Annotated in this window: 51 protein-coding genes and 4 tRNA genes (2 of these 55 cut by a window edge); 37 read left to right on the top strand and 18 right to left on the bottom strand. The window is 67.8% G+C overall.

From position 1 onward, the window contains the following. On the top strand, nt 1-263 hold the 3' end of the coding sequence (locus I0D00_RS14605) for an ATP-binding protein (RefSeq protein WP_213640567.1). Its footprint begins 1,348 nt before the window's first position; 263 of the gene's 1,611 nt are visible here — the last part of the coding sequence; its start codon lies off the left edge, out of view; the stop codon is at nt 261-263. Between the two features lie 14 nt (nt 264-277). Here I0D00_RS14605 and I0D00_RS14600 read toward each other — a convergent pair whose 3' ends face one another. The 7 genes from I0D00_RS14600 to minC form a co-directional block, all read right to left on the bottom strand. After that, nucleotides 278-796: an Hsp20/alpha crystallin family protein gene (locus I0D00_RS14600; RefSeq protein WP_213640566.1), complete on the bottom strand. Its 519-nt coding sequence runs from the start codon at nt 794-796 to the stop codon at nt 278-280. 67 nt (nt 797-863) lie between these two features. Further along, complete coding sequence (locus I0D00_RS14595) at nt 864-1,241, bottom strand: Hsp20/alpha crystallin family protein (RefSeq protein WP_213640565.1); 378 nt, start codon at nt 1,239-1,241, stop codon at nt 864-866. A 30-nt stretch (nt 1,242-1,271) separates the two neighbouring features. Next, nucleotides 1,272-1,724 (bottom strand): Hsp20/alpha crystallin family protein, encoded by a 453-nt coding sequence (locus I0D00_RS14590; protein ID WP_213640564.1) that lies wholly within the window; start codon nt 1,722-1,724, stop codon nt 1,272-1,274. A gap of 185 nt (nt 1,725-1,909) precedes the next feature. After that, nucleotides 1,910-2,545 (bottom strand): RluA family pseudouridine synthase, encoded by a 636-nt coding sequence (locus I0D00_RS14585; RefSeq protein ID WP_213640563.1) that lies wholly within the window; start codon nt 2,543-2,545, stop codon nt 1,910-1,912. Nucleotides 2,546-2,635: 90 nt separating this feature from the next. Beyond that, entirely contained in the window at nt 2,636-2,890 is a 255-nt protein-coding gene (gene minE / locus I0D00_RS14580; protein WP_021443221.1) for a cell division topological specificity factor MinE, read from the bottom strand. Further along, a complete protein-coding gene (minD, locus tag I0D00_RS14575; protein ID WP_213640562.1) occupies nt 2,890-3,702 on the bottom strand; it encodes a septum site-determining protein MinD in 813 nt (270 codons plus the stop codon). Before minD ends, minE begins: the two co-directional genes overlap by 1 nt. A gap of 101 nt (nt 3,703-3,803) precedes the next feature. Next, on the bottom strand, nt 3,804-4,529 hold the full coding sequence (gene minC, locus I0D00_RS14570) for a septum site-determining protein MinC (protein ID WP_213640561.1): 726 nt from the start codon (nt 4,527-4,529) through the stop codon (nt 3,804-3,806). 150 nt (nt 4,530-4,679) lie between these two features. Here minC and I0D00_RS14565 point away from each other — a divergent pair, with 150 nt between their 5' ends. From I0D00_RS14565 to I0D00_RS14490, 16 genes are all read left to right on the top strand, one after another. Continuing rightward, nucleotides 4,680-5,609, top strand: a complete 930-nt coding sequence (locus tag I0D00_RS14565; protein ID WP_213640560.1) for a lipid A biosynthesis lauroyl acyltransferase — start codon at nt 4,680-4,682, stop codon at nt 5,607-5,609. Nucleotides 5,610-5,679: 70 nt separating this feature from the next. Continuing rightward, entirely contained in the window at nt 5,680-6,885 is a 1,206-nt protein-coding gene (locus I0D00_RS14560; RefSeq protein ID WP_213640559.1) for a patatin-like phospholipase family protein, read from the top strand. 286 nt (nt 6,886-7,171) lie between these two features. Beyond that, nucleotides 7,172-8,392 carry an aspartate aminotransferase family protein gene (locus I0D00_RS14555; RefSeq protein WP_213640558.1) on the top strand — a complete coding sequence of 407 codons (1,221 nt, stop codon included), beginning with the start codon at nt 7,172-7,174 and terminating at the stop codon, nt 8,390-8,392. A 139-nt stretch (nt 8,393-8,531) separates the two neighbouring features. Next, a complete protein-coding gene (aruF, locus tag I0D00_RS14550) occupies nt 8,532-9,548 on the top strand; it encodes an arginine/ornithine succinyltransferase subunit alpha (RefSeq protein WP_213640557.1) in 1,017 nt (338 codons plus the stop codon). A 9-nt stretch (nt 9,549-9,557) separates the two neighbouring features. Beyond that, nucleotides 9,558-10,574 carry an arginine N-succinyltransferase gene (gene astA, locus I0D00_RS14545; protein ID WP_213640556.1) on the top strand — a complete coding sequence of 339 codons (1,017 nt, stop codon included), beginning with the start codon at nt 9,558-9,560 and terminating at the stop codon, nt 10,572-10,574. A gap of 93 nt (nt 10,575-10,667) precedes the next feature. After that, nucleotides 10,668-12,131, top strand: a complete 1,464-nt coding sequence (astD, locus tag I0D00_RS14540; RefSeq protein ID WP_213640555.1) for a succinylglutamate-semialdehyde dehydrogenase — start codon at nt 10,668-10,670, stop codon at nt 12,129-12,131. Further along, complete coding sequence (gene astB / locus I0D00_RS14535) at nt 12,128-13,477, top strand: N-succinylarginine dihydrolase (protein ID WP_213640554.1); 1,350 nt, start codon at nt 12,128-12,130, stop codon at nt 13,475-13,477. Before astD ends, astB begins: the two co-directional genes overlap by 4 nt. Nucleotides 13,478-13,565: 88 nt before the next feature. Continuing rightward, the gene (locus I0D00_RS14530) at nt 13,566-13,850 is read left to right on the top strand and encodes a topoisomerase II (RefSeq protein ID WP_213640553.1); all 285 of its coding nucleotides are present in this window, start codon (nt 13,566-13,568) and stop codon (nt 13,848-13,850) included. 10 nt (nt 13,851-13,860) lie between these two features. Further along, the gene (gene astE / locus I0D00_RS14525; protein ID WP_213640552.1) at nt 13,861-14,877 is read left to right on the top strand and encodes a succinylglutamate desuccinylase; all 1,017 of its coding nucleotides are present in this window, start codon (nt 13,861-13,863) and stop codon (nt 14,875-14,877) included. Between the two features lie 147 nt (nt 14,878-15,024). Next, on the top strand, nt 15,025-16,029 hold the full coding sequence (gene ltaE / locus I0D00_RS14520) for a low-specificity L-threonine aldolase (protein ID WP_213640551.1): 1,005 nt from the start codon (nt 15,025-15,027) through the stop codon (nt 16,027-16,029). Nucleotides 16,030-16,149: 120 nt separating this feature from the next. Then, nucleotides 16,150-18,774, top strand: a complete 2,625-nt coding sequence (gene alaS / locus I0D00_RS14515) for an alanine--tRNA ligase (protein ID WP_213640550.1) — start codon at nt 16,150-16,152, stop codon at nt 18,772-18,774. 112 nt (nt 18,775-18,886) lie between these two features. Beyond that, complete coding sequence (locus I0D00_RS14510; protein ID WP_213640549.1) at nt 18,887-20,125, top strand: aspartate kinase; 1,239 nt, start codon at nt 18,887-18,889, stop codon at nt 20,123-20,125. A gap of 184 nt (nt 20,126-20,309) precedes the next feature. Beyond that, entirely contained in the window at nt 20,310-20,495 is a 186-nt protein-coding gene (gene csrA / locus I0D00_RS14505; RefSeq protein WP_069517029.1) for a carbon storage regulator CsrA, read from the top strand. A 62-nt stretch (nt 20,496-20,557) separates the two neighbouring features. After that, nucleotides 20,558-20,648 (top strand) — tRNA-Ser (locus tag I0D00_RS14500). 108 nt (nt 20,649-20,756) lie between these two features. Beyond that, a tRNA-Arg gene (locus tag I0D00_RS14495) sits at nt 20,757-20,833 on the top strand. A gap of 73 nt (nt 20,834-20,906) precedes the next feature. Continuing rightward, nucleotides 20,907-20,983: transfer RNA gene (locus I0D00_RS14490), tRNA-Arg, on the top strand. A 57-nt stretch (nt 20,984-21,040) separates the two neighbouring features. Here I0D00_RS14490 and I0D00_RS14485 read toward each other — a convergent pair. Together I0D00_RS14485 and I0D00_RS14480 are read right to left on the bottom strand one after the other, a co-directional pair. Beyond that, nucleotides 21,041-21,532: a DUF4124 domain-containing protein gene (locus tag I0D00_RS14485; RefSeq protein ID WP_213640548.1), complete on the bottom strand. Its 492-nt coding sequence runs from the start codon at nt 21,530-21,532 to the stop codon at nt 21,041-21,043. 33 nt (nt 21,533-21,565) lie between these two features. Continuing rightward, the gene (locus I0D00_RS14480) at nt 21,566-22,513 is read right to left on the bottom strand and encodes an IS481 family transposase (protein ID WP_213640547.1); all 948 of its coding nucleotides are present in this window, start codon (nt 22,511-22,513) and stop codon (nt 21,566-21,568) included. A gap of 373 nt (nt 22,514-22,886) precedes the next feature. Between I0D00_RS14480 and mgtE the strand changes: the two genes are divergently transcribed. The 4 genes from mgtE (at nt 22,887) to I0D00_RS14460 (ending at nt 27,732) form a co-directional block, all read left to right on the top strand. Continuing rightward, entirely contained in the window at nt 22,887-24,329 is a 1,443-nt protein-coding gene (gene mgtE, locus I0D00_RS14475) for a magnesium transporter (protein WP_213640546.1), read from the top strand. A gap of 197 nt (nt 24,330-24,526) precedes the next feature. Then, nucleotides 24,527-24,781 carry an OadG family protein gene (locus tag I0D00_RS14470; RefSeq protein WP_213640545.1) on the top strand — a complete coding sequence of 85 codons (255 nt, stop codon included), beginning with the start codon at nt 24,527-24,529 and terminating at the stop codon, nt 24,779-24,781. 25 nt (nt 24,782-24,806) lie between these two features. After that, nucleotides 24,807-26,585: a sodium-extruding oxaloacetate decarboxylase subunit alpha gene (gene oadA / locus I0D00_RS14465; protein ID WP_213640544.1), complete on the top strand. Its 1,779-nt coding sequence runs from the start codon at nt 24,807-24,809 to the stop codon at nt 26,583-26,585. Nucleotides 26,586-26,595: 10 nt separating this feature from the next. Next, nucleotides 26,596-27,732, top strand: a complete 1,137-nt coding sequence (locus I0D00_RS14460; RefSeq protein ID WP_213640543.1) for a sodium ion-translocating decarboxylase subunit beta — start codon at nt 26,596-26,598, stop codon at nt 27,730-27,732. 86 nt (nt 27,733-27,818) lie between these two features. On the opposite strand, the gene I0D00_RS14455 is transcribed toward I0D00_RS14460, so the two are convergent. Further along, a complete protein-coding gene (locus I0D00_RS14455; protein WP_213640542.1) occupies nt 27,819-28,145 on the bottom strand; it encodes an Arc family DNA-binding protein in 327 nt (108 codons plus the stop codon). 378 nt (nt 28,146-28,523) lie between these two features. On the opposite strand from I0D00_RS14455, the gene phnN reads away from it, so the two are divergent. Further along, nucleotides 28,524-29,087, top strand: a complete 564-nt coding sequence (phnN, locus tag I0D00_RS14450; protein WP_213640541.1) for a phosphonate metabolism protein/1,5-bisphosphokinase (PRPP-forming) PhnN — start codon at nt 28,524-28,526, stop codon at nt 29,085-29,087. Between the two features lie 23 nt (nt 29,088-29,110). Here the strand turns inward: phnN and I0D00_RS14445 are convergent, their stop codons facing one another. Beyond that, complete coding sequence (locus I0D00_RS14445) at nt 29,111-29,578, bottom strand: Lrp/AsnC family transcriptional regulator (RefSeq protein WP_213640540.1); 468 nt, start codon at nt 29,576-29,578, stop codon at nt 29,111-29,113. 199 nt (nt 29,579-29,777) lie between these two features. On the opposite strand from I0D00_RS14445, the gene I0D00_RS14440 reads away from it, so the two are divergent. The 9 genes from I0D00_RS14440 (at nt 29,778) to nahK (ending at nt 44,323) form a co-directional block, all read left to right on the top strand. Then, entirely contained in the window at nt 29,778-33,245 is a 3,468-nt protein-coding gene (locus I0D00_RS14440) for an indolepyruvate ferredoxin oxidoreductase family protein (RefSeq protein ID WP_213640539.1), read from the top strand. A gap of 80 nt (nt 33,246-33,325) precedes the next feature. Continuing rightward, nucleotides 33,326-34,387 carry a Leu/Phe/Val dehydrogenase gene (locus tag I0D00_RS14435; RefSeq protein WP_213640538.1) on the top strand — a complete coding sequence of 354 codons (1,062 nt, stop codon included), beginning with the start codon at nt 33,326-33,328 and terminating at the stop codon, nt 34,385-34,387. 82 nt (nt 34,388-34,469) lie between these two features. Then, nucleotides 34,470-35,867: a sodium-dependent transporter gene (locus I0D00_RS14430; RefSeq protein ID WP_213640537.1), complete on the top strand. Its 1,398-nt coding sequence runs from the start codon at nt 34,470-34,472 to the stop codon at nt 35,865-35,867. 84 nt (nt 35,868-35,951) lie between these two features. Beyond that, nucleotides 35,952-36,026: transfer RNA gene (locus I0D00_RS14425), tRNA-Arg, on the top strand. Nucleotides 36,027-36,260: 234 nt separating this feature from the next. Continuing rightward, nucleotides 36,261-37,640 (top strand): pyrroloquinoline quinone biosynthesis protein PqqF, encoded by a 1,380-nt coding sequence (pqqF, locus tag I0D00_RS14420; protein WP_213640536.1) that lies wholly within the window; start codon nt 36,261-36,263, stop codon nt 37,638-37,640. Nucleotides 37,641-37,729: 89 nt separating this feature from the next. Next, on the top strand, nt 37,730-38,830 hold the full coding sequence (locus I0D00_RS14415; RefSeq protein WP_213640535.1) for a hypothetical protein: 1,101 nt from the start codon (nt 37,730-37,732) through the stop codon (nt 38,828-38,830). Between the two features lie 237 nt (nt 38,831-39,067). Continuing rightward, entirely contained in the window at nt 39,068-40,252 is a 1,185-nt protein-coding gene (locus tag I0D00_RS14410; protein ID WP_213640534.1) for a porin, read from the top strand. Nucleotides 40,253-40,584: 332 nt separating this feature from the next. Then, nucleotides 40,585-41,739, top strand: a complete 1,155-nt coding sequence (nosP, locus tag I0D00_RS14405) for a nitric oxide-sensing protein NosP (protein WP_213641788.1) — start codon at nt 40,585-40,587, stop codon at nt 41,737-41,739. Then, complete coding sequence (gene nahK, locus I0D00_RS14400) at nt 41,678-44,323, top strand: hybrid sensor histidine kinase/response regulator NahK/ErcS' (RefSeq protein ID WP_213640533.1); 2,646 nt, start codon at nt 41,678-41,680, stop codon at nt 44,321-44,323. The genes nosP and nahK overlap by 62 nt, the downstream gene beginning before the upstream one ends. Nucleotides 44,324-45,059: 736 nt before the next feature. Here the strand turns inward: nahK and I0D00_RS14395 are convergent. The 6 genes from I0D00_RS14395 to I0D00_RS14370 form a co-directional block, all read right to left on the bottom strand. Continuing rightward, entirely contained in the window at nt 45,060-45,725 is a 666-nt protein-coding gene (locus tag I0D00_RS14395; protein WP_213640532.1) for a response regulator transcription factor, read from the bottom strand. A gap of 61 nt (nt 45,726-45,786) precedes the next feature. After that, nucleotides 45,787-46,302 (bottom strand): PQQ-dependent catabolism-associated CXXCW motif protein, encoded by a 516-nt coding sequence (locus tag I0D00_RS14390; protein ID WP_246533284.1) that lies wholly within the window; start codon nt 46,300-46,302, stop codon nt 45,787-45,789. A 189-nt stretch (nt 46,303-46,491) separates the two neighbouring features. Continuing rightward, nucleotides 46,492-47,283, bottom strand: a complete 792-nt coding sequence (locus I0D00_RS14385; RefSeq protein WP_213640530.1) for an ABC transporter permease — start codon at nt 47,281-47,283, stop codon at nt 46,492-46,494. A 103-nt stretch (nt 47,284-47,386) separates the two neighbouring features. Next, nucleotides 47,387-48,109 carry an ABC transporter ATP-binding protein gene (locus I0D00_RS14380; RefSeq protein WP_213640529.1) on the bottom strand — a complete coding sequence of 241 codons (723 nt, stop codon included), beginning with the start codon at nt 48,107-48,109 and terminating at the stop codon, nt 47,387-47,389. After that, a complete protein-coding gene (locus I0D00_RS14375; protein ID WP_213640528.1) occupies nt 48,106-49,071 on the bottom strand; it encodes a YVTN family beta-propeller repeat protein in 966 nt (321 codons plus the stop codon). Before I0D00_RS14375 ends, I0D00_RS14380 begins: the two co-directional genes overlap by 4 nt. An 88-nt stretch (nt 49,072-49,159) precedes the next feature. After that, complete coding sequence (locus I0D00_RS14370) at nt 49,160-50,353, bottom strand: ABC transporter substrate-binding protein (protein WP_213640527.1); 1,194 nt, start codon at nt 50,351-50,353, stop codon at nt 49,160-49,162. 158 nt (nt 50,354-50,511) lie between these two features. On the opposite strand from I0D00_RS14370, the gene I0D00_RS14365 reads away from it, so the two are divergent. The 5 genes from I0D00_RS14365 (at nt 50,512) to I0D00_RS14345 (ending at nt 54,219) form a co-directional block, all read left to right on the top strand. After that, entirely contained in the window at nt 50,512-50,949 is a 438-nt protein-coding gene (locus tag I0D00_RS14365) for a cupredoxin domain-containing protein (RefSeq protein ID WP_213640526.1), read from the top strand. A 145-nt stretch (nt 50,950-51,094) separates the two neighbouring features. Next, entirely contained in the window at nt 51,095-51,514 is a 420-nt protein-coding gene (pedF, locus tag I0D00_RS14360) for a cytochrome c-550 PedF (RefSeq protein WP_213640525.1), read from the top strand. Nucleotides 51,515-51,519: 5 nt separating this feature from the next. Beyond that, the gene (locus I0D00_RS14355) at nt 51,520-52,419 is read left to right on the top strand and encodes a substrate-binding periplasmic protein (RefSeq protein ID WP_213640524.1); all 900 of its coding nucleotides are present in this window, start codon (nt 51,520-51,522) and stop codon (nt 52,417-52,419) included. A gap of 45 nt (nt 52,420-52,464) precedes the next feature. Next, nucleotides 52,465-53,214 carry a quinoprotein dehydrogenase-associated SoxYZ-like carrier gene (locus tag I0D00_RS14350; protein WP_213641787.1) on the top strand — a complete coding sequence of 250 codons (750 nt, stop codon included), beginning with the start codon at nt 52,465-52,467 and terminating at the stop codon, nt 53,212-53,214. A gap of 60 nt (nt 53,215-53,274) precedes the next feature. After that, nucleotides 53,275-54,219 (top strand): quinoprotein relay system zinc metallohydrolase 1, encoded by a 945-nt coding sequence (locus I0D00_RS14345; RefSeq protein WP_213640523.1) that lies wholly within the window; start codon nt 53,275-53,277, stop codon nt 54,217-54,219. A 1-nt stretch (nt 54,220) separates the two neighbouring features. Here I0D00_RS14345 and I0D00_RS14340 read toward each other — a convergent pair whose 3' ends face one another. Then, complete coding sequence (locus I0D00_RS14340; protein ID WP_213640522.1) at nt 54,221-55,171, bottom strand: class I SAM-dependent methyltransferase; 951 nt, start codon at nt 55,169-55,171, stop codon at nt 54,221-54,223. A 223-nt stretch (nt 55,172-55,394) separates the two neighbouring features. Between I0D00_RS14340 and I0D00_RS14335 the strand changes: the two genes are divergently transcribed. Continuing rightward, a protein-coding gene (locus I0D00_RS14335; RefSeq protein ID WP_213640521.1) for a PQQ-dependent methanol/ethanol family dehydrogenase crosses the window boundary here: on the top strand, nt 55,395-56,167 show its 5' portion. Its footprint extends 1,003 nt past the window's final position; 773 of the gene's 1,776 nt are visible here — the first part of the coding sequence; it begins with the start codon at nt 55,395-55,397; the stop codon falls past the right edge of the window.

Genomic DNA, 56,167 nt, shown 5'->3' with positions numbered 1-56,167 from the left:
ACCGGATCGGTCACCAGCGCTGCCGCCTGGACGTCGAGGACGATGGCCCGGGCGTGCCGGAATCCGCCTGGGAGCGCCTGTTCAAGCCCTTCCTGCGCCTGGACGACAGCCGCACCCGCGCCTCGGGAGGCCATGGCCTGGGGCTGTCGATCGTGCGGCGGATCATCTACTGGCACGGCGGCCGGGCGCAGATCGGCCGCAGCGAGGCCCTCGGCGGCGCCCGCTTCAGCCTGATCTGGCCGCGCCGCCAGGGCACCGAGTAGCGGCGCCGGCGGGTTCAGTCGACGCGCACCTCGATGCGCCGGCCGCGGGCGTGCTCGGCCTTGGGCAGCTCGATGCGCAGCACGCCGTTACGGTAGCTGGCCGCGGTCCTGTCGGCGATCACCGGCAGCGGCAGCGGAATGCTGCGGTGAAAGCTGCCGAAGGCGCACTGGCGGATGCGGTAGCGACCGCTGGTCGATTCCTGCTCGTAACGCTTCTCGCCGCGCACCACCAGCACGTCGCTGCGCACCTCGACATCCAGGTCCTGCTTGTTCAGGCCCGGGACCTCCAGGCGCACGACGAACTTGTCGGCGTCCTCGTACAGGTCGCCGGCCAGCAGCGCCCAGTTGCTCGAGGGGAAATCGCCGTTGGCGCCACGGGCGGGCGCCGCGGCATCCTCGTCGTGCCTGTTGCGGCTGGCCGGGGTGAAGCGGGTCAGGGCACCGCTGGCGCGGTCGAGTACCTGGCGCCAGCCCTCGCCGAGGGAGTGCCAGGTGTCCTCCAGGCCCTGTTTCAGTTCATTGAGTCTGTCCATCTAAGACCTCCGGGCCGCGACCGGCCGGGTGCCTGGCTGAGCAGGCCGGCCCGGCCGTCGCGGCTGTTCAGGCTAGCTTGACTTCGATCTTGCGTGGTTGCGCGTGGGCGTGCTTGGGAATCCGCAGCTTCAGCACGCCGTCGCGCAGTTGCGCGTCGATCCGCGCGGTATCCAGCTCGCTGCTCAGGGCGAAGGCGCGCCGGTAGCGCGCCATGCGCACTTCGGCATAGATCGCCTCCATGTCCTTCGGCGTGCTGGCGGCGATCTCGCCTTCGAGGGTCAGGGTGTCGTTGTCGACCCTCAGGTCGAGCTTGTCCTTGGGCACGCCGGGCAGGTCGGCGAGTAGCAGGATGCCGTCCTTGTCCTCGAACACGTCCACCCGCGGCAGCAGGGTCTGGGGCTCTTCGGCACGCTCGGGGCGGCTCACGCTTTTCTTGTCGCTCATCGTGGCTTCCTCCTATCACTGCCTGAATGGTTACTGGACGCTGATGCGCTTGGGCTGGGCCGACTCGCGCCGCGCCACCTTGATATGCAGCACGCCGTCGCGGTAGAGCGCCTCGACCCTGTCCGGGTCGGCGTCCTCGGACAGGCTCAGGGTGCGCTTGAAGCGCCCGCTGAAGCGTTCGTTGGCGTAGACCGACAGGCTGCCGTTGTCGCCGGGTTGGTCGCTCTCGCGCGCGCCGGCGATGGTCAGCAGGCCGTGATCGATCTGTACGTCGAGCGTGCTCGGGTCGATCCCCGGGGCGAAGGCGTAGACCTCGATGGTCGACGCCGTGCTGCCGACGTTGAGTGCCGGGAAGGCGCCGCTGGCGACCGCGCGGATGCTGCCCGGCCGGCCGAGGCTGGCATAGTCCTGCTGCAATTCGCGTTGCAGGCGTTCGAACTCGGCGAGCAGGCCGCCGGGGAAGTTGAGAAGGGACTCGTACATCGCAAACCTCCTTGGTTGGAGTGACCAGAGATTCGTTTGCGGTGCTTAAGGCCGAGGCCTCAAGCCCCGTCGGCAGAAATATGTTGGCGCGGCCCTGGATCTTCAAGGTGGCCGCTTAGAGCAATGCCGAATGACTTATGCCGGCAGATTATGTTCGCCGGGCGCATGGCGCCCGGCCGAGCCGCTCAGAACGGGGCGGGGCAGGTGAAGCGCAGGCGTTCGCCGCTGTGCGGGTGGGTCAGCGCCAGCATGCTGGCGTGCAGGCACAGGCGATCAAAGGCGGCCAGGGCCTGCTCGTGGGCATAGAGGCGGTCGCCGAGCAGCGGGTGGCCGATGGAGAGCATGTGCACGCGCAGCTGGTGCGAGCGACCGGTGATCGGCGTCAGCTCGACGCGGCAGTGGTCGCCGCAGCGCTCCAGCACGCGCCAGTGGGTCAGGGCGTGCTTGCCCTGCTCGAAGTCGACCACGTGGCGCGGCTTGGTCGGCGGGTCGTAGCGCAGCGGCAGGTCGATGCTGCCGCTGTCCGCCTCGGGCTGGCCCCAGCACAGCGCGGTGTAGGCCTTCTCGGTCTCGCGGTCGTGGAACTGCCGGGACAGCTCGCGGTGGCTGTCGGCGTCGCGGGCCAGGACGATGATGCCCGAGGTCTCCCAGTCCAGGCGGTGGACGATGCGTGCCTCCGGGTAGCCGTTTTCCTGCAGGCGGGTGACCAGGCAATCGCGGTTGTCTTCGGCGCGGCCGGGCACCGAGAGCAGCAGGGTGGGCTTGTTGATCACCAGCAGGGCGGCGTCCTGGTGAAGGATTTCAATCTGGCTGAGGGGCATGGTGGCGGTCCGGAAAACGCCATCGGCGACCGAGGTCGCCGATGGGGCAGGAGTGTCCGGGGCCGGTTCGCCGGCTCCGGGGTGCGCGGATCAGCGATCCGGCAGGGTGATATTGAGCTCGAGGATCGAGCAGCTGCCCTGGTTCTCCAGGGCGACCTGGACCTGGTCCGAGTCGATATTGACGTACTTGCGGATCACCTCGACCAGCTCCTGCTGCAGGGCCGGCAGGTAGTCCGGCTGGCTGCGTTGGCCGCGCTCGTGGGCGACGATGATCTGCAGGCGCTCTTTCGCGATGGAGGCGGGCGTTTCCTTCTTGCGCTCACGAAAGAAGTCGAAAATATTCATCAGCGGGCTCCGAACAGGCGTTGCATGAATCCTTTCTTCTGCACGTCGAGGAAGCGATGCGCCACTTCCTTGCCGAGCAGGCGGTCGACGGCATCGCTGTACGCCTGGCCGGCGTCGCTCTGGTCGTCGAGAATCACCGGTACCCCCTGGTTGGAGGCCTTGAGTACCGCCTGCGACTCGGGGATCACGCCGAGCAGGCGAATGGCGAGGATCTCCTCGACGTCTTCCACGCCGAGCATCTCGCCCTTGGTCACGCGCTCCGGGTTGTAGCGGGTCAGCAGCAGGTGCTCCCTGATCGGCTCCTCGCCCTTCTCGGCGCGGCGCGACTTGCTCGCCAGCAGGCCGAGCATGCGGTCGGAGTCGCGCACCGAGGAGACTTCCGGGTTGGTCACGACTATCGCCTCGTCGGCGAAGTACATGGCCAGGTGGGCGCCCTTCTCGATGCCGGCCGGGGAGTCGCAGACCACGTACTCGAAGTTCTGCGACAGCTCGTTGATGACCTTCTCCACGCCCTCCAGGGTCAGGGCGTCCTTGTCGCGGGTCTGGCTGGCGGCCAGCACGTAGAGGTTCTCCAGGCGCTTGTCCTTGATCAGCGCCTGGGTCAGGGTCGCTTCGCCGTTGACCACGTTGACGAAGTCGTACACCACGCGGCGCTCGCAACCCATGATCAGGTCGAGGTTGCGCAGGCCGACGTCGAAGTCGACGATGACAGTCTTGTGCCCGCGCAGGGCGAGGCCGGTACCGATGGCGGCGCTGGTGGTGGTTTTGCCCACGCCACCCTTGCCGGACGTGACTACGAGGATCTTGGCCAAGGTGATTCACCCCAAAATGTGAAGATAAAAGCGGGAATCTGGCGGCCGCGCGAGGCGTCCGGATGCCCTTTGGTGTCCTTGAAAATTGGCCGCAGTATCCGTTAAAGGCGGGTGATGTTCAACACGTCACCCGACAGGCTGACATGCACCGCATCGCCCCACAGCGGATCGCGGCGCAGGTCCTCGGCGACCTTGTAGTGGCCGGCGATCGACAGCAGTTCGGCGCCCATCTGCTGGCAGAAAATCCGCGCCTGGGTGTTGCCCTTGATGCCGGCCAGGGCGCGGCCGCGCATGGGGGCGTAGACGTGGATATTGCCGTCGGCGAGCAGCTCGGCGCCGGCGCTGACCGGTGCCAGGACGATCAGGTCGCCGCCCTGGGCATAGACCTGCTGGCCGCCGCGTACCGGGGTTGTGACGATCTTGGTCGGCTTGAGTTCCGGCTCGGCCGGTTTTTCCGGCGGTTTGGGCGTCAGTTCGAGCTGGCGCTCGCGGGCGCCGGAAGGGGGCAGCACCGGCAGGTCCAGAGCGTCGGCGGCGGCGATGTCGTCGGCCCGGCTGGCGCGCAGCGCCAGGGTGCGCAGGCCGTGCTTGCGGCACAGGCCCATCAGTGCGGCGAGGTCGAGGTCGCCTTCGCCGTCCGGCAGCTTGTCCAGGGCCAGCACCAGCGGCGTGTTGCTGAAGAACTGCGGCGCCTGGGCGACCTTTTCCATCAGCTGCTGATCGAGGCGCTCCAGGTCGTTGTGCGCCAGCTCCAGCACGGTGATGGCGAGCATGCTGCCCTTGAGCTGGAACACGGGGTCTTGGTCGAGTAGATCGGCTTGGCTCATGGTCTGCCTGATGCGCCTGTATAGAAGGAGGGGGCGGGTCGCGTAGGTTGCCGGGGACTTATAGCGAGAAGCTCGGTGGGTCGCAAGCGGCCAAGGCATCGGCCAACTGCTGGTAGAATGTCCGGCTTTATGTGTTGTGCGGGATCGTTCATGGATCGTCCAGTGTTTCGTGGCTACTTCCTTCATCCGCGTTTCTGGCCGCTGTGGCTGGGGCTCGGGCTGCTGTGGCTGGTGTCGCTGCTGCCGTACCCGGTGCTGATGCGCCTGGGGCGCTGGCTGGGCGCCCTGATGTATCGGCTGGCGCGCTCGCGCCGGCAGATCGCCGCGCGCAACCTGGAGCTGTGCTTTCCCCGGCTGTCGGCTGCCGCGCGCGAACGCCTGTTGCGGGAGAACTTCGCCTCCACCGGCATGACCTTCTTCGAGATGGCGGTCAGCTGGTGGTGGCCGCCGGCACGCCTGCGCCGGCTGGGTACCATCGAGGGGCTGGAACACCTGCAGCAGGCCGCGGCGGACGGTCAGGGGGTGATCCTCATGGCCCTGCACTTCACCACCCTGGAGATGGGCGGCGGCCTGCTCGGCATGCGCCAGGACATGTACGGCATGTACCGGCCGCACAAGAATCCGCTGTTCGACTATGTCCAGCGCCGGGGTCGCGAACAGCGCTTGCTCGGGGTGATCGAGCGCGACGATGTGCGTGGCATGCTCAAGCTGCTGCGCTCCGGCGGCGTGGTCTGGTATGCGCCGGATCAGGACTACGGCGCCCAGCGCAGCATCTTCGTGCCGCTGTTCGGCGTGCCGGCCGCCACCGTCACCGCGACCAGCAAGTTCGCCCGCCTGGGGCGGGCGCGGGTGATCCCCTTCACCCAGGAGCGCCTGGCCGACGGCTCGGGCTACAGGGTGGTGGTGCATCCGCCACTGGCGGATTTCCCCGGGGACAGCGAGGAGGCCGACTGCCTGCGCATCAACCAGTGGATCGAGCAGGCGGTCAGTGCCTGCCCCGAGCAGTACCTGTGGGCGCATCGGCGCTTCAAGACGCGTCCGGCGGGCGAGGCCAAGCTGTACAGCAAGCATCGCGCCTAGTGGTGCGCGCGTCGCGCGGGTGCCGCGCCGCTCTCTATACTGCCTAGCTAGAAACCTCGGAAACCGGCCCATGACGCACTTCGCCCCCCCCAGCCAGCCAGTGACCGGGTTGATTCTCTCCGGCGGCGGCGCCCGGGCGGCCTATCAGGTGGGGGTGCTGGCGGCGATCGCCGATCTGCTGCCCAGTGCCGAGCACAACCCTTTCCCGGTCATAGTCGGCACCTCCGCCGGGGCCATCAACGCGGTCAGCCTGGCCTGCGGCGCCCTGCATTTCGGCGAGGCGATCCGCCGCCTGACCGAGGTCTGGCAGGGCTTTCATACCCATCAGGTGTACCGCAGCGACTGGCCGGGGGTGCTGCGCCAGGCCACGCGCTTCGTCGGTCACAGCCTGCTCGGCCTCGGGGGGCAGGTGCCGGTGGCACTGCTCGACAGCTCGCCGCTGGGAGAGTTGCTCGCCCGCGAGCTGGACTTCTCCGGGATCGCCGCGGCGGTGCGCCGGCGGCGCCTGCGCGCGGTGGCGGTGACGGCGTTCGGCTACGAGACCGGCCAGGCGGTGACCTTCTATCAGGGGCGCGCCACCATCGACCCCTGGTTCCGCCATCGCCGGGTCGGCGTGCCGACCCGGCTGGCGCTGCAGCACCTGTTGGCCAGCGCTTCGATCCCCCTGGTGTTCCCCCCGGTGCGGATCAATCGTGAGTACTTCGGCGATGGCGCCGTGCGCCAGTCGGCGCCGATCAGTCCGGCCCTGCATCTGGGCGCCAGTCGGGTGCTGGTGATCGGGGTCAGCGGCAATCCCCAGGGCGAGGACGCCAACAGTGCGGTGGTGCGGCCCCACGACGTCAAGCCGCCGACCCTGGCGCAAATCGGCGGCCACATGCTCAACAGCACCTTCATCGACAGCCTGGAGGGCGATATCGAGCTGCTCGAGCGGATCAACCTGCTCAGCCGCCTGGTGCCGCCCGAGGAGCGGCCGCGGGGGGCGGGGCTGAAGCCGGTGGAGGTGCTGGTGATCTCGCCGAGCCAGTCGGTGGACGACATCGCCGCGCGCCACCGCCACGAGCTGCCGGCCGCGCTGCGCCTGTTCCTGCGCGGGCCGGGGGCGACCAAGGTCAGCGGCGCCGGGGTGCTCAGCTACCTGCTGTTCGAGTCCGGCTATTGCAGCGAGCTGATCGAGCTGGGTTACCAGGACGCGATGGCGCAGAAGCTCGAGCTCAACGAGTTCCTCAATCTCAGCCGCCCGTCCGTGCTGCAGCAGGCCGCGCCGGCGCCCGTCTAGGCGCGCCGGGCGTGGCGCGACGAGGGGCCGGCCCTGCTCCGCACGCCGGCGAAAACCTGCCGGTCATGTTGTGGGGAAATTGCCCGGGGCGTGCGCCAATGCGGCGAACTGCGTTTAAACTGCGCCTTCCCGACGCTTTCTGTCGCATTTTCGTAAGCGTCGGATTTTCCCGGGGTGGCGCTATAAGAAGTTGTCGCATGGCGGCAATGCCGCCCCCGGATCAATCCCTACAATCCTCCCCATCGCCTGCCGACCCATGCAGGTGTTCCTAGTTCAGGAGAATGTCATGTCTGTTCAGCACGACCCGGTGCAGCGCGCCGATTTCGACCAAGTGATGGTGCCCAACTATGCCCCCGCCGCCTTCGTTCCAGTGCGCGGCGAGGGTTCGCGAGTCTGGGATCAAGCGGGTCGCGAGCTGATCGACTTCGCCGGCGGCATCGCCGTCAATGCCCTGGGCCATTGCCACCCGGCCCTGGTGGAGGCACTGACCGAGCAGGCCAACACCCTGTGGCACATCTCCAATGTGTTCACCAACGAGCCGGCCCTGCGCCTGGCGAAGAAGCTGATCGACGCCACCTTCGCCGAACGGGTGTTCTTCTGCAACTCCGGCGCCGAGGCCAACGAGGCCGCCTTCAAGCTGGCCCGTCGCGTCGCCCACGACCGCTTCGGCCCGGAGAAGCACGAGATCATCGCGGCGACCAACAGCTTCCACGGCCGCACCCTGTTCACCGTCAGCGTCGGCGGCCAGCCGAAGTACTCCGACGGCTTCGGGCCGAAGATCCAGGGCATCAGCCATGTCCCCTACAACGACCTGGAGGCGCTGAAGGCGGCCATTTCCGACAAGACCTGCGCCGTGGTGCTGGAGCCTATCCAGGGCGAGGGCGGCGTGCTGCCGGCCGACCAGGCCTATCTGGAGGGCGCGCGCCAGCTGTGCGACCAGCACGACGCGCTGCTGGTGTTCGACGAGGTGCAGAGCGGCATGGGCCGCAGTGGCTCGCTGTTCACCTACCAGCACTACGGCGTGACCCCGGACATCCTCTCCAGCGCCAAGAGCCTGGGCGGCGGCTTCCCCATCGGCGCCATGCTCACCACCAGCGCGCTGGCCAAGCACCTGGCGGTCGGCACCCACGGCACCACCTATGGCGGCAACCCGCTGGCCTGTGCGGTGGCCGAGGCAGTCCTCGACGTGATCAACACGCCGCAGGTGCTCGAGGGCGTCAAGGCCAAGCAGCAGCGCTTCACCCGCAAGCTGCAGCAGGTCGGCGAGCAGTATGGCGTGTTCAGCCAGGTGCGCGGGCTCGGCCTGCTGCTCGGCTGCGTGCTCGACGAGGCCTGGAAGGGCAAGGCCAAGGTGATCCTCGATGCCGCCGCGGCGGAGGGCGTGATGGTCCTGCAGGCCGGTCCGGATGTGGTGCGTTTCGCGCCGAGCCTGGTGGTCGAGGATGCCGATATCGACGAGGGCCTGGCGCGTTTCGAGCGTGCGCTGGCCAAGCTGACCCAGGCCTGAGCCAGGCGTGTTTTCCGCCCCATGGACGGGGCGGAGCGAAACCAGGGATGACCGTCTCTTGTGTGCCGCGGCCCGTGCCGCGGTTTCTCTGGGCAGCTCGCGCGAGCGGTCCGGAGCTTTTCTTAGAAGGAGTGACACCATGCTGGTGATGCGACCCGCGCAAATGGCCGACCTCACTGAAGTGCAGCGTCTCGCCGCGGACAGCCCGGTTGGTGTGACTTCGCTGCCGGACGACGCCGCGCGCCTGCGCGACAAGATCGCCGCCTCCGAGGCGTCCTTCGCCGCGGAAGTCAGCTTCAACGGCGAAGAGAGCTATTTCTTCGTGCTCGAGGACAGCAGCACCGGCAAGCTGGTCGGCTGCTCCGGCATCGTCGCCTCGGCGGGCTATAGCGAGCCGTTCTACAGCTTTCGCAACGAAACCTTCGTGCACAACTCCCGCGAGCTGAAGATCCACAACAAGATCCATGTGCTGTCGCTGTGCCATGACCTCACCGGCAACAGCCTGCTGACCAGCTTCTATATCGACCGGCCGCTGGTCGGCGGCGTCTGGTCGGAGCTCAACTCGCGCGGGCGCCTGCTGTTCGTCGCCAGCCATCCGGAGCGTTTCGCCGATGCCATGGTGGTGGAGATAGTCGGCCACAGCGACGAGGCCGGCGATTCGCCGTTCTGGGACGCGGTGGGGCGCAACTTCTTCGACATGAACTACACCGAGGCCGAGCGCCTCTGCGGCCTGAAGAGCCGCACCTTCCTCGCCGAGCTGATGCCCAACTACCCGATCTACGTGCCGCTGTTGCCCGATGCGGCGCAGGAGGCCATGGGCCAGGTGCATCCGCGCGCCCAGGTGACCTTCGACATCCTCATGCGCGAGGGTTTCGAGACCGACAACTACATCGACATCTTCGACGGTGGCCCGACCCTGCATGCGCGCACCTCGGGGATTCGCTCCATCGCCCAGAGCCGCACGGCGCCGGTGCGCATCGGCGAGCCGGGCGGGGGCGGCCGTGCCTACCTGGTGTGCAACGGCCAGTTGCAGGACTTCCGCGCCCTGGTCGCGGAACTCGACTGGGTGCCGGGCAAGCCGGTCACCCTTAGTGTGGAAACCGCCGATGCGCTGGGCGTCGGTGAAGGCGCCAGCGTGCGTCTGGTCGCGGTTTAAGGAGTCAGCATGATCGTTCGTCCCGTACGCAGTGCCGATCTTCCGGCGTTGATCGACCTGGCGCGCAGCACCGGCGCCGGCCTGACCACCCTGCCGGCCAACGAGGAGCGCCTGGCGCACCGCGTCGGCTGGGCGGAGAAGGCCTTCCGTGGCGACGCCGTGCCGGGCGACGCCGACTACCTGTTCGTGCTCGAGGACGATGCCGGCCAGGTCGTCGGCATCTCCGCGGTGGCCGGTGCCGTCGGCCTGCGCGAGCCCTGGTACAACTACCGGGTCGGCCTGACCGTCAGCGCCTCCCAGGAGCTGCACATCCATCGGCAGATCCCCACCCTGTTCCTGGCCAACGACCTGACCGGCAATTCCGAGCTGTGCTCGCTGTTCCTGCATGCCGCACACCGCAGCGGCTTGAACGGCCGCCTGCTGTCCAAGGCGCGCTTCCTGTTCATCGCCGAGTTCCGCGAGCTGTTCGGCGACAAGGTGATCGCCGAGATGCGCGGGATGTCCGACGACAACGGCCGTTCGCCGTTCTGGGAGAGCCTCGGCCGGCACTTCTTCAAGATGGAGTTCAGTCAGGCCGACTACCTCACCGGCGTCGGCAACAAGGCCTTCATCGCCGAGCTGATGCCCAAGTTCCCGCTCTACACCTGCTTCCTCTCGGAGGAGGCGCGGGCGGTGATCGGCCGTGTCCACCCCGATACCGAGCCGGCCCTGACGATGCTCAAGGGCGAGGGTTTCAGCTACCAGGGCTATGTCGACATCTTCGACGCCGGCCCGGCCATCGAGGCGGAGACCGCGAAGATCCGTGCGGTGCGCGACAGCCAGACGCTGGTCCTGGCCGTCGGCACGCCGGGCGAAGACGCCACGCCTTACCTGATTCACAACCGCAAGTGCGCAGACTGCCGCATCACCGCCGCGCCGGCGCGCCTGGCCGCCGGCACCCTGGTGGTCGATCCGCTGACCGCCAAGCGCCTGCAGCTGGCCGCCGGCGATCAGGTCCGTGCCGTGCCGCTGTCGGCCCGCGGTTGAGGATTGTGCGGCGCCCGGCAGGGCCGGCACCGCGCTCGAACAAGGCAGCCGCCAACAGGCGGATGCTGCAATTGCTGGGAGTGATAGAACAACATGAGCACTCATTACATCGCCGCTAGCTGGCACGACGGCCAGGGCGAGGCCCTGGAATCCTTGAACCCGGTCAGCCAAGAGGTGCTGTGGCAGGGCCGCGGCGCCACCGCGCAGCAGGTCGACGCCGCCGTGCGGGCCGCTCGCGCCGCCTTTCCCGGCTGGGCTGCGTATTCGCTGGACGGCCGTATCGGTGTGCTGGAGCGCTTCGCCGTGGCCCTCAAGAGCCACGCCGACGAGCTGGCCCGGGCGATCGGCGAGGAAACCGGCAAGCCGCTGTGGGAGGCGGCGACCGAGGTGACCAGCATGGTCAACAAGGTCGCCATCTCGGTGCAGAGCTACCGTGAGCGCACCGGCGAGAAGCGCGGCCCGCTGGGCGACGCCACCGCCGTGCTGCGGCACAAGCCCCATGGCGTGGTGGCGGTGTTCGGCCCCTACAACTTTCCCGGCCACCTGCCCAACGGCCACATAGTGCCGGCGCTGCTGGCCGGCAATGCGGTGGTGTTCAAACCCAGCGAGCTGACGCCGAAGGTCGCCGAGCTGACCGTCAAGTGCTGGATCGAGGCCGGGCTGCCGGATGGCGTGCTCAATCTGCTCCAGGGCGCGCGCGAGACCGGCGTGGCCCTGGCCGGCCACCCCGGCATCGACGGCCTGTTCTTCACCGGCTCGAGCCGCACCGGCAACCTGCTGCACGGCCAGTTCGCCGGGCGTCCGGAGAAGATCCTGGCCCTGGAGATGGGCGGCAACAACCCGCTGGTCGTCGATCATGTCGCCGATGTGGATGCCGCCGTTTACACCATCATCCAGTCGGCCTTCATCTCCGCCGGCCAGCGCTGTACCTGCGCGCGCCGCCTGCTGGTGCCCCAGGGCGCCTGGGGCGATGCCCTGCTGGCGCGCCTGGTGCAGGTCGCCGGCCGGCTCAGGGTCGGCCGCTACGACGAGCAGCCGGCGCCGTTCATGGGGTCGGTGATCTCCCTGGCGGCGGCCGAACAGCTGATGCAGGCGCAGCAGGCGCTGTTGGCCAAGGGCGCCACCGCGCTGCTGCTGATGACCCAGCCGGAGCCGGGCGCGGCCCTGCTGACCGCGGGCATCCTCGACGTGACCGCGGTCGCCGAGCGGGCCGACGAGGAGTTCTTCGGTCCGCTGCTGCAGGTGGTCCGCTACGCCGATTTCGATGCCGCCATCGCCGAGGCCAACAACACCCAGTACGGCCTGGCCGCCGGCCTGTTGTCGGACTCCAAGGCCTGCTACGAGCGCTTCTGGCTGGAGAGCCGGGCAGGCATCGTCAACTGGAACAAGCAGCTGACCGGTGCGGCCAGCAGCGCCCCCTTCGGCGGCGTCGGCGCCTCCGGCAACCATCGCGCCAGTGCCTACTACGCGGCGGACTACTGCGCCTACCCGGTGGCCTCGCTGGAGAGCGAGAGCCTGAGCCTGCCCGCCACCCTGACCCCCGGAGTAAGCCTGTGAACAACGCCTTTGAAGTGAATTTCGACGGGCTGGTGGGCCCGACCCATAACTACGGTGGCCTGTCCTACGGCAACGTCGCCTCGCAGAGCAACAGCCAGGCGGTCTCCAGTCCGAAGGTGGCCGCCAAGCAGGGCCTGGCGAAGATGAAGGCGCTGATGGAGATGGGCTTCAAGCAGGGCGTCCTGGCCCCGCAGGAGCGCCCTAACGTCGCCGTGCTGCGCAGCCTGGGTTTTACCGGCAGCGATGCCCAGGTCATCCAGAAGGCGGCCAAGGAGGCCATGCCGTTGCTGGTCGCCAGCTGCTCGGCCTCCAGCATGTGGACCGCCAACGCCTGCACCGTCAGCCCCAGCGCCGACACCGCGGACGGCCGCGTGCATTTCACCGCCGCCAACCTCAACTGCAAGTTCCACCGCTCGATCGAGCACCCGACCACCAGTCGCGTGCTCGGCGCCATGTTCGCCGACCAGCGCCACTTCGCCCACCACGCCGCGCTGCCGGCGGTGGGGCAGTTCGGCGACGAGGGCGCGGCCAACCACACGCGCTTCTGCAAGGGCTACGGCGAGGCGGGGGTGGAGTTCTTCGTGTTCGGCCGCAGCGCCTTCGACGGCCGCTTCCCTCAGCCTGCGCGCTACCCGGCGCGGCAGACCCTGGAGGCCTCGCAGGCGGTGGCCCGGCTGCACGGCCTGAGCGAGGAGGGCGTGGTCTATGCCCAGCAGTCGCCGGCGGTGATCGACCAGGGCGTGTTCCACAACGACGTGATCGCCGTGGGCAACGGCGAGGTGCTGTTCTATCACCAGGACGCCTTCCTCGACACCGACAAGGTGCTCGCCGAGCTGGGCGCCAAGCTGGCCCGCCGCGGCGGCGATTTCCAGGCGGTGTGCGTGCCGCGCGAGGCGGTCGGCGTCGAGGACGCGGTCAGGTCCTACCTGTTCAACAGCCAGCTGCTCAGCCGCGACGACGGCAGCATGCTGCTGATCGTGCCGGAGGAATGCCGCAACAACGCCAAGGTGTGGAACTACCTGGAGCAGCTGACCGGCGGCAACGGCCCGATTCGCGAGGTCAAGGTCTTCGACCTCAAGCAGAGCATGCAGAATGGCGGCGGCCCGGCCTGCCTGCGCCTGCGCGTGGCGCTCAAGGAGCAGGAGCTGGAGGCGGTCAATCCGGGGGTGATCATGACCCCGAGCCTGTACGAGACGCTGAACCTGTGGGTCGACAGGCACTACCGCGACGAGCTGCGCGAAAGCGACCTGGCCGATCCGCAATTGCTGCTCGAGTGCCGCTCGGCGTTGGATGAACTGACGCAGATCCTTAAACTGGGCTCGGTATATCCTTTCCAGCTGGATTGACGGCGACGCCCCCGGGGCGATCACGCTTCGTCGATCCACCGGTGGATGTATACAGCGACATCCACCCTACCCAACCCCTGGAGATTATATGAGCGACGCCCTGCAACTGATCCTCGAAGATACCGACGGCACCCAGCTGGAGACCTCCTGCACCCGTTTCGCCGTCCTCTGGCAGGGCAAGGAAGTATGGATTCAGCAGGTCGGCAACGGCCAGCTGATGATCGGCGTGGACGTCGCCGAAGGCGACAGCGAATACGCCAACCTGCTGCTGCGCCCGCTGGCCACCAACCTGGTCAGTCTCGAGCTGGAAATGGAACCGGCCGAGCTCGGCGATGACGAGCATGTCCACGGCCCCGACTGCAACCACGATTGAGGTAACCCCTATGCTTGCCCTCGGCAAACTGCTCGAACTGACCCTGGCCGGCCACGAGCCGGCAGCGAAGCTCCAGCTGACCCCCGAGGGCACGCGCTTGCGCTGGCTGGCCGAGGGCGCCCTGGAAGTCACCCCGCCGGCGGCCGGCGACAACGGCCTCGACCTGCTGCTGTCGGCCGGCATCCATGGCAACGAGACCGCGCCGATCGAGCTGCTCGACCGCCTGTTGCACGGCATCGCCCGCGGCGAGTTGAAGCCGCGGGTGCGCATGCTCTTCCTGCTCGGCAACCCGCCGGCGATTCGCCAGGGCGAGCGCTACGTCGAACAGGACATCAACCGCCTGTTCAACGGTCGCCACGAGATGAGCACCGGCTTCGAGGCACTGCGCGCCTGCGAGCTGGAGCACCTGGCCGCCACCTTCTTCAGTCAGCCCGGGCGCACGCGCCTGCATTACGACCTGCACACCGCCATCCGCGGCTCGAAGATCGAGCAGTTCGCCCTCTACCCCTTCCAGGAGGGGCGGCCGCGCAGCAGGCGCGAGCTGGCCCGGCTGAGCGCGGCGGGGGTCGAGGCGGTGCTGCTGCACAACAAGAGCTCGGTCACCTTCAGCGCCTACACCTACAGCCAGCTGGCCGCCGAGTCCTTCACCCTGGAGCTGGGCAAGGCACGGCCCTTCGGGGAGAACCAGCAGGTCAACCTGGATTGCCTGGAGGCGCGCCTGCACGCCATCATCGAAGGCCGCGAGCCCGAGACCGGTGCGCAGGACGGCGGGATCGGCGACCTGCAGCTGTTCGCCGTGGCACGGGAGATCATCAAGCACAGCGACGGTTTCCGCCTGCACCTGCCGGCGGACGTCGAGAATTTCAGCGAGCTGCCGGTCGGCTATCTGCTCGCCGAGGACCTCAGCGACACCCGTTGGGTGGTGGAGGAGCAGGGCGCGCGCATCATCTTCCCCAACCCCAGGGTGAAGAACGGCCTGCGCGCCGGCATTCTCGTCGTGCCGGCCGCGGACGCCCACCTGGCCTGAGTCGCGGTACACGGGCCCGGCCATATTTCCCGGCCGGTGGCGTGGGCCGTGCCGTCTGTCCCGCGTCGTCGGCGCCCAGCTGTACCTTGTCGGGCGTCCGGCGCGCCCTTAGGATCGGGGCTTTCGTCACTTTCAGGGAAGTCTTCCATGTCCGTCATCGATCTGCGTAGCGACACCGTCACCCAGCCCACCCCCGGCATGCGCGAGGCCATGCTGGCCGCCGAGCTGGGCGACGACGTGTACGGCGAAGACCCGACGGTCAACCGTCTGGAGGCCCGCCTGGCCGCGCAGCTGGGCTTCGCCGCCGGGCTGTTCGTGCCGACCGGCACCATGAGCAACCTGCTCGGCCTGATGGCCCATTGCGAGCGCGGCGACGAGTACCTGGTCGGCCAGCAGGCCCATACCTACAAGTACGAAGGCGGCGGCGCCGCGGTGCTCGGCTCGATCCAGCCGCAGCCGCTGGAGGTGGAGGCCGATGGCTCGCTGGACCTGGCCCGGGTCGAGGCGGCGATCAAGCCGGACGACTTCCACTTCGCCCGCACCCGCCTGCTGGCCCTGGAGAACACCATGCAGGGCAAGGTGCTGCCGCAGGCCTACCTGGCCGCCGCCCGCGAGCTGACCCGCCGCCATGGCCTGGCCCTGCACCTGGACGGCGCGCGCCTGTTCAACGCCGCGGTCAAGCTGGGGCTTGAGCCGATCGAGATCACCCGTCACTTCGACTCGGTGTCGGTGTGCCTGTCCAAGGGCCTGGGCGCGCCTGTAGGCTCGGTGCTGTGCGGCAGCGCCGAACTGATCGGCAAGGCGCGCCGCCTGCGCAAGATGGTCGGCGGCGGCATGCGCCAGGCCGGTGTGCTGGCGGCCGCCGGGCTCTACGCCCTGGAGCATCAGGTGGCGCGTCTGGCCGAGGACCACGTCAATGCCGAGCGCCTCGCCGCGGGCCTGGGCGAGCTGGGCTATGCGGTCGAGCCGGTGCAGACCAACATGGTCTATGTGCAGCTCGACCAGCAGGCCGCCGCGCTCAAGGCCTTCTGCGCCGAGCGGGGCATTCGCCTGAGCGCCGCGCCGCGTCTGCGCCTGGTCACCCACCTGGATTTCGCCGCTGCCGACATCGCCCGGGTGCTCGAGGCCTTCGCCGCCTTCCGCCGACCCTGAGCGAGAGGGCGCCGAATAGGCGCCCTCTCGCGAGAAAGACACTAGCCTCGCATGCCAGGGCCGATATAATGCGGCCCTTTGCCGGCTTTGCCGTGGCCGCCTGATTCCGTGGATGACCCTATGAAAAGCGCAGAAATCCGTGAAGCCTTCCTGAGCTTCTTCGAAGAGAAAGGCCACACCCGTGTCGCCTCCAGCTCCCTGATCCCGGGCAACGACCCGACCCTGCTGTTCACCAACGCGGGGATGAACCAGTTCAAGGATTGCTTCCTCGGCCTGGAGAAGCGCGCCTACACCCGCGCCACCACCAGCCAGAAGTGCGTGCGTGCCGGCGGCAAGCACAACGACCTGGAGAACGTCGGCTATACGGCGCGCCACCACACCTTCTTCGAGATGCTGGGCAACTTCAGCTTCGGCGACTATTTCAAGCGCGACGCCATCCATTTCGCCTGGGAGTTCCTCACCGGCGACAAGTGGCTGAAGCTGCCCAAGGACAGGCTGTGGGTCACCGTCTACGCCAGCGACGACGAGGCCTACGACATCTGGACCCAGCAGGTCGGCGTGCCGGCCGAGCGCATGGTGCGCATCGGCGACAACAAGGGCGCGCCCTATGCCTCCGACAACTTCTGGGCGATGGGCGACACCGGACCCTGCGGGCCCTGCACCGAGATCTTCTTCGACCACGGTGCGGATGTGGCCGGCGGCCCGCCCGGCAGCCCGGACGAGGACGGCGATCGCTACATCGAGATCTGGAACAACGTGTTCATGCAGTTCAACCGCACCGCAGACGGCGTCATGCACCCGCTGCCGGCGCCGAGCGTGGACACCGGCATGGGCCTGGAGCGCATCAGCGCGGTGCTGCAGCACGTGCACTCGAACTACGAGATCGACCTGTTCCAGCAGCTGCTGGACGCCGCCGCCCAGGCCATCGGCTGCCGCAACGAGGGCCAGGCCTCGCTCAAGGTGGTGGCCGATCACATCCGCTCCTGCAGCTTCCTGATCGCCGACGGCGTCACCCCGTCCAACGAGGGCCGTGGCTACGTGCTGCGCCGCATCGTTCGCCGCGCCTGCCGCCACGGCAACAAGCTGGGCGCCAAGGGCAGCTTCTTCTATCGCATCGTCGCCGCCCTGGTGGCCGAGATGGGCGAGGCCTTCCCCGAGCTCAAGCAGCAGCAGGCGCACATCGAGCGCGTGCTCAAGGGCGAGGAGGAGCAGTTCGCCAAGACCCTGGAGCAGGGCCTGAAGATCCTCGAGCAGGACCTGGTCGGCCTCAAGGGCAAGATGATCCCCGGCGAGACCCTGTTCAAGCTCTACGACACCTACGGTTTCCCGGTCGACCTGACCGGCGACATCGCCCGCGAGCGTGGCCTGACCATCGACGAGGCCGGCTTCGAGCGCGAGATGGAGGGCCAGCGCGAGCGCGCCCGCTCCGCCAGCGCCTTCGGCATGGACTACAACAGCCTGGTCAAGGTGGATGCCGACACCCAGTTCACCGGCTATGTCTGCACCGCCGACCAGGGCCAGGTGGTCGCCCTGTTCAAGGCCGGCGAGGCGGTCGAGCGGCTCGCCGAGGGCGAGGAGGGCGTGGTGGTGCTCAGCCAGACGCCGTTCTACGCCGAATCCGGCGGCCAGGTCGGCGACTGCGGCTTCCTCGCCGCGGCCGCTGCGCGCTTCGACGTGCGTGACACCACCAAGGCCGGCGGCGCCTTCCTGCACCACGGCATCATCGGCAGCGGCACCCTCGAGGTCGGCGCCAAGGTCACCGCCCAGGTCGACGCCACGGTGCGCCAGGCCACGGCGCTCAACCACTCGGCCACCCACCTGCTGCACTCGGCCCTGCGCCTGGTGCTCGGCGAGCACGTGCAGCAGAAGGGCTCGCTGGTCGACAGCCAGCGCCTGCGTTTCGACTTCAGCCACTTCGAGGCGGTGACCCCGGCCCAGCTCAAGGCCCTGGAGGATATGGTCAACGGCGAGATTCGCAAGAACAGCGAAGTGGAGACCGAGGAGACCGATATCGACACGGCCAAGGCCAAGGGCGCCGCGGCGCTGTTCGGCGAGAAGTACGGCGAGACCGTGCGCATGCTGACCATGGGCGGCGGCTTCTCGGTCGAGCTGTGCGGCGGCACCCACGTCTCCCGTACCGGCGACATCGGCCTGTTCAAGATCGTCAGCGAGGGCGGCGTGGCCGCCGGCGTGCGCCGCATCGAGGCGGTCACCGGCGCCGCGGCCCTGGCCTACCTGAACGGCGCCGAGGAGCAGCTGAAAGAGGCGGCGGCGCTGGTCAAGGGCAGTCGCGACAACCTGCTGGACAAGCTGGCCGGCGTACTGGAGCGCAACCGCCAGCTGGAGAAGGAGCTGGAGCAGCTCAAGGCCAAGGCCGCCAGCGCCGCGGGCAACGACCTGGCCGGCTCGGCCGTCGAGGTCAAGGGCGCCAAGGTGCTGGCCGCACGGCTCGACGGCCTCGACGGCAAGGCGCTGCTGGCCATGGTCGACCAGTTGAAGAACAAGCTCGGCAGCGCGGTGATCCTGCTCGGCGGCGTGCAGGACGACAAGGTGGTGCTGGTGGCCGGGGTGACCCAGGACCTGACCGCCAAGCTCAAGGCCGGCGAGCTGATGAAACAGGCGGCGGCGGCCGTGGGCGGCAAGGGCGGCGGTCGCCCGGACATGGCCCAGGGTGGCGGCAGCGATGCGGCGGCGCTGGACGGCGCCCTGGCGCTGGCCGTGGCCTTCGCCGAGCAGGGATTGTAAGCACCCGCCGGTGCGCCGGCGACGCCGAGGTCGGGCCCCGCCCGGCGGGCCTTGGCACTGCGCTGAGTTGAATGTCTAATGGGCGCCCTTCACGGGCTGAGGCGGCTTTGAAATGGCTTTGATCGTACAGAAATTCGGGGGCACCTCCGTCGGCACCGTTGAACGTATTCAGCAGGTGGCCGAGAAGGTCAAGAAATTCCGCGAGAACGGCGACGATATCGTCGTCGTGGTGTCGGCCATGAGTGGCGAGACCAACCGCCTGATCGACCTGGCCAGGCAGGTCAGCGACGATCAGCCGGTACCGCGGGAGCTGGATGTCATGGTGTCCACCGGCGAGCAGGTGACCATCGCCCTGCTGGCCATGGCGCTGATCAAGCGCGGCGTGCCGGCGGTGTCCTACACCGGCAACCAGGTGCGCATCCTCACCGACAGCGCGCACAACAAGGCGCGCATCCTGCAGATCGACGACCAGAAGCTGCGCAACGACCTCAAGGCCGGGCGCGTGGTGGTGGTCGCCGGCTTCCAGGGGGTGGACGAGCACGGCAACATCACCACCCTCGGCCGTGGCGGCTCCGATACCACCGGGGTGGCCCTGGCCGCGGCGCTGAAGGCCGCCGAGTGCCAGATCTACACCGACGTCGACGGGGTCTACACCACCGACCCGCGCGTGGTGCCCCAGGCCCAGCGCCTGGAGAAGATCACCTTCGAGGAAATGCTGGAAATGGCCAGCCTCGGCTCCAAGGTGCTGCAGATCCGTTCGGTGGAGTTCGCCGGCAAGTACAACGTCCCGCTGCGCGTGCTGCACAGCTTCCAAGAGGGGCCGGGCACCCTCATTACCCTTGATGAAGAGGAAACCATGGAACAGCCGATCATCTCCGGCATCGCTTTCAACCGCGACGAAGCCAAGCTGACCATCCGTGGCGTGCCGGACATCCCGGGCGTGGCTTTCAAGATCCTTGGCCCGATCAGCGCCGCCAACATCGAAGTGGACATGATCGTGCAGAACGTGTCCCACGATAACACCACCGACTTCACCTTCACCGTGCACCGCAACGACTACCAGAGTGCGCAGCAGGTGCTGGAAAACACCTCGCGCGAGCTGGGTGCCCGGGAAGTGGTCGGCGACATCAAGATCGCCAAGGTGTCCATCGTCGGCGTCGGCATGCGCTCTCACGCGGGCGTCGCCAGCCGCATGTTCGAGGCCCTGGCCAAGGAGAACATCAACATCCAGATGATCTCCACCTCGGAGATCAAGGTGTCGGTGGTGATCGAGGAGAAATACCTGGAACTCGCGGTGCGCGCCCTGCATACCGCGTTCGAGCTGGACGCTCCGGCCCGCCAGGGCGACTGAGGCATATCCGAAAGGCGCGGCAGGTTCCGCGCCTTTCGTCTTTTTGGTTGGTGGGGGGCAGGACTTTCTTTCTGCCCACTCTGGTCAATACTTGGGTGAAGGTTCCGCTTAAGCTGCTCGGGGCTGCCACCATTTTCTTTTTTGCAGACTGTTGTCCTGAAATGTAAGCCGTGAGGAGAAAGGAATGCTGATTCTGACTCGCCGGGTCGGAGAGACCCTGATGGTCGGTGATGAAGTGACTGTCACCGTGTTGGGCGTGAAAGGTAATCAGGTGCGCATCGGCGTCAACGCGCCGAAGGAGGTTGCCGTGCACCGTGAGGAGATTTACCAGCGTATTCAGAAAGAGAAAGGCGACGAACCAAGCCACTAATTTTTCTCGAAATTTTGGCTTTGCAAACGGGGAAAACATGGTTATCATGCGCCCCGTGTTGCGGAGAGGTGGCCGAGTGGCCGAAGGCGCTCCCCTGCTAAGGGAGTACACCTCAAAAGGGTGTCGGGGGTTCGAATCCCCCCTTCTCCGCCATATTTTGCAGTGTAGGGTGGGTTTCAGCGTTAGCTCGATAAGTTGTTGAAATTAATCGAAATAATGCTTGAAAAAGAGATTTTGCTCCCTATAATGCGCACGCTCAGTGCACTCATAGCTCAGCTGGATAGAGTACCCGGCTACGAACCGGGCGGTCGGAGGTTCGAATCCTCCTGAGTGCGCCATACAGCAAATGGCTTGCAGTGATGTAAGCCATTTTGTTTTAACCAGCGGTGATCTGGTCTAAAAGCGCCATACGCACTCATAGCTCAGCTGGATAGAGTACCCGGCTACGAACCGGGCGGTCGGAGGTTCGAATCCTCCTGAGTGCGCCATACCGAAAGGGCCTGCAGCGATGCAGGCCCTTTTTCTTTGTGCGGATTTTTTGTGGCCTAGGGTTTTCCCTTGACGCAGCCGGCATCGTCGAAGCTGATCTGCCGACTGCTGCCTTCGCGGTCGCGATAGTGGTAGCGCGTCCGGCCGTTCTGGGTGCTGATCTTGTCCGGCTTTCCGAGTGCGCTCTCGACGTCGCTGCGGGTCATGCCGGCGAGCACCTGTTGCCTGATCATGGCCGTACGCCGGGCGCTGCCGGTGACGCGATTGCCGCAGCCGTCGCCTTGCTCGCCAACCACCAGTGGGGCACTGGGTTTTGCCTGCGACCTGGTGCGGGTCGTTTTGCCGGTCTGCGCCAATGGCACCGGCTGGCCGCTGCCAGGTGTCGGGTTATGGGCGCGGTGCAGCTGCAGGTCCTGCGCCTCGCTGCAGCCTTGCAGGGTGAAGGTGATGTGGCCGCCGGGGTCTTCGCAGCGAAACACGGTCGCGGCCAGCAGGGGTGAGGGGCATAGCAGGGTCGCGCAGAGCGCAAAGCAACGCAGTCGGTGCATCGAGACGTCCTCCTTGACGATCAGAAAAGCAGCCTAGCTGTGTAAACCCAGTACGTTATTCAGTGAAAGCGGAACGCGACTGATTGGTGGCTGGTAGCCGAGGCTGGCGTGTGGCCGGTGCCAATTGTAGTGATGTAGCCAGGGCGTCAGGTGCTGTGCTCGCTGTGCCGAACTTTCATAGCTATGGGCATAGGCCCACTCGCGCAGACTGGTCTGGATGAAGCGCTCGGCCTTGCCGTTGGTGCGTGGCGTGTAAGGTTTGGTGCGCAGATGGCGCAGCCCCAATCGTCTGAGCAAACGCCGAAACGTGCGAGAGCGATAGCAGCTGCCGTTGTCGGTCATGATGCGGGTGAAACGAATGCCCAGGCTGCGGTAGTAGCGCAGCGCCTGGAGCAAGGCTTGGCAAGCACTGCGACCACGCTCGTCAGGATGCAGGCTGCTGAAGGCGATGCGGCTGGCATCGTCGATGGCCACGTGGACGAATTCCCAGCCCGCGCCGTCGGAGTTCTGCTGGCGGTCGCCGGTGACCCGATGGCCAGGTCGCCAGAAACGGCCCAGCTTTTTGATATCCAGATGCAGCAGATCTCCGGGTGTCGGGTACTCGTAGCGCACCACCGGTGGCGCCGGCTCCAGCTCAGCCAGTCGATGAAAGCCGGCCCGCCGCAGGCGGCGCGCAACAGTGCTGACGGCCAAGCCTAGCTCTCTGGCGATCTGCCGATAGGTCTTGCGGCATCGCCGATGTTCGATCAGACGCTCGACCACGGTATCGGGTGTCGCATGCGGGCAGTGTTGCGGACGTGATGAACGATCCATCAACCCGGCCTCGCCTTCCTCGCGAAAGCGCCGCAACCATTTGTAGGCGGTTCGCACGCTCACACCGGCCGCCTGGGCGGCTTCTTCGACCCGCAAGCCGTGCTGGATGCGCTGAACCAAAAGGGCTCGACCGCGAGGGGTAAGACGGGCATGTTTATGCAGGTTCATCCGGGGCTCCTGGAAGGCTAGGTTGGTCGCACTTCCAGAATTCCGGGAATGCCCCGGATGAACAACCTACTGAGAGATCACACCTAGCCCACCGTCCGCTCTGCGCCAGTGGTGCCTTGCGGCCCGGCGCGGGCGTCGCAGTTGCACATGCGTAGAAACTACTCAGGTTTGTGGTGCAAGCGCTTGTTCTTGGCTGGCTTTTGTCACGCGCACGGGCCTGGGGCGGTGTTATGATCTGCCGGTCGGCCCCGCCGGGGCCTGTGGGACACCACCATGGACTTACCCAGTAGTTACTTTGAATCTCGATTGTGCAATCGCGTATTGACTGATTGACCCTCTTTGGCGTGCGCCGCCGCTGGGGGAGGAGCGCGCCATGACTGAAGTAGACGCCAAGAAGCCGCAAGAAAGCCTGCAGGATCGCCTCGCCCAGGTGGTCGAACTGCTGCACCGCCACAAGGTGGTCGAAGACCTGACCCATCGCCAGGAGGGGCAGCACCAGGACCTGGTGGAAAACCTGGTGCACCGGCAGAACCTTGCCGAGCTGCAGCGCAGGCTCGACGATCTGCACCCCGCCGATGTCGCCCATATCCTCGAGGCTTTGCCGCTCGACGACCGCCTGACCATCTGGCAGCTGGTCAAGGCCGAGCGCGACGGTGACATCCTCCTGGAAGTCTCCGATGCGGTGCGCGAGACGCTGCTCGCCGACATGGACGACCACGAGATACTCGCGGCGGCCAAGGAGATGGATGCCGACGAGCTGGCCGACCTGGCCTCCGAGCTGCCGCGCGACGTCGTCCATGAGCTGATGGAAAGCCTCGACGCGCAGCAGCGCGAGCGCGTGCGCTCGGCGCTGTCCTACGAGGAGGAGCAGGTCGGCGCGCTGATGGACTTCGAGATGGTCACCATCCGCGAAGACGTCAGCCTCGAGGTGGTGTTGCGCTACCTGCGTCGCCTCAAGGAGCTGCCGGGGCATACCGACAAGCTGTTCGTGGTCGACTACGACGGTGTGCTCAAGGGCGTGCTGCCGATCAAGCGGCTGCTGGTCAACGATCCGGAGCGTCTGGTCAGTGAGGTGATGGCAACCGATCCGGTGGGCTTTCACCCGGATGAGGACGCCTACGACGCGGCCCAGGCCTTCGAACGCTACGACCTGATTTCCGCGCCCGTGGTGGACAAGAACGGCAAGCTGATCGGCCGCCTGACCATCGACGAGATGGTCGACCTGATCCGCGAGGAGAGTGAGAGTGAGGTCCTCAACATGGCCGGTCTGCGCGAGGAGGAGGATATCTTCGCCTCGGTGTGGAAGTCCTTGCGCAACCGCTGGGCCTGGCTGGCGATCAACCTGATCACCGCCTTCCTCGCCTCGCGGGTGATCGGCCTGTTCGAGGGCTCGATCGAGAAGCTGGTGGCCCTGGCGGCGTTGATGCCCATAGTCGCCGGCATCGGCGGCAATTCCGGCAACCAGACCATTACCATGATCGTCCGCGCCATGGCGCTGGACCAGGTCAGCACCGGCAATACCTCGCGGCTGATCCGCAAGGAGCTGGGGGTGTCGCTGATCAATGGCCTGGTGTGGGGCGGGGTGATCGGCGTCGTGGCCTTCCTGCTGTACGACAGCTGGTCGCTGGGCGTGGTGATGACCGCCGCCATGACCCTGAACCTGTTGCTGGCCGCGCTGATGGGGGTGTTGATTCCCATGACCCTGGTGCGCATGGGGCGCGACCCGGCGATGGGCGCCAGCGTGATGATCACGGCGGTGACCGACAGTGGCGGTTTCTTTATCTTCCTCGGGCTGGCCTCGGTGTTTCTGCTGTGAGGCTGGCCTTGTCCGGCGGTGGTGAGGGAGCGCTGGGCGGTGACGCAATTACGTCCGAAAATGTCACATTAACGGCCTTGGATTTGCTTCAAACGCTTGTTTCAAGCTAAGGTGCGCCAGCTTTGCCCGGCGCGTTTCCGGGCACCTCCGCTAATAACGACAATGCGGCCCCGGAGCCGCAGTTAAAAGGAGTCATCATGACCCCCAGCCAACTCCTGCTCGAGGGCGTCGAGCTCATGCTGTTCGGCATGGGTTTCGTGTTCGTTTTCCTGGTTCTGCTGATCCTCTCCATTCGCCTGATGGCGCACCTGCTCGGGCGTTTTTCCGCGCCTGCGCCGCAGCGCGCCGCCGTCGCGCCCGCAGCGCCCAAGGCGCTAGAGCAGGCGCCGAGCCCCGACGTGCTCGCCGCCATCCAGGCCGCCATTCACCAACACCGCGCGCGCCGCGGCTGACCCAGGTTCGACAGGGAGCTTTCGTATGACCGCTGTGAAAAAGGCCCTCGGCATCACCGACGTGGTGCTGCGTGACGCCCACCAATCCATTCTGGCCACCCGCGTGCGCCTGGAGGACATGCTGCCGATCGCGGCCAAGCTCGACCAGGTCGGCTTCTGGTCGGTGGAGTCCTGGGGCGGGGCGACCTTCGACGCCTGCATCCGCTACCTGGGCGAAGACCCCTGGGAGCGCATCCGCGCCCTCAAGCAGGCCATGCCCAACACCCGTCAGCAGATGCTGCTGCGCGGGCAGAACCTGCTCGGCTACCGTCACTACGCCGACGACGTGGTGGAGAAGTTCGTCGAGCGGGCGGCGGTCAACGGCGTCGACGTGTTTCGCGTGTTCGACGCGATGAACGACCCGCGCAACCTGCAGACCGCCCTGCAGGCGGTCAAGCGCCAGGGCAAGCATGCCCAGGGCACCATCTCCTACACCACCAGCCCGGTGCACACCCTGCAGATGTGGGTCGACCTGGCCAAGCAGATCGAGGACATGGGCGCCGACTCCATCGCCATCAAGGACATGGCCGGCATCCTTACCCCCTACGTCGCCTTCGAACTGGTGTCGCGGCTCAAGGCCAGCCTGGCGATCCCGATCCATATGCAGTGCCACGCCACGGCGGGGCTGTCTTCCGTGGCCATCCTCAAGGCGGTGGAGGCCGGCATCGACAACGTCGACACGGCCATCTCCTCGCTGTCGATGACCTACGGCCACTCGCCGACCGAGTCGGTGGTGGCGATGTTCCAGGGCACCGAGCGCGACACCGGGCTGAACCTGGAGCTGCTGGAAGAGATCGCCGCCTACTTCCGCGAGGTGCGCAAGAAGTACGCCAAGTTCGAGGGCAATCTCAAGGGCGTCGACTCGCGCATCCTGGTCGCCCAGGTGCCGGGCGGCATGCTCACCAACATGGAGAGCCAGCTCAAGGAGCAGGGCGCCCAGGACAAGTTCGACGAGGTGCTGGCGGAAATCCCGCGGGTGCGCGAAGACCTCGGCTTCATTCCGCTGGTGACCCCGACCTCGCAGATCGTCGGCACCCAGGCGGTGATCAACGTCCTGACCGGCGAGCGCTACAAGTCGATCACCAAGGAAACCGCCGGCGTGCTCAAGGGCGAGTACGGCGCGGCGCCGGCGCCGTTCAACGCCGAGCTGCAGGCCCGCGTGCTGGAGGGCGGCGAGGCCATCAGCTGCCGTCCGGCCGACCTGCTCGAGGCGGAGATGGACAAGCTGAGCGCCGAGCTCAAGGGCATCGCCCGGGAGAAGGGCATCAAGCTGGCCAAGGACGAAATCGACGACGTGCTGACCTATGCGCTGTTTCCGCAGATCGGCCTGAAGTTCCTGGAGAACCGCGGCAACCCGGCGGCCTTCGAGCCGGCGCCGACTGGCCAGGAGCTGCCGGCGCGCGAAGCGGGCAAGCCCGAGGTCTACACCGTCGAGGTCGGCGGCAAGTCCTATGTGGTGCAGGTGGGCGAGGGTGGCGATATCGAGGGCATCAAATCGCTCGGCGGCGCCTCGGCGCCTGACGCGGCCGCCGCTCCGGCTGCCGTCGGCGGCGGCGAGCCGCAGACCGCACCGCTGGCCGGCAACATCTTCAAGGTGCTGGTGCAACCGGGCCAGGCGGTCGAGGAGGGGCAGCTGGTGATCATCCTCGAGGCCATGAAGATGGAAACCGAGATCCGCGCATTCAAGGCCGGCACCGTGGGTGCGGTCAACGTCAAGGTCGGCGATGCGGTGGCGGTGGGCGACAGCCTGCTGGCCATCGCCTGAGGGGCGCTCCATGGAGAAGCTCGTCAAGCTGTGGCAAAGCACCGGCCTGTATCACCTGGAGCCGGGCCAGGCCCTGATGATTCTGGTCTGCCTGGGACTGGTCTACATGGCCATCCGCAAGGGCTTCGAGCCGTTGCTGCTGATCCCGATCGGTTTCGGCGGGGTGCTGGCCAATATTCCGGTGGCCAATATGGCCGAGGGTGCCGGTTTCCTGCACATGATCTATGAGGTCGGCCTGCCCACCAGCCTGTTCCCGCTGCTGATCTTCATGGGCGTCGGGGCCATGACCGACTTCGGTCCGATGCTGGCCAACCCCAAGACCCTGCTGCTGGGGGCGGCGGCGCAGTTCGGCATCTTCGCCACCCTGATCGGCGCCCTGGCGCTGACCGCCCTGGGTATCCCGGGCATGGAGTTCAGCCTCAAGGAGGCGGCGTCGATCGCCATCATCGGTGGCGCAGATGGCCCCACTTCGATCTTCGTCACCTCCAAGCTGGCGCCGGACCTGCTCGGCCCGATCGCCGTGGCGGCCTATTCCTACATGGCCCTGGTGCCACTGATCCAGCCGCCGATCATGCGTGCGCTGACCACCAAGGAAGAGCGCGCCATCGTCATGCAGCAACTGCGGCATGTCAGTCAGGTCGAGAAGATCGTCTTCCCGCTGGTGCTGTGCCTGCTGGTCGGCATGCTGCTGCCGGACGCCGCGCCGCTGGTGGGCATGTTCGCCTTCGGCAACCTGCTGCGCGAGGCCGGCGTGGTCGAGCGCCTGGCGGACACCTCGCGCAATGCGCTGATCAACATCGTCACCATCGGCCTGGGGCTGACCGTGGGCTCCAAGCTGTCGGCCGAGGCCTTCCTGCAGCTCAAGACCCTGGGCATCCTGGTGCTGGGGATGGTGGCCTTCTGCGGCGGCACTGCCGCCGGGGTGTTGATGGCCAAGGGCATGAACCTGCTCAGCAAGAACAAGATCAACCCGCTGATCGGCTCGGCCGGGGTGTCGGCGGTGCCGATGGCGGCGCGGGTGTCGAACAAGGTCGGCCTGGAGGCCAACCCGCAGAACTTCCTGCTGATGCACGCCATGGGGCCGAACGTGGCCGGGGTGATCGGCTCGGCGGTGGCGGCGGGGGTGCTGCTCAACTTCGCTGGCTAAAGGTGGGCTATCGGGAGCCGCCGCGCTGGCGGTTCTCGGGCATAAAAAAACCGGCGGGTCAGCCGGTTTTTTTATGCCCGTAGGGGTCAGGCGTCCTGCGCCGCCAGTTCGCCGTCGTGGGCGATCAGGGCGACCAGGGCGTTCTGCTGGCGCCGCGACAACTGGCGGAAGCGCTGCAGCAGTTCGCGTTCATGCTGGGACAGTTCGGGGCTGTCGATGCGCAGATTCGAATCATCGTCCAGCGCGCCTTCCTGCAGCATGCTCTGCTCGAGGCGGGCGATGATTTCCGAGTTCATGCTGCGGTGATGGTTGCGTGCCACATCGGCAATGCGTTCGCGCATGCCATCGGGCAAGCGGACAACGAATTTGTCAGCGGTACGACTGGAATAGATGGCCTGTTTCATAGGGGGCATACAGTAAACCGGTTCGTTCATGAAAGCGATGCTGGCACAAGGCTACAAAATGGTTACGGTTGAGACCCATTTTCGCCCTCGTTGTTCCTCCAGCATAGTCGTTCGCATCGAGATGACTATCGAGTCAAAAGAACAATTATTTGGCGCCAATTACGTGTCGTATTTTGGCTCGAATAAAGGCTCTTTGCCAGCACCGATCGTCAGAAGTGCGCGGTACTAGGCAAAACCCCGTCATTCTGGCTGCCGGTCCGCGCGAATCTTCGCGCGCGGCGCTGCCGCTCACCGGCCGGCGCAGGGATTATGATGTGCCGGCGTTCGCTGCCGTTGCCAGGCGGGCGCTGCTGGGGCAGATCTGGCTGCAGGCGAAGAGGGAGGCTGATGGCTGGGCGCTTGATCTATCTGATGGGGCCTTCGGGCTCGGGCAAGGACAGCGTGCTACAGGCTGCACGCGGGCCGCTGGCCGCGCGTGGCTGTCGGATCGCCCGGCGGGTGATCACCCGTTCCGCCGAGGCCCTCGGCGAAGAGGCGTTGTCGTTGTCGCCGGCGCAGTTCGAGGCTCAGGAGCGGGCCGGTGCCTTCGCCATGAGCTGGCGCGCCAACGGCCTGGCCTACGGCATTCCCCGGCAGATCGACGAATGGCTGGCCGGCGGCGAGGATGTGCTGGTCAATGGTTCCCGCGCCTACCTGGCCGAGGCGCGTCGGCGTTACCCGGACCTGCTCGCGGTGGTGCTGACCGTGGATCTTGCGGTCCTGCGCCAGCGCCTGCTGGCCCGTGGTCGCGAGACGCCGTCGGAAATCGAGGCGCGCCTGGCGCGCAACGCCCAGTTCGGCGGCGCTGCTGCGGAGCTCGAGAGGCTGTACCTGCTGGACAACTCCGGCGCGTTGGCGCGTACGGTGGACCAGTTGCTCGGCCTGATCGAAGCCAGCCGCTCCGGCGCCTGAGGGCCGGGCCACGCTCCGCCGGCTCAATCCAGCGGCAACTCGGTGGTGCGCTTGACCTCGCTCATGGCGATGTTGGAGTGCGCCTCCTGCACGTGCGGGCGCTGCAGCAGGTGGTCGCGCAGGAAGCGCTCGTAGCCGGCGATGTCCTTGGCCACCACCTTGAGCAGGTAGTCCGAGCCGCCGGCCATGGTGTAGCACTCCAGCACCTCGGGGTAGCCGACCACTGCCTGCTCGAACTCCTCCAGGTTGCTGCGGCCGTGGGCCGACAACTTGATGTCGACGAACACCGTGATGCCGAAGCCGAGCAGCTTGTGGTTGAGCAGGGCGACCTTGCGTTCGATCAGGCCGTCTTCCTGCATGCGGTGAATCCGCCGCCAGCAAGGCGATTGCGACAGTTCCACCTTCTCCGCCACCTCCGCCGCGGACAGGTCGGCGTTGTGTTGCAGCAGGCGGAGAATCTTGCGATCGATAGGGTTCAGTGGGTTTTGCATGAGTTATTCCGATATTTTGTTTTTATTGAACAGTTAATGCGAAATACTGGCGTTTGATGCCGAAAAAAGAAAGATAAAAGCGGTGCCGCTCAGTCATATTCTTGGGTAGTCGTTGCCCGCAGTGATCCTGCGTGCGACAGAACCGCGCAGGCATTAACCGTTGCCGCGCAGCTCGCATAACAATAAAAGGAGCGCCCGCATGTCTCTGGCCGAGATCCGCCTGGATGACAAGTACCGCCTTGCCACTGGTCACCTGTACCTCACCGGCACCCAGGCGCTGACCCGCCTGCCGATGCTGCAGAAGCAACGCGACACGGCCCACGGCCTGAATACCGCCTGCTTCATCTCCGGCTACCGCGGCTCGCCGCTGGGCAACCTGGACAAGAGCCTGTGGGAGGCCAAGTCCTTCCTGCAGGACAATCACATCCACTTCCAGCCTGGGGTCAACGAGGAGTTGGCCGCCACCGCGGTATGGGGCAGCCAGCAGACCACCCTGTTCCCCGGCGCGCGCTACGACGGCGTGTTCGCCATGTGGTACGGCAAGGGCCCGGGCGTCGACCGTTGCGGCGACGTGTTCAAGCACGGCAATTCGGCCGGGGTCTCCGAGCATGGCGGCGTGCTGCTGCTGGCCGGCGACGACCATGGCTGCAAGTCCTCGAGCATTGCCAACCAGAGCGAGCACGCCTTTATCGCCGCCTCGATTCCGGTGCTCAACCCGGCCAACGTCCAGGAAATTCTCGACTACGGCATCATCGGCTGGGAACTGTCGCGCTACAGCGGCTGCTGGGTGGCGCTGAAGACCATCGCCGAGAACGTCGACTCCTCCGCGGTGGTGGATGTCGATCCGCTGCGTGTCGAGGTGAAGATTCCCGAGGACTTCGAGCTGCCCGAGGACGGCGTGTACATCCGCTGGCCGGACCCGCCCCTGGCCCAGGAGAAGCGCCTCAACACCTACAAGATCTATGCGGCCCGCGCCTTCGCCCGCGCCAACAACCTCAACCGGGTGATGCTCGATTCGCCCAACCCGCGCCTGGGCATCATCACCACCGGCAAGTCCTACCTGGACGTGCGCCAGGCCCTGGAAGACCTCGGCCTGGACGAGCAGCTGTGCGCCCAGGTCGGCCTGCGCGTACTGAAGGTCGGCATGAGCTGGCCGCTGGAGCCGGTCTCGGTGCACGAATTCGCCGAGGGCCTGGACGAGATCCTGGTGGTCGAGGAGAAGCGCAGCATCGTCGAGGACCAGCTCACCGGCCAGCTGTACAACTGGCCGGTGGGCAAGCGCCCGCGGGTGGTCGGCGAGTTCGACGAGGAGGGCAGCTCGCTGTTGCCGAACCTCAGCGAGCTGACCCCGGCGATGATTGCCCGCGCGATCGCCAAGCGCCTGGCGCCGATCTACAGCAGCGCCAGCATCGAGCAGCGCCTGGCCTTTCTCGCCGCCAAGGAGGCCTCCCTGGCCGCGCCCAAGCACAGCACCCTGCGCACCCCGCATTTCTGCTCCGGTTGCCCGCACAACACTTCGACCAAGCTGCCCGAGGGCAGCCGCGCCCAAGGCGGCATCGGCTGCCACTACATGACCCAGTGGATGGACCGCAACACCGACACCTTCACCCAGATGGGCGGCGAGGGCGCGACCTGGATCGGCCAGGCGCCGTTCACCGATACCCCGCACATCTTCCAGAACCTCGGCGACGGCACCTACTTCCACTCCGGCCAGCTGGCCCTGCGCGCGGCCGTGGCCGCCGGGGTCAACATCACCTACAAGATCCTCTACAACGATGCGGTGGCCATGACCGGCGGCCAGCCGATCGACGGCGAGCTGCGTGTCGACCAGCTCAGCCAGCAGGTGTTCGCCGAGGGGGTCAAGCGCATCGCCCTGGTCAGCGACGAGCCGGACAAGTATCCGAGCCGCGACAGCTTCGCACCCATCGTCAGCTTCCACCACCGCAGCGAGTTGGACGCGGTGCAGCGCGAGCTGCGCGAGTTCAAGGGCTGCTCGGTGATCATCTACGACCAGACCTGCGCCACCGAGAAGCGCCGCCGGCGCAAGCGCGGCAAGCTGGTCGACCCGCAGAAGCGCGCCTTCATCAATCCGGCGGTGTGCGAGGGCTGCGGCGATTGCAGCGTCAAGTCCAACTGCCTGTCGGTGCTGCCGCTGGAAACCGAACTGGGGCGCAAGCGCGAGATCGACCAGAACGCCTGCAACAAGGACTTCTCCTGCGTCGAGGGCTTCTGCCCGAGCTTCGTCACCGTGCATGGCGGCAGCCTGCGCAAGCCCGAGGCGGTGGGCCAGAACGCCCTGTTCGAGGCCCTGCCGGAACCCAAGCAGCCAGGCCTGTCGCGACCTTGGAACATCCTCCTGCCGGGCGTCGGCGGTAGCGGCGTGACCACCGTCGGCGCGCTGCTGGGCATGGCCGCGCACCTGGAAGGCAAGGGCTGCAGCGTGCTCGACCAGGCCGGCCTGGCGCAGAAGTTCGGCCCGGTGGTGACCCATATTCGCGTCGCCGCCAAGCAGGACGACATTTTTGCCGTGCGCATCGCCGCCGGCGAGACCGACCTGCTGCTCGGCTGCGACCTGGTGGTGGCCGCCAGCGAGGATGCCCTGGCCAAACTCAACGACAAGATCGCCCATGCGGTGATCAACAGCTTTGAGGCGGCCACCGCCGAGTTCACCCGCAACCCGGATGCCCAGGTGCCGGGGGCGGCCATGCGCGAGGCGCTGGTCGAGGCGGTGGGCGCGGACAAGACCCACTTCGTCGACGCCACCCGCCTGGCCACCCGCCTGCTCGGCGATAGCATCGCCAGCAACCTGTTTATGCTCGGCTTCGCCTACCAGAAAGGCCTGGTGCCGATCTCGGCCGAGGCCATCGCCAAGGCCATCGAGCTCAACGGCGTGGCGGTTGCGCTCAACCAGCAAGCCTTCCTCTGGGGCCGGCGCGCCGCCCATGACCTGGCCGCGGTGGAGAAACTGGCCGCACCCAAGGTGCGCGAGGCGCCGCGTTGCCAGACCCTTGAGGAACTCGTCGACGACCGCGCGGCCCGCCTCACCGCCTACCAGAACGTCGCCTACGCCGAACGCTACCGCGAGCTGGTACAGCGCGTGGCCCGCGCCGACCAGGGCGCCGACCAGGCGCTGAGCAAGGCTGTGGCGCGCTACTACTTCAAGCTCCTGGCCTACAAGGACGAGTATGAGGTGGCGCGGCTGTACAGCGACGGCAGTTTCATCCGCCAGCTGGAGGTGCAGTTCGCCGGTGACTATCGCCTGCAGTTCCACCTGGCGCCGACCTGGCTGAGCAAGGCCGATCCGGTCACCGGCGCGCCGCGCAAGCGCCAGTTCGGTCCCTGGATGATCAAGGCCTTCGCCCTGCTGGCCAAGTTCAAGTTTCTCCGCGGCACGCCTTTGGACCCCTTCGGCTATGGCGCCGAGCGCCGCCTGGAGCGCGAGCTGATCGAGGACTACGAGCACGGCGTCGAGCACCTGCTGGCCGAGCTCAAGCCCGGCAACTACCGCAGCGCGGTGGCCCTGGCCGAACTGCCGGAGCAGATCCGCGGCTACGGCCACGTCAAGGAGCAGGCGGTGGCCAGGGTCCGTGAGCAGGCGCGCCAGCTCAAGACGCGCCTGCTGGCCAGCGAAATCCAGGCCGTGCAGCTGTTCGAGCCGGCCGCTTAAGCACCCCGATCCTTAGCCGAAACCCTCTCCCGTGCCGGGAGAGGGGCGACCCCCTACAACCAGAAACCCGAGGATTCTTCATGTCCGTGTTTTCCCACGTCGATTTCGATCAGCACGAGCAGGTGGTCTATGGCCACGACCAGGCGTCCGGCCTCAAGGCCATCATCGCCATTCACGACACCACGCTCGGCCCGGCCCTCGGCGGTTGCCGCATGTGGTCCTACGCCAGCGACGACGAGGCGCTGCGCGACGTGCTGCGCCTGTCCCGCGGCATGAGCTACAAGTCGGCGCTGGCCAAGCTGCCGCTGGGCGGCGGCAAGGCGGTGATCATCGGCAACCCGCACACCGGCAAGAGCGAGGCCTTGTTCCAGGCCATGGGCGACTTCGTCGACAGCCTGGGCGGGCGCTACATCACCGCCGCCGACTCCGGCACCGGCGTGGCCGAGATGCAGATCATGGCCGAGCGCACCCGCCACGTGGCCGGCGCCGGTCAGCGCGAGGCCCTGGTCGGCGGCGGCCTGCGCAACGGCGACCCGTCGCCCTCGACCGCCTATGGCGTGTTCATCGGCCTGCAGGCGGCGGTCAGGCATCGCCTCGGCCGCGATGACCTCAGGGGCCTGAAGGTGGCGATCCAGGGCGTCGGCCAGGTCGGTTTCGGCCTGGCCAAGCAGCTCAAGGAGGCCGGCGCCGAGCTGTGGGTGACCGACATAGTCGAGGCCAACGTGCGCCGGGCGGTGGAGCAACTGGGCGCCACCGCGGTCGGCCAGAACGATATCTACGGCCTGGACGTGGACGTGTTCGCCCCCTGCGCCATGGGCGCGATCATCAACCCGCACAGCCTGGAGGCGCTGCGCGCGCCGGTGATCGCCGGCGCAGCCAACAACCAGCTGGCCAGTGCCGAACTGGCCGAGGAGCTGCAGCGTCGCGGTTGCCTGTACGCGCCGGACTACGCGATCAACGCCGGCGGCATCATCGATGTCTGCTACGAGCGCACCGGGGGCAGCGCGGCCGAACTGAAGGCGCATATCGAGGGCATCGGACAAACCCTGACGGAGATCTTCCAGCGCGCCGAGCGCGAAGGCGCCACCACCACCGCCATCGCCGACCGCCTGGCCGAGGAACGCCTGCGCGGCGGGCGCTGATCCCTAGGGTGGGTTGGCCCTAGGCGTAACCCACCGTTGTTTTTCGACTGACTTTTTCACAACAACAAGAGGGCAAGTCCCAATGAGTCAAGACAGCATCGCCGCCGGCCACCTGGCCGGTGCCTCCAGCAACGTCGGCCGTGGCCTGTGGTCGTCGCGCTGGGCGTTCTTCCTCGCCGCCACCGGCTCGGCCGTGGGCCTGGGCAATATCTGGAAGTTCCCCTACATCACCGGCGAGAACGGCGGCGGCGCCTTCGTCCTGGTCTACCTGGCCTGCATCCTGGTCATCGGCATTCCGCTGCTGATGGCCGAGGTGATGATCGGCCGCCGCGGCCGGGCCAACCCGGAGGGCGCCATGGCCGCCCTGGCCAGGCAGGCGGGAGCCAGCCGCCACTGGCGCATCCTCGGCAGCGTGGCGGTGCTCACCGGCTTCCTGATCCTCAGCTTCTACGCGGTGGTGGCCGGCTGGGCCGTGGCCTATGCGCCGGCCGCCGCCATGGGCGAATTCGCCGGACTGGACGGCGAGCGTAGTGGCGCGCTGTTCGGCGCCATGCTCGGCGACCCGTGGAAACTGGCCGGCTTCGGCACCCTGGTGCTGCTGGTGACCCTGGGCATCGTCGCCCTGGGCGTGCGCGAGGGCCTGGAGCGCGCACTGCGCTTCATGATGCCGGGGCTGTTCCTGTTGCTGCTGGTGCTGGTCGGCTATGCCGCCACCACCGGCCACTTCGGCGCCGCGCTGCACTTCCTGTTCGACGCCGACTTCAGCAAGCTCAGCGCCCAGAGCGTGCTGGTGGCCCTGGGCCATGCCTTCTTCACCCTCAGCCTGGCCAGCGGCGCGATGATGGTCTACGGCTCCTACCTGCCGGCCGGCACCTCGATCGCCCGCACCGCGATCATGGTCGCCCTGGCCGACACCGGGGTGGCGCTGCTGGCCGGCCTGGCGATCTTCCCGCTGGTATTCGCCAACGGCCTGGAGCCGGGCGCCGGCCCTGGGCTGATCTTCGTCACCCTGCCGATCGCCTTCGGCCAGATGCCGCTGGGCCAGCTGGTCGGCGGGTTGTTCTTCGTCATGCTGGCGATCGCCGCCCTGACCTCGGCGATCTCCCTGAGCGAGCCGACCATCTCCTGGCTCAGCGAGAAGTTCGGCATCGGTCGCCTCAAGGCGGTGCTGCTCAGCGGCGTGGCCCTGTGGCTGCTGAGCCTGGGCACGGTGCTGTCGTTCAATGCCTGGAGCGAGTTCACCCTGTTCGGCAAGACCTTCTTCGACTGCCTGGACTACCTGACCACCAACCTGCTGATGCCGCTGGGCGGCCTGGGCACCGTGCTGTTCACCGGCTGGGTGCTCAGCCGCGACAGCGTCCAGGAGGCGCTGGGGCTCGACCAGCCGCGGCTGTTCAAGCTGTGGTGGCAGGTGCTGCGCTGGGTTACCCCGCTGGGCATCTTGGTGGTGTTCCTGCACACCCTGGGCCTGTTCGGCTGAGGAGGCGCCGGTGGCTGCATGACAAATGCGCATTCGCTCGTTAAGATGCGCCCCGGCCGTTGCGATGCTGTCGCGCGCCACCGCGTCCCCTTAGTTCAATGGATAGAATAAGCCCCTCCTAAGGGCTAGATACTGGTTCGACTCCAGTAGGGGACGCCATCTACCAGGGCGCCGCGCCGCTGCCCTGAAACAGAAAACCCCGCCCCGTGCGGGGTTTTCTGTTTATCCCGCCCGGGCGCCGAGGATGGGACCCGGCCGCCGGCGGCCCTCGTCTGCGACCTTAGTCCGAGGCCGCTGCAGCCAAAGTACTATTGCGCCACCGCCGGCTCGCGGCGACCCTGGGCTGGCCGAACCGTATCCGAGCCCGTCCCGCCCATGTCCGCCCCGCCCCGATTGCCTGAGAGTCAAGCGCCACGGCCCGTCCGCCGGCGCCTGGACAATGGCCTGGGGCTACTGCTGCTCAGCCGGCCGGGTGCGGCGCGGGCGGCGATCAGTCTGCGGGTCGCCGCCGGCAGCCATGACGAACCCGCCGCCTATCCCGGCCTGGCGCACTTTCTCGAACACCTGGTCTTCCTCGGCAGCGCGGCGTTCGCGCCCGAGCAGGGACTGATGGCCTATGTGCAGGGCTGTGGCGGCCAGGTCAACGCCTCGACCCAGGCGCGCCACACCGACTACTTCTGCGAGGTCCCGGCCGACCGGCTAGACGGCGCCCTGGCGCGCATGCTCGACATGCTGGCCAGGCCGCTGCTCGAGCCGGCCGCGCAACGGCGCGAGCGCGAGGTGCTGCATGCGGAGTTCCTCGCCCGCGGCCAGGACGCCGACACCCTGCTGGATGCCGCGCTGGGCCAGGCATTGCCGGTCGACCATCGCGGTGCGGCATTCCTGGCCGGCAACCGCGACAGCCTGCCGGTGGACAGCGCCGCGTTCCAGCAGGCGCTGCGGGCCTTCCATCGACGCTTCTACCGCGCCGGGCAACTGTCCCTGGTGCTGGCCGGGCCGCAGTCGTGCGCCGAGCTCTTGTCCCTGGCCCGGCGCCACGGCGACAGCCTGCCGGCGAGCGCGCGCCAGGTGCAGGCCGCGCCGCCCTCGCTGCTGCCCCTGCGGGCGCGGCATCTGCGCATGGGCCTGCGCGGCAGCCAGCCCAGTCTGCAACTGGGCTTCGCCCTGGAGTCACCGGCGCGGGTCAGGGCCGCGGCGTTCGGCGAGGCCCTGGGGTTGCTCCAGCAGATCCTGCCGACCCGCTCGGCCGGGGGCTTGGCGGCCAGGCTGGAGGAGGCGGGATTGTGCCGTGGCGTCGAGGCGCGCCTGGTGTATCGCCACCTCGGTCAGGCCCTGTTGTTGCTGAGTTTCGCCGGGGTCGAACAGGCCGGCCAGAGCCCGGCGGTCATCGCCGCGGCGCTGCGGGACTGGCTGGCGTTTCTGGCGTCCGCGGCGGACTGGCGCGCGCTGGCCGAGCGTCAGGACGCGCTTGAGGGCCGGCAGCTGCAGATACTCGGGCCCCTGGCCTTGGCGCGCCATTGGCAGGAGCGCCTGGCGGCCGGGCGAGGCGCGTTGCCGGGCCCGGCCACCGAGAGGCAGGCGGTCGTGCAGGCGCTCCTCGCCCAGCTGCAGGACGCGGAGCGGGGATCAGCCTGCTCGTCGGTCCCGCCGAGGCGCCGGCCTGGCCCGGCGCCGGGTTTGACCTGCGCCTATGCCGGGCGACGCCGCTCGCCGCGCCGCCCCGGGCATGGCGCTGGCACCTGCCGGCCGCCAACCCCTTCCTCGACAGCGTGATGCCGCCGCTGCCACCGCTGGGCATAAGGGCCGCGCTGGATTGGTGCCCCGCGCCTGGCGCGGAGCCCGGTCGGGCCGCCTTCCAGGGGATGCTCCGGTTCGCTGCGGCGCAGGCCCCGGCGGCACTGCTGGCGTATGGCCAGGAGAGGCTGCGCGGGGTGCAGGCCGATGCGCAGCAGGTCGGCGTGATGCTGCGCCTGGCGGTCGAGGGCGACGGCGTGCAGCTGACGCTGGAGGGCGGCTCGGAGCTGGTGCCCAGGGTACTGGCGCAGGCGCTGGCCCGCCTGTGCGCGGCGCCGCAGGAGGCCTGGCCAGAGCCGGGGGCGGGCACGGCGGCGCAGATGCCGCTGCGCCAGCTGCTTGGGCGCCTGCCCGAGCTGTTTGCCGAATCTCGCCCTGCGCCTCAGCCGCCGAGTCCGGCGCGGGTGCCGGAGATCTATCGCCAGGCCCGTCTCGAAGGGTTGGGGATGGGCTTCGCCGCGCGCGAGCGGCAGGCGCTCGAGCGGCAGTTCGCCGGCACCCGCGTCCTGCCGCCCGCCGCGCCCCTTGCGCCGCCTGAGCCGGGGCGCTACTGGCGCGACGCGGCCATCGCCGGCGAGGAGTCGGCGCTGCTGCTGTTCTGCCCGCAGCCGGCGGCCGACGCCGCCACCGAGGCGGCCTGGCGCCTGCTGGCGCAGCTCTACCAGGGGCCGTTCTTCAGGCGCCTGCGCGGCGAACTGCAGCTGGGCTACGCCCTGTTCTGCGGCTTCCGCCAGGTGCAGCGGCGGCGCGGCATTCTGTTCGCGGTGCAGTCGCCGCAGGCCTCGGCGCCTGAGCTGATCGGGCATATCGAGGCGTTTCTGGCGGCGCAAGGCGAGCGCCTGGCGCTGCTGGCAGAGCCGGAGCTGCGCGCGGCCTGCGGCGAAGCGGCGCGTCAGCTGGGCGAGCAGGCCGCGTCCGTATCGGGGATGCCGAGCAGCGCTGGCAGCAGCACCTGGCCGGCTTGCCGGTGGCCCATGGCGAGGCCGTGCAGCGGGTGCTGGGCAGCCTCGAGCGGCCCCCGCTGCTGCACGCTCATGACGCCCTGTGCCAGGCGCGGGGCGGTTGGCGCGTGCTGGCCAGCGGCGCGCCAAGCGAACCGGGCTGCTCGGCGCCGCCCTGAGCATCCACGGCGCCTGGGCGCAGTCAAGCCTCGTCACCCACCTGCATGACGGCACGCGGAGCCAGCCTGGGGCTGGCGCGTTCGTCTCGTCTGGCCTACGACCTTGGGCCGACCGCCTTTCGGCCAGGGTCGGGGGAGGGGGACTAGGCGCAGCTACCCCCTGCGGTGCGCCCGACCAAAGCAGCGGGCAACCGGCGCCAAGGCAGCGTATGGCCGCCGCCGCCGGCTTTCGATAATCGCCTCCGACCCGGCCGTCCTGCGGTCGTCCCACCTGACGGAGAGCGTTATGCACAACAACAAGATCGCCACCATCCGATTGCTGCCCCTGACCCTGACGGCCGCCGTCGCCCTGGCCACGGCCCAGCAGGCTGCCGCCGAGATCGTCCTGTACGACCAGGACGACACCACCTTCTCCACCGACGGCTACATCAACGCCTTCTATGTCAACAGCGACGTCGACCGCGAGGGTGAGTTGAACGACCGCCGCCAGTCGCGGGTGAAGATGGGCTTCCTGCCCAACTGGATCGGCTTCAACTTCGGCAAGCAGATCGACGACCTCAAGCTCGGTGGCCGTTCATCCTTCTGGGTGACCATCAACGACAGCGAGACCAACGGCACCGCCACCGCCATCGACGTGCGTCAGTTCTACGGCACCGTGGCCAGCCCGGAGTGGGGCGAGGTGCTGGTGGGCAAGGATTTCGGCCTGTTCTCGCGCTCCAACATCTTCCTCGACGAGTTGCTCGCCGGCTACGGCAACGTCAGCGACACCCTCGGCCTGGTCGACGGCACCGGCGTGTCCTTCGGCAACATCGGCACCGGCTACCCCTATCCCTTCCCGACCTCGCAGATCACCTACCGCAACAACAACCTGGCCGAGGGCCTGCGCTTCGCGGTCGGCATCATGGACCCGGTGGACACCAACGACGACAGCGCCGTCGGCCGTTCCTACCAGGAAGAGCCGCGCTTCGAGTCCGAGGTCAGCTACCAGTTCGACCTGGGCGGGGCGACCATCTACTCCTGGCTCAACGGCGCCTACCAGACCTCTGACAACACCGACAGCAGCGTCGACTCGGTGACCTCCCAGGGCCTGGGCTACGGCGTGCAGGCCAAGATGGCCGGCTTCTCGGTCACCGCCTCGGGCTTCCAGGCCGAGGGCATCAACCCCTTCTTCACCAACAATGCCGGCGAGGCCACGCTGCGCGAGATCGACAGCGACGGCTACCTGCTGCAGGGCTCCTACAGCTTCGGCAAGAACCGCGTCGCGCTGTCCTACGGCAAGACCGAGGACGACGGCAACGGCCTGGGCAGCGCCGCCGACTACGAGACCCGCGGCATCGCCTACTTTCGCACCATCAACGACAACCTCAAACTGGTCGCCGAGTACAACCAGTACCAGATCGATGCCGCCGCCGGCAGCGGCCTGGGCGAGGACACCGACACCTTCGCCGTGGGTGCCGTGCTGAGCTGGTAAGGGCGAGCGCACGAGCCGGACGGGGGCAGCCCCGTCCGGCTTTTTCATGGGAGGTGGCCATGTGGGATTTCTGGAGCTTCTGGGGCCTGGACCTGCCGCTGATCCTGCTGCCGATGAGCGCCCTGTTCGGCGCCTTGCCGCTGTGCCTGAGGCGCTGGTTCTGACCGGGCGTTGCATCCCCGCTCATCGCCGCTGGGCTACGCCGCGGCGCGGCTAACCCAGCCCAAGATGCTACTTAGGGAGTAGGTCCGGCGGCACTCAAGTAGCATGGGGCGCGCCGGCCTGGCTTCGTAGAATCCCCATGACGAGTAGGCTTTTTCATGGGGCAGTTTATGCGGCAGGAGCGGGCGGAAGACGTGGTGACGGCGATGTCGGCGGCCCGGGACGTGGAGCAGGTGGCCCAGGAGTTGGCGCGCCAGCTGATCCATCCGCACCTGGGCTTCGTGCTGTTCTTCTGTTCCGCCGAATACGACTTGCAGGGCCTCGGTGCGGCGCTGGAACAGCATTTCGGCGGCATCAGCCTGGTCGGCTGCACCAGCGCCGGCGAGATCACCCCCCAGGGCTACGGTCGCGGCTGCGTCAGCGCGGTGGGCTTCGACCACCGCAGCTTCTCGGTGGCCGGCGCGCTGATCGACGAGATGGAGCGCTTCAGCCTGATCGACGCCCAGCAGCTGGTCGAGCGCCTGGTCGGCGACTGCCGCCACAACGAGCTGGCGCCGATCAAGGGCCACAGCTTCGCCCTGACCCTGCTCGACGGCCTGTCCAGCCGCGAGGAAGTGGTGCTCGGCGCGCTCAGCGCGGCCTTCGGCAGCATCCCGCACTTCGGCGGCTCGGCCGGCGACGACAACCACCTGACCCATACCCATGTCTACTTCGGCGGCCAGTTCCACACCGGCGCGGCGGTGGTGGTGCTGTTCAACACCTGGCTGGACTTCGAGGTGTTCAGCACCCATCACATCGAGCCGCGCACCGACAAACTGGTGGTCACCCAGGCCGACAGCGCCCGCCGTCGGGTGCACGAGCTGAATGCCGCGCCGGCCGCCCTGGAGTACGCACGGCTGATCGGTGTGGCCGTGGAGGAACTCGACCTGCGCCTGTTCGCCGCCCATCCGTTGGCCGTGCGCATCGGCGGCCAGTACTACGTACGCTCGATCCAGCGGGTCAACGAGGACCTCAGCCTGAGCTTCTACTGCGCGGTGGAGAACGGCATCGTCCTCACCGCCATGCGCCCCGGGCCGCTGCTGGCCAACCTCGAGGGCGCCTTCGACGGCTTGCGCCGGCGCCTCGGCCCGGTGCTGCTGACCATAGGTTGCGACTGTTTCCTGCGGCGCCTGGAGATCGAGGCCGAGGATGGCGTCGAGGCGGTCGCCGCCTTGCTGCGCAGCCAGCGGGTCATCGGCTTCAACACCTACGGAGAGCAGTTCAATGGCATGCACATCAACCAGACCTTCACCGGAGTCGCCATCGGCCACCCCGGTCGGGGCTGATGGCGCCGCGCTGCTCGAGCGCTGCCGCGCCCTGGAGGAGGAGAACCGCAAGCTCAAGCGGATCAACGGCGCGCTGATCGAGCGGGTCGAGTCGATCAACTCCCGCGGCGACGACGCCTACGCGGCCTTCCAGCATTCGGTGGTGCTGGCCGAGCAGGTGCGCGAGCGCACCGACGCACTGAACCAGGCGATGGCCGAGCTGAAATCCAGCAACCAGCTGCTCAGCGATGCCCGGCTGCGCGCGGAAACCGCCCACCAGCACCTGATCGACGCCATCGAGAGCATCTCCGACGCCTTCGTGCTGTTCGACCGCGAGCAGCGCATCGTGCTGTTCAACAGCCGCTTCAAGGCGCTCTGGGCCGGCAGCCGCGTGCGTATCGGCGGCGGCCTGCGCCTGGCCGAGATCAAGCGCCTGAGCCGCAGCACCGGGCTGGTGGTGGAGGAGCAGCGCGGCCATGGCGACGAGCACCTGCTCTATCGCCTGCGCGACGGGCGCTGGGTGCAGGTCAGCGAGCGGCCGACCCGCGAGGGCGGGCTGGTGATCCTCTACACCGACATCACCGAGGTCAAGCTGAGCGAGACCCAGCGCCGCGAGCAGGCCGTGGCGCAGAAGTCGCGCCTGTTGCAGCGCGCGGTGGACAACCTGTCCCAGGGCATGGCCATGGTCAACGCCGAAGGCCAGCTGGAACTGTGGAACCACCGCTTCCTCGACCTCTGCGGCCTGGCGCCGATCAGCGCGCACCGGCCGTTCGCCGAGGTGATGGCCGACAGCGAACTGGCCCTGCTCACCCCCGACAGCCGCGATGCCGCCGGCAGACCGGTCGAGGAGCTGGAGCTGCGTCTGTTCGACGGACGCATGCTCGAGGTGCGCACCCATGCGCTGCCGACCGGCGGCTTCGTCAACACCTTCACCGACATCACCGAGCGCTACCGCCACGCCGAGGCGCTGAGCGAGAGCGAGCGCTGGATTCGCCTGATCACCGACCACGTGCCGGCGCTGATCGCCTACCTCAACGCCGACCTGGTCTACGACTTCACCAACAAGGTCTACGAGGAGTGGTACTGCTGGCCGCGCGGCGCCATGCTCGGCCAGAGCCTGCGCCAGGTGCACAGCGAGGAACACTGTCGGCGCCTGGAACCCTATATCGAGCGGGCGCTGTCCGGCGAGAGCGTGACCTTCGAGTTCGCCGAGACCAACCACCAGGGCCAGGAGCGCTACATGCTGCGTTCCTACGTGCCGAACCGCCAGGCCAGCGGCGAGGTGACCGGGATCTTCGTGCTGATCCGCGACATCACCGAGCGCCGGCGCACCGCCGAGGCCCTGCACCAGGCCTACCAGCACCTGGAACAACGGGTGCGCGAACGCACCGCCGAGCTGACCGAGCTGAACGGCCAGCTGCGCCGCGAGATCGACGAGCGCACGCAGATGGAGGGGCGCCTGCGCGAGGCCAAGGGCGAGGCCGAGCGGGCCAACCTGTCGAAGACCAAGTTCCTCGCCGCGGTCAGCCACGACCTGCTGCAGCCCTTGAATGCCGCGCGGCTGTTCACCAGTGCGCTGCTGGAGAAGCAGCAGCCGGGCGACAGCCTGGGCCTGGTGCGCAACGTCAGCAACTCCCTGGAGGACGTCGAAAGCCTGCTCGGCACCCTGGTCGACATCTCCAAGCTCGACGCCGGGGTGATCAAGGCGGACATCGCCCCCTTCGCCGTCAGCGAACTGCTGGAGAACCTCGCCGCCGAGTATCACCAGATCGCCGGCAGCGAGGGCCTGTGCCTGGACTACCTGCCCAGCTCGGCGCTGGTGCGCAGCGACATCCAGCTGCTCGCGCGGATCCTGCGTAACCTGCTCAGCAATGCCATCCGCTACACCCGTAGCGGGCGCATCCTGCTCGGTTGCCGGCGCCGGCGACAGAGCCTGTCGATCGAGGTGTGGGACACCGGCGTCGGCATCGCCGCGGACAAGCTCGGCGAGATCTTCCAGGAGTTCAAGCGCGGCGACGCCGGTCAGCGTAAGCAGGACCGCGGCCTGGGCCTGGGCCTGGCCATAGTGGAGAAGATCGCCGGCATGCTCGGCCACCGCATCCGCGTGCGCTCACAGCCCGGCAAGGGCTCGATGTTCGCCATCGAGGTGCCGCTGACCACCCGCGCGCCGCGGGCACGGGTGATCCACGACACCCCGGACCTGCTGCTCGAGCGCCTGCGCGGCGCGCGCATCTGGGTGCTGGACAACGACGCGGCGATCTGCGCCGGCATGCGCACCCTGCTGGAAACCTGGGGCTGCCAGGTGGTCACCGCCCTGAGCGAGGAGGACCTGGCGCGCCAGGTGGACAACTACCACGCCGACGCCGACCTGCTGATCGCCGACTACCACCTGGACGACGAGCGCAACGGCGTCGACGCCGTGGCCCTGATCAACGCACGGCGCAGCGCGCCGCTGCCGGCGCTGATGATCACCGCCAACTACAGCAACGAGCTGAAGCTGCAGATGCGCGAGCTGGGCCATACCCTGATGCACAAGCCGGTGCGGCCGATGAAGCTGAAGACGGCGATGAGTCATCTGCTGGAGCGGGGCGGGCAGGGGGCATAAGAGCTAGCCTGGCTGCAAAGTGGCAGCGCGACTCCATAGGTTTCGCCGCCCGGCTCATTACCGGGTCGAGTCCGAATTCTGGTTTCGCCCCTCACGGGCGAGTCACTTTTTCTTGCCTGGCCAAGAAAAAGTAACCAAAAAGAAGGCCACCCCATCATCCGGCCCCGGCTGCGCCGGGGTTCCCTCGTTCCATCATCGTTCCGTGGGCACGCTGCGAAGGGCCATCCCTGGCCCATCGCAGCTCTCGCGGCATCCATGCCGCTCAACCCACTCCACGACGATTCCACTCGGCCTCTTGGAGGGGACTTGGGCGGCGCCTGGGCAAACGCAGTCAAAAGTACAACACAGACACCACGAGACAATGCCTTGAGAAGAATGTGTAAGCGCGCGATCGGGCCCCGTCAGGAGGCCGAGCGGAGGTGTTGCGCAGGGGGACGAGCCGCATGGATGCGGCGAGAGTGCCGATTGGCCAGGGATGGCCCTTCGGCACGGCCCCCGGAGCGGCACCGGAACGAGGGAAGTCGAGCGTAGCGAGACCCGGATGTCGGGTGTGCTTTCTCTTTGGTTACTTTCTCTTTGCACAAGCAAAGAGAAAGTAACTCGCCCATGAGGGGCGAAACCTACTCGGCAGGTACACACCACAATGGGTCATGCCCAAAAAACCGAAAAACGACACACCGAATTGCCAGTCCGGTATCAAGGTGGGGCTCCTTCGCGCCGGCTCAAACGTCGGCGCTCAACGCCGCAGATAGGCGGCGAAGTCGATATCCCCGGCCGAGAGAATCGCCTGCACCCGGTTGTGCACGTTGAGCTTGCGCAGGATCGCCGAGACATGGGCTTTGACCGTGGTCTCGGCGATGTCCAGGCTGTAGGCGATCTGCTTGTTCGACTCGCCCTTGGTCATGCGCTCCAGTACCAGCAGCTGCTTGCGGGTCAGGGCGTTGAGCAGCTCGGCGGAGATGCTCGGGTTCTCCGGGTGGCTGCGCCGCGAGCTGTTGCCCTGGCTGCGGATGATGTCCGGTGGCAGGTAGACGTTGCCGCCCAGGATCTGCGCGATGGCCTCGGTCATCTGCGCCCGCGGCGAGGACTTGGTGATGAAGCCGACCGCGCCGTAGGTGATGGCCTGCAGCACCACCTGCTTGTCCTGTTCGGCGGAGACGATCACCACCGGAATGGTCGGCGCCTCGTTGCGCAGCTGCATCAGGCCGTTCAGGCCGTGCATGCCGGGCATGTTGAGGTCCAGCAGGATCAGGTCGAGGTCGTCGTGTTCCAGGGTCAGCGCCAGGGCGCTGTCCAGGTCGGCGGTTTCCATGATGCTGCTGCCGGGAAAGCCGTCGCTGATGACGTTATGGATGGCTTCGCGAAACAGCGGGTGGTCGTCGGCAATCAGGATCTTGTACATGGCCTTTCACCTCGTTGTTCTGATTATGCTGCGGTGACGGTGCGGGGGAAAGCGCGCGGCCTCAGGGCAGCGCCGCCGGCCGCGCCGGCAGCAGGGGCAGGCCGGCCTGCTCCCAGGCGTCGATGCCGTCACGGTACCAGTAGAGGTTGCCATAGCCCAGGCGATGGGCGCGCTTGACCGCGTTCCAGCTCAGCCAGCAGTCCGAGCGGCAGTAGAACACCAGCGGCCAACCCGGGTCGCCGTGGCTGATTTCGCGCAGATGGTGGCTGAAGTAGGCCTGCCAGCGCTCATCCAGCCGGCCGTCGCCGGTGTTGGCCAGCCACAGACTGCCGGGCAGGTTGGCGTGCACCTCGTCCTCGATGAACTGGCCGTTGCGCCACGGCCGACGGTAGGTGTCGATCAGCGCGGTGCGCGGCTGCTCGGCCAGCAGCCGCTGCAGGGCGGCGGTATCGAGGGTGCGGGCGGGTTCGGCACTGGCCGGGGTCGGGCTGCGGTACTGGCCGAGGCGATAGCCGTCGGCGGAGAACAGCTCGGCCTGGGCGAGGGGGATCAGCAGCAGGCCGAGCAGGCCGCTCATCAATCGGGCAGGTAGCCCCGTGGGCACGCAGTGTTTCATCGCCTTAGGTCTCGGTTCTTGTTATGGACCTATTACAAGGCATTGATCCTGCTTTGGAAATTCTACGATGGAGAGCAAAAGCAGTACCAAAGTAGTAGGCGGATAAGGGCCGCCGGCCGGGTGGAGCGGGGCGAGGGCCGATCGCGGTGGCTAACTGGCGCGGCGCAGGGCGGCGTGCTGCGGGTTGAAGGTGCAGACCGCGAGCGCGGCGAACAGCCCGGTCAGGCCCAGGCAGATCAGCAGGGCGTCGAGGCTCAGGCGCTGGTAGAGGGCGAAGCGCACCAGCTCCACCGCATGGCTGAAGGGGTTGAGGGCGCACAGCCAGTACAGCCATTCGCTGGCCTCGCGCATCTTCCACAACGGGTAGAGCGCCGACGAGAGGAAGAACAGCGGGAAGATCACGAAATTCATCACCCCGGCGAAGTTCTCCAGCTGGCGGATGCCGTTGGACAGCAGCAACCCCAGGGCACTGAGCAGCAGCGCCACCAGCAGCAGCGCCGGCAGGGCGGCGAGCAGTCCCCAGGCCGGCGGCTGCACGCCATAGAACCAGGCGATGGCGAGGAAGGCATAGACCTGCAGCAGCGAGATCAGCGCCGTGGCCAGCAGCTTGCCGGCCAGCAGGAAGGCCCGCGGCAGCGGGCTGGTCAACAGCACGCGCATGCTGCCCATCTCGCGGTCGTAGACCATCGACAGCGAGCCCTGCATGCCGTTGAACAGCAGGATCATGCAGGCCAGCCCCGGCACTATGTAGGTCTCGTAGGTGATGTAGGTGTCATAGGGGGCGATGATGGCGATGCCCAGCGCGGCGCGAAAGCCGGCGGCGAACACCAGCAGCCACAGCAGCGGGCGCACCAGGGCGCTGAGCAAGCGCGAGCGCTGCAACACGAAGCGCAGCCATTCGCGGCGCAGGATGCCGGCCAGGCAGTACCAGTAGGCGGTCATGACGCGGGCTCCGTCGGTTGCCATGTGTGGGCAGGGTGCGCGGTGCGCACCAGGGGCTGGCGTGGTGTGACGGCGCTGTGCGCGGCGCACCCTGCCAGGCGTTTCATGCCTGCTCCGCGGTCAGGCGGGCGAAGGTGGCGGTCAGGCTGACGTCGCCGGCGCTGACGCGCTGGGCTGGTCCCTGGGCCGCCAGGCGGCCGTGGTCGAGGACCAGCAGCTCGTCGTCGGCCTGCACCTCGTCGAGCAAATGGGTGGTCCACAGCACCGCCAGGCCCTGGTCGCGGCACAGCTGGCGTACATGCCGGTTCAGCGCCAGGCGGCTGGCCGGGTCGAGTCCGGCGCTGGCCTCGTCGAGCAGCAGCAGGCGCGGCCGATGCAGCAGGGCGCGGGCGATCTCCACGCGGCGGCGGTGGCCGCCATTGAGGGCGCGAACCTTGTCATGGCGACGTTCGCCGAGCTGCTGGCGCGCCAGCTCCTCGTCGATCCGCGCCTGCGCCTGGCGCCGCCCCAGCCCATGCAGGGCGGCGTGGTAGTGCAGGTTCTGCTCGACGCCGAGGTCCAGGTCCAGGGTGCTCTGCTGGAACACCACACCGAGCTGGCGCAGGGCCAGGTGCGGCTGGCGAGCGAGGCTGCTGCCCAGCACGCGGATCTCGCCCTGCTGCAGGTCGTAGAGGCGGGTGAGCAGGGCGATCAGGGTCGACTTGCCGGCGCCGTTGGGGCCCAGCAGCGCGGCGAAGCGGCCGGGCGCCACGCTGAAGCTCAGGTCCTGCAGGGCCTGGCGGGGGCCATAGGCGAAGGCCAGGTCGCTGACCTCGAGGGCGTTCACGGCGTCACCACCACGCCCCAGGGGTAGCGGCCGACCTTGATCGACTTGCTCACCTTGAGGCTGTCCACCTCGATCACCGAGACGTCGCCGCTGACCCCGTTGGTGGTCAGCAGGCGCTTCTGGTCCGGGGTGAAGGCCAGGTGCCAGACGCGCCGGCCCACCAGCAGGTAGTCGAGGACCTCGTAAGTCTTGGCGTCGACCACCGCCACGTGGTTGGCCGGGCCCAGGGCGACGAAGGCGTAGCGGCCGTCGGCGCTGAGCTTGACCCCGACCGGCTGCACCTTGTCCGGGTGCACGCCCTTGATCTGGAAGCTCAGCACCTTGAGCACCTGGCGGGTGGCGACGTCGAGCACCGTGACCGTGCCGCCGATCTCCGCCGAGGCCCACAGGCGCGTGCCGTCCCTGTCGAACTCGACGTGCCGCGGGCGCTGGTCCACCAGGGTGTTGTCCATCAGCTGCTGGGTGGCGGTGTCGATCCAGTGCAGCATGTTGGTGGTCTCGCTGGTGTTGACCGCCCACTTGCCGTCCGGGCTGACCGCCATGCCCTCGGGCTCGACGCCGACGTCGATCTGCGCCAGCACCTCGTCCGTTTGTGTATCGACCACCGTGGCCAGGGCATCGTCCTCGTTGGAGATGTACAGCCAGCGGTCGTTGGGGTGCAGGGCGAACTGCTCGGGGTCGGCGCCGGAGGGCAGCTCCTTGACGATCTGCCGCGTGGCCAGGTCCATCACCTGCACCCGGTCCGAGTCGCTGGCGCAGATGTACAGCAGCTGGTGATCGGCCGACAGCAGCAGGCCGCGCGGGCGCATGCCGACGGCCAGGGTCTCGGTGACCTCGAGGCTGTCCAGGTCGATCACGCTGATGCTGTCGTCCTTCTCGTTGGACACGTAGGCGGTGGCGGCCTGGCCGACGCCGCTGGCGAGGCCGAGGGCGATGGCGCAGGCAAGGTGGCTGAGACGCATGGATCGATCCTCTTGCTGTTGGGGCATGGCGGTGCGCACGGCGCACCCTGCGGGCTGCAGGTTCATGGGTGGTGCGCCGTGCGCACCATCAATTGGCGTGACCCGCCAGGTCGCAGCTCACCTCGGGGCGGTCGTAGCCGAGGCTGTCCATCTCGTTGTGCGGGTGCAGGAAACCCTCCTGCGGCGAGGTGCTGACCAGGGCGCGGGGCTGCACCAGGGCAATGGGCTGGCGCAGCTGGCCGTTCCACGGGCGGTAGCTGAGCTTGCGGCCCTTGAAGCCGTCCAGCGGCAGCTGCTCGCTCAGGGCCAGGCTGCGGAGCGCCGCGGCGTCGGCCCGGCGCAGCCTGGTCACCGCGCTGGCGATGCTGCGCACGGCGATCCAGGCGGCGTAGTCGCGGTCGTTCATCCAGCGCCCGGCCTGGGCCTCGAAGCGTTTCTGCAGCTGGGCGGCGCCGAAGGTCTCCACCGTCTTGTGCCAGGCGGTGGGGGTCAGGCCCTGGGTGCCGGCCACCGGCCGCGGGTACCAGGTCTGGTAGGGCAGGTACTCGCCGAAGTCGCCGCGTTCGTCGGCCACCAGCACCACGTCGTACTCGGCGGTCTGGGTGAACAGCGGCATCTCGGCCTGGGCGCTGCGGCGCTGGTCGTTGTCGAAGCTCCAGGGCTTCTCGGCGACTATGCGCAGGCCGAAGCGCCTGGCCGCGCGCCGCAAGGCGGCGGCGTAGGCCGCGTCGTCCGCGGTGGCGCCGTCGATCAGCAGCCAGCGGCTCCACTTGCGCACGGCGAGGAACTGCGCCAGGGCATCGGCGAGCATGGCCCGGCTCGGCAGGCTGTGCAGCACGTTGGTCAGGCACTGGCTGCTACGCAGCTCGTCGTCGGCGCTGCCGGCGTTGAACAGCAGGCTGTCGCTCAGGCCCGCGCTGAGCTGCCTGAGGGTGGCAGCGGGGGCGTTGACCACGAACAGGCGCACGCCCTGGGCGTGCAGCGCCGCGGCGGCCTCGACCAGGCTGGCGCCGTCTTCGCGCTCGGCGACCTCCAGGCGGTAGCCGTGCTTGAGGAAGCGCCCGGTGCTGTTGCTGTCGACGATCGCCAGTTCGGCGCCGCGCAGGCCGGCGTCCGCTGGTTCGGGGATGACGTTGGACAGCAGCGGTCCGCGGTCGGGGATGTAGGCCAGGTAGCCGATGCGCACCTGCAGTTCGGCCGCCGGGTCGGCGGCCAGGCCGGGCGGGGCCACGCCGAGCAGGGCGCACAGGCAGAACGGCAGGTGGAGTCTGAACGGACGCATGGGGCAACTCCTGGGCAGGTGTCGCCAGCATAGGAACTGCGGTAGGGCGGGGAAATATGCAGAAAGTACCAGTCGGGCGGTACCAAGGTAGTAAATCGGCTGGGATTGCCACGTTCTAGCATGGGCCGCAGAACCCACGACAAGAAGAGGTGAGAGCCATGCGTACCATCAAGACCCTGCTGCTGCCGCTGATGCTGATCGTCAGCCTGATCGGCGTCGATAGCCTGCATGCCGAGGGTGACCTGACCCGCCGCACCACCGCCTTGCCCGACCTGCGCCTGGGCGACGACGACAGCGACTACGCCATGTCGCAGCACGAATACCAGCTGGAAACCGGCAAGGCCTACCAGCTGAAGATCATCGCCAGCGGGCAGAAGGAGTACGCCTTCCAGGCGCCGGAGCTGGCCACCGCCATCTACCTGCGCAAGGTCGAGGCCGGCGGCGTGGAGATCAAGGCGGTGACCCTCACCGAGCTGGAGTTCGAGGACGCCGGCGAGGCGGAGCTCTTCTTCGTGCCGATCAAGCCGGGCAAGTTCCGCTTCTACGCCAAGGGCCTGGAGCACAAGGGCATGCTCGGCCATTTCCTGGTCAAGTAGGCCGCGCACCATCGCAAGCCTTACTACCAAGGGACTAGAGGCGGGCCACCAAAGCAGCATTCGGTGCCCGCTACGGGCTTCTTAAGATGAGGCCATGCAAGTCTCCTGTCGGCTTGTCCTGCGTGCATTCGATGAGGTCTGGAACATGAAAACTACAAAGAAAACCGCTTTCGCCCTGCTGCTGCTCGCCGTCTCCGGCACCCTCTGGGCCCATGGCGATGTGGTCCCCCAGGCGGTCAACACCCAGGGCCTGGAGGCCCTCGGCGAGGAGTGGCTGGAGGAGAACCCCTACCGCGACAACCCCCAGGCCATCGAGATCGGTGCCTCGGCCTACAACCAGAACTGCGCGGCCTGCCACGGCCTGGAGGCCAAGTCCGGCGGCATCGCCCCCGACCTGCGCCTGCTGGAGGTCGGCGCCATGGGCGACGAGTGGTTCAAGGAGCGGGTGATCAACGGCGCGGTGCGCGACGGCCGGGTGTACATGCCGAAGATGGCCGACTACCTCAGCCAGGAGGCGCTGTGGGCCGTGCGCAGCTACCTGGAAAGCGTGGCCATCGAGGAGTGACGGCCATGCGCCTCGGTCTGCTGCCGCGTCTGCTGACGGCACTGCTGTGGCTGGCGGCCCTGCCGGCCCATGCCCAGGCGCCGGTGCGCGACTACGATGCCATCGTCGCCTCCGGCGTGCTCAAGGTGGCCGTATACCAGGATTTCGCCCCCTACAGCTTCCAGCAGGACGGCCAGGGGCGCGGCGTCGATGTCGAGCTGGCCCGGGCCCTGGCCGAGGGCCTGGGCCTGGAGCTGGCGCTGATCTGGGCGCCGCCCGGCGAGAAACTCGACGACGACCTGCGCGACTACGTCTGGCGCGGCCACTACCTGCGCCCGCAGGAACTGGCCGACGTGATGCTGCGGGTGCCCTACGACCGCGACTTCGCCTACATGAGCAACGAGTTCGGCGAACTGGCCAACGACCTGGTGGTGATGTTCGGCCCCTACCAGCGCGAGCGCTGGCAGCTGGCCCATGATCGCCGCCGCCTGCAGGAGGTGCCCAGCGTCGCGGTGTTCCAGCAGCACCCGATCGGCGTCGAGGTCGACAGCGTGCCGTCCTTCTACCTGTCCTCGCTGTTCGACGGCATGCTCAGCCGCCAGACCCACCACTACCCCAACACCGCGGCGGCCTTCGCCGGCATGCAGCAGGGCGAGGTGGACGCGGTGATGGCCCTGCGCGGCGAGATCGACTGGCAGCTGCAGCAGGCCGGCGACCAGCACCTGGCATTGGCGCACAACGCCTATCCGAAGCTGGGCAAGCAGGTGTGGGACATCGGCATGGCGGTGCACCAGAGTAACCGCCAACTGGCCTACGCCCTGGAGGAACGGCTCGAAGGGCTGATCCTCGGCGGCCAGCTGAAGGCGCTCTACGGCCGCTACGGCCTGCAGTACGAGCTGCCGGGGCTGTACCAGGACGTCGAATAGCGCGGCGCCCGCGTGCCCGGGCACAACAGGAGGTGGAGCATGGGACTGGATTGGCGCGCGCTGCTGCTGTTGGCGTGTTTCGCCCTGGCCTGGGAGGCCCGCGGCGCCGAGGGCGATCCGGTCACCTCGGTGATGTGGGACTACCACCACCAGCGCCTGCTCGACGGCGCGCCCTTCGTCTTCGACGAGCGGGTCCGGGTGCTGGCGCCGCCCTTCGCCGAGGACGCCCGGCAGGTGCCGATCCAGGTCGACGCCAGCGCCCTCGGTGAGCAGGTGGTGCGGATGCTGGCCTGGGCCGAGCTCAACCCCATCCCGCGCATCTTCGATTTCCAGCCGGGCGAGCGGGTGCTGCCGCGCCTGGCCATCCGCATCCGGGTCGAGCAGGCCACGCCGATCCGCGTCGCGGTGCTGACCCGCGCCGGCCTCTGGCATGTCGGCTCGACCCAGGTCGACGCGGCCGGCGGCGGCTGCACCGCGCCCAGCGTGGTGCGCGCCCAGCCCGGCTGGCAGGAGCGCCAGGGTCAGGTGCACGGCCGCCGCTTCGCCCTGGGCGCGGCCAGCCGCCTGCGCCTGCAGGTGGTCCACCCGATGGACAACGGCCTGGTCGACGGCATTCCCGAATTCTTCCTCGACCAGGCCGAGCTGCGCGATGCCGCCGGCCGGGTGCTGGCCAGGCTCGAGCTGTTCCCGGCGGTCAGCGAGAACCCGACCCTCGGCCTGGAAGTGCAGGGCCGGGAGGAAACCCGGCTGTGGCTGCGCGACAACAACGGCAACGAGTTCGCCGCGGCGCTCTAGGCGCATCCGGCGCCAGCTCCGACCACCCGGTAGGTCGTTCGATAGATCCAGGAGGTGCCCATGCGCTGGTTGTTGCTGGTGGTCGCGCTGCTCGCCGCGTCGGGCCTGCGCGCCGAACTCGATTACGCCCTGCAACCGCGGCAGATCGCCGAGGGCGTGTGGCTGGTGGCAGGCAGCACCGCCAACTTCGCTCGGGACAACGGCGGCAATATCGTCAATACCGGTTTCATCGTCGGCGAAAACGGCGTGCTGGTGATCGACAGCGGCCCCTCGAGACGCTACGGCGAGGCCCTGCGCCGGGCCATCGCGGCGGTCACCGACAAGCCGGTCGACAGGCTGCTGCTGACCCACCATCACCCCGATCATGTCCTGGGCAACCAGGCCTTCGTCGATGTGCCCATCGCCGCGCTGCCCGGCACCCGCGCCCTGCTGGCCGAGGAGGGGGAGGCCATGGCGGAGAACATGTACCGCCTGGTCGGCGACTGGATGCGCGGCACCGAGCTGGTGCTGCCCAACGAGACGCTGCAGGCCGGCGTGCTGCACTGGGGCGAGCGGCGCCTGCACCTGCTGGCCCTGAGCGGCCACACCGGCGCCGACCTGGCGGTATTCGACGAGACCAGCGGCGTGCTGTTCGCCGGCGACCTGCTGTTCTACCAACGCGCCCTGACCACCCCCGGCACGCCGGGGCTGGAGGTCTGGCTGGACGACCTGGACCGGCTGCAAGCCTTGCCCTGGAAGCTGTTGGTGCCCGGCCACGGCCCGCTGGCCAGCGACGCCGCGCCCTTCGTGCAGATGCGCGACTACCTCGGCTGGCTGCACGGGGTGATGCAGGGCGGCGCCGAGCGCGGCGCGGAGATGAACGAGCTGATGCGCACAGCGATCCCCGCGCGCTTCGCCGGGCTCAGCCTGACGCGCTACGAGCTGATCCGCAGCGTCAGCCACCTCTATCCGCGCTACGAGCGGGGGCAGTTGCGCCGGGTGGACCGCGACGGCGCGGCCGAATGAGCTAAGGCGCGGCGTCCGTCCGGCGGAACACCAGGGCCTTGAGGCCGCTGTCGGCGGCGATGTCGGCGAACTCCGGCGGGTTGTCCAGGCGCTGCTCGAAGCGCAGCCCCGGCGCCTCCTCGGCCATGCTCCGGAGCAGGAACCCGGGGCCCAGGGCCGGGTCGTTGAGGCAGGCCAGCACCCTGCCCCCGGCATTGAGCAGCTCGGGCAGGCGGCGGAGGATCTTGCGGTAGTCCTGGGTCAGGACGAAGCTGCCCTTCTGAAACGACGGCGGGTCGATGATCACCAGGTCGTAGGGGCCGAGCCTCTTTACCTTGCCCCAGGACTTGAACAGCTCGTGGCCGAGGAAGATCACCCGGTTCAGGTCGTGGCCGTTGAGGCGGTGGTTGTCCCGCCCGCGGTTGAGGGCGGCCTTGGCCATGTCCAGGTTGACCACCTGCTCGGCGCCGCCGGCGAGGGCGGCCACGGAGAAGCCGCAGGTGTAGGCGAACAGGTTCAGCACCCGCTGGCCGCGGGCCTGCTCGCGGACCCAGCGGCGTCCGTAGCGCATGTCGAGGAACAGCCCGCTGTTCTGCTTGGTGCCCAGGTCCAGCTTGAAGCGCAGGCCGTGCTCGCTGACCAGGCACTGCTCGACGGTCGCGCCGTGCAGCCACTCGGCGGCGCAGTCCGGGCGATAGCGGTGCTGCAGCAGCAGGCCCTGGGCCCCGCACTGCTGCCAGGCCGGCGCCCGGGGCAGGCTCAGGAGCATCTGCTTCAGGGCCTGCAGCTCGGTCTCGCCCGGGTCGCGGAACAGGCATACCAGCACTATCCCCTGCAGCCAGTCGACGGTGACCTGTTCCAGGCCCGGCCAGCGCTGGCCGCGACCATGGAACAGGCGGCGGGCCTCGTCCGGGGCGGTGCTCAGGGCGGCGAGCAGGTGCTGGTGCAGGGTTTCGATGGCGTGGGCATTCATGGGCATGGTCGTCGGGGCATGGCCGGCCATTCTAAGCGAGAAGGGCGCTGCCGTTGGCCCCGGTTGCGCGCCGCGGCGGCGCCGAACGGGGCGGGTATTGCTACCAAGGGAGGAGCTAATTCGGTACTGGGTGCAATTGTGGCCCGGGGCCCTGCGTCCAAGAATCTGCGGTAGATCGGGAAAAGTTCCCGGTGATAACAATTAACCCGCAGAGGTAGCCGCAATGAAACACTCCGGTCTTCGCCAGCCCTTCCTCCTCAGTGCACTCTGTGCCGCCATGCTCGTGCCCAGCGCAGCGGCCTGGGCGGTCACCGACCAGGACATCCTGGACGACGTGAAAACCACCGACCAGATCGTCACCAACGGCCTGGGCCTGCAGGGCCAGCGCTACAGTCCGCTGGATATGCTCAACAGCGACAACGTCAAGCATCTGCGCCCGGTCTGGACCCTGTCCTTCGGCGGCGAGAAGCAGCGCGGCCAGCAGGCCCAGCCGCTGATCAAGGACGGCGTGATGTACGTCACCGCCTCCTATTCGCGGGTGTTCGCGGTGGACGCGCGCACCGGCAAGGAGCTGTGGCAGTACGATGCGCGCCTGCCCGATGACATCCGTCCGTGCTGCGACGTGATCAACCGCGGCGTGGCGCTGTACGGCGACCTGGTGATCTTCGGCACCCTGGACGCCAAGCTGGTGGCGCTGAACAAGGACACCGGCAAGGTGGTGTGGCGCAAGAACGTCGCCGACCACCGCGCCGGCTATTCGATCACCGCGGCGCCGCTGGTGGTCAATGGCAAGCTGATCACCGGGGTGTCCGGCGGCGAGTTCGGCGTGGTCGGCAAGATCGAGGCCTACGACCCGAAGAACGGCGAGCTGCTGTGGACCCGGCCGACCGTGGAAGGCCACATGGGCTACGTCTACAAGGACGGCAAGAAGATCGAGAACGGCATCAGCGGCGGCGAAGCCGGCAAGAGCTGGCCGGGCGACCTGTGGAAGACCGG

The sequence above is a fragment of the Pseudomonas lalucatii genome (genome assembly GCF_018398425.1).
Classification (GTDB): Bacteria; Pseudomonadota; Gammaproteobacteria; order Pseudomonadales; family Pseudomonadaceae; genus Aquipseudomonas; species Aquipseudomonas lalucatii.
This window is presented reverse-complemented; position numbering and strand designations above follow the sequence as displayed.

Excerpts from the sequence above, each read along its gene's own strand:
- I0D00_RS14595 (WP_213640565.1), bottom strand. The coding sequence starts at position 1,241 with ATGAGCGACAAGAAAAGCGTGAGCCGCCCCGAGCGTGCCGAAGAGCCC.
- astD (WP_213640555.1), top strand. The coding sequence starts at position 10,668 with ATGAGCACTCATTACATCGCCGCTAGCTGGCACGACGGCCAGGGCGAG.
- minC (WP_213640561.1), bottom strand. The coding sequence starts at position 4,529 with ATGAGCCAAGCCGATCTACTCGACCAAGACCCCGTGTTCCAGCTCAAG.
- I0D00_RS14470 (WP_213640545.1), top strand. The coding sequence starts at position 24,527 with ATGACCCCCAGCCAACTCCTGCTCGAGGGCGTCGAGCTCATGCTGTTC.
- I0D00_RS14445 (WP_213640540.1), bottom strand. The coding sequence starts at position 29,578 with ATGCAAAACCCACTGAACCCTATCGATCGCAAGATTCTCCGCCTGCTG.
- astE (WP_213640552.1), top strand. The coding sequence starts at position 13,861 with ATGCTTGCCCTCGGCAAACTGCTCGAACTGACCCTGGCCGGCCACGAG.
- I0D00_RS14390 (WP_246533284.1), bottom strand. The coding sequence starts at position 46,302 with ATGAGCGGCCTGCTCGGCCTGCTGCTGATCCCCCTCGCCCAGGCCGAG.
- I0D00_RS14340 (WP_213640522.1), bottom strand. The coding sequence starts at position 55,171 with ATGAATGCCCACGCCATCGAAACCCTGCACCAGCACCTGCTCGCCGCC.
- I0D00_RS14565 (WP_213640560.1), top strand. The coding sequence starts at position 4,680 with ATGGATCGTCCAGTGTTTCGTGGCTACTTCCTTCATCCGCGTTTCTGG.
- I0D00_RS14345 (WP_213640523.1), top strand. The coding sequence starts at position 53,275 with ATGCGCTGGTTGTTGCTGGTGGTCGCGCTGCTCGCCGCGTCGGGCCTG.
- ltaE (WP_213640551.1), top strand. The coding sequence starts at position 15,025 with ATGTCCGTCATCGATCTGCGTAGCGACACCGTCACCCAGCCCACCCCC.
- I0D00_RS14555 (WP_213640558.1), top strand. The coding sequence starts at position 7,172 with ATGTCTGTTCAGCACGACCCGGTGCAGCGCGCCGATTTCGACCAAGTG.
- I0D00_RS14585 (WP_213640563.1), bottom strand. The coding sequence starts at position 2,545 with ATGCCCCTCAGCCAGATTGAAATCCTTCACCAGGACGCCGCCCTGCTG.
- I0D00_RS14370 (WP_213640527.1), bottom strand. The coding sequence starts at position 50,353 with ATGCGTCCGTTCAGACTCCACCTGCCGTTCTGCCTGTGCGCCCTGCTC.
- I0D00_RS14485 (WP_213640548.1), bottom strand. The coding sequence starts at position 21,532 with ATGCACCGACTGCGTTGCTTTGCGCTCTGCGCGACCCTGCTATGCCCC.
- I0D00_RS14440 (WP_213640539.1), top strand. The coding sequence starts at position 29,778 with ATGTCTCTGGCCGAGATCCGCCTGGATGACAAGTACCGCCTTGCCACT.
- I0D00_RS14355 (WP_213640524.1), top strand. The coding sequence starts at position 51,520 with ATGCGCCTCGGTCTGCTGCCGCGTCTGCTGACGGCACTGCTGTGGCTG.
- alaS (WP_213640550.1), top strand. The coding sequence starts at position 16,150 with ATGAAAAGCGCAGAAATCCGTGAAGCCTTCCTGAGCTTCTTCGAAGAG.
- aruF (WP_213640557.1), top strand. The coding sequence starts at position 8,532 with ATGCTGGTGATGCGACCCGCGCAAATGGCCGACCTCACTGAAGTGCAG.
- nahK (WP_213640533.1), top strand. The coding sequence starts at position 41,678 with ATGGCATGCACATCAACCAGACCTTCACCGGAGTCGCCATCGGCCACC.
- I0D00_RS14385 (WP_213640530.1), bottom strand. The coding sequence starts at position 47,283 with ATGACCGCCTACTGGTACTGCCTGGCCGGCATCCTGCGCCGCGAATGG.
- I0D00_RS14455 (WP_213640542.1), bottom strand. The coding sequence starts at position 28,145 with ATGCCCCCTATGAAACAGGCCATCTATTCCAGTCGTACCGCTGACAAA.
- I0D00_RS14430 (WP_213640537.1), top strand. The coding sequence starts at position 34,470 with ATGAGTCAAGACAGCATCGCCGCCGGCCACCTGGCCGGTGCCTCCAGC.
- I0D00_RS14600 (WP_213640566.1), bottom strand. The coding sequence starts at position 796 with ATGGACAGACTCAATGAACTGAAACAGGGCCTGGAGGACACCTGGCAC.
- astA (WP_213640556.1), top strand. The coding sequence starts at position 9,558 with ATGATCGTTCGTCCCGTACGCAGTGCCGATCTTCCGGCGTTGATCGAC.
- nosP (WP_213641788.1), top strand. The coding sequence starts at position 40,585 with ATGCGGCAGGAGCGGGCGGAAGACGTGGTGACGGCGATGTCGGCGGCC.
- oadA (WP_213640544.1), top strand. The coding sequence starts at position 24,807 with ATGACCGCTGTGAAAAAGGCCCTCGGCATCACCGACGTGGTGCTGCGT.
- I0D00_RS14395 (WP_213640532.1), bottom strand. The coding sequence starts at position 45,725 with ATGTACAAGATCCTGATTGCCGACGACCACCCGCTGTTTCGCGAAGCC.
- mgtE (WP_213640546.1), top strand. The coding sequence starts at position 22,887 with ATGACTGAAGTAGACGCCAAGAAGCCGCAAGAAAGCCTGCAGGATCGC.
- minE (WP_021443221.1), bottom strand. The coding sequence starts at position 2,890 with ATGAATATTTTCGACTTCTTTCGTGAGCGCAAGAAGGAAACGCCCGCC.
- I0D00_RS14410 (WP_213640534.1), top strand. The coding sequence starts at position 39,068 with ATGCACAACAACAAGATCGCCACCATCCGATTGCTGCCCCTGACCCTG.
- I0D00_RS14530 (WP_213640553.1), top strand. The coding sequence starts at position 13,566 with ATGAGCGACGCCCTGCAACTGATCCTCGAAGATACCGACGGCACCCAG.
- I0D00_RS14365 (WP_213640526.1), top strand. The coding sequence starts at position 50,512 with ATGCGTACCATCAAGACCCTGCTGCTGCCGCTGATGCTGATCGTCAGC.
- I0D00_RS14375 (WP_213640528.1), bottom strand. The coding sequence starts at position 49,071 with ATGCGTCTCAGCCACCTTGCCTGCGCCATCGCCCTCGGCCTCGCCAGC.
- pedF (WP_213640525.1), top strand. The coding sequence starts at position 51,095 with ATGAAAACTACAAAGAAAACCGCTTTCGCCCTGCTGCTGCTCGCCGTC.
- I0D00_RS14560 (WP_213640559.1), top strand. The coding sequence starts at position 5,680 with ATGACGCACTTCGCCCCCCCCAGCCAGCCAGTGACCGGGTTGATTCTC.
- I0D00_RS14510 (WP_213640549.1), top strand. The coding sequence starts at position 18,887 with ATGGCTTTGATCGTACAGAAATTCGGGGGCACCTCCGTCGGCACCGTT.
- I0D00_RS14460 (WP_213640543.1), top strand. The coding sequence starts at position 26,596 with ATGGAGAAGCTCGTCAAGCTGTGGCAAAGCACCGGCCTGTATCACCTG.
- phnN (WP_213640541.1), top strand. The coding sequence starts at position 28,524 with ATGGCTGGGCGCTTGATCTATCTGATGGGGCCTTCGGGCTCGGGCAAG.
- I0D00_RS14435 (WP_213640538.1), top strand. The coding sequence starts at position 33,326 with ATGTCCGTGTTTTCCCACGTCGATTTCGATCAGCACGAGCAGGTGGTC.
- csrA (WP_069517029.1), top strand. The coding sequence starts at position 20,310 with ATGCTGATTCTGACTCGCCGGGTCGGAGAGACCCTGATGGTCGGTGAT.
- I0D00_RS14415 (WP_213640535.1), top strand. The coding sequence starts at position 37,730 with ATGCTCCGGTTCGCTGCGGCGCAGGCCCCGGCGGCACTGCTGGCGTAT.
- I0D00_RS14590 (WP_213640564.1), bottom strand. The coding sequence starts at position 1,724 with ATGTACGAGTCCCTTCTCAACTTCCCCGGCGGCCTGCTCGCCGAGTTC.
- I0D00_RS14480 (WP_213640547.1), bottom strand. The coding sequence starts at position 22,513 with ATGAACCTGCATAAACATGCCCGTCTTACCCCTCGCGGTCGAGCCCTT.